This is a genomic window from Halomonas stenophila (assembly GCF_014192275.1).
Taxonomy (GTDB): domain Bacteria; phylum Pseudomonadota; class Gammaproteobacteria; order Pseudomonadales; family Halomonadaceae; genus Halomonas; species Halomonas stenophila.
Genome location: NZ_JACHXR010000005.1, coordinates 1 through 56,589, shown reverse-complemented (window position 1 = coordinate 56,589; position 56,589 = coordinate 1). Strand labels below are relative to the sequence as shown.

Genomic DNA, 56,589 nt, shown 5'->3' with positions numbered 1-56,589 from the left:
TCCGTGGACCAGGGGCAGCCAGGTCACGCGGCCCCCGGCATCGAAGCGGGCCGCGTAGAGGGTACCGTCATCGAGCAGGTCGCGGTTGGCGGCCGGGTCCGCGGTGTTGACCGCGTCGCGGCTGACGAACTTGTAGACATAGTCGAAGCGCTGGTCGTCGCCCATGTAGACCACCAAACGGCCGTCCTCGGCGATCAGCGTCGCCGCCCCCTCGTGCTTGATGCGGCCCAGGGCGGTGCGCTTGACCGGCGTGGAGGTGGGGTCGAGCGGGTCGATCTCCACCACCCAGCCGAAGCGGTTGGGCTCGTTGGGCTCCCGGGTAATATCGAAGCGGGCATCGTGGCGGCCCCAGCTGTAGGACGCCCCCGGCACCCCGTAGCGCGCCAGCTTGTCCTTCTCCGGGTGATGGGTCGCGTCCCCCAGGAAGTAGCCGTGGAAGTTCTCCTCGCAGGTGAGGATGGTCCCCCAGGGCGTCATGCCGCCGGCGCAGTTGTTCAGGGTGCCGATCACGCGACGGCCCTCCGGGTCGACGTCGGTGCGCACCCGGGCATGGCCGGCCACCGGCCCGCCGATGGCGATCTCGGTGCTGCGCGGGGTGATGCGGCGGTTGTAGCGGCTGTCCTGCACATAGCCCCAGCGACCGTTCTCGCGGCGAATCTCGACCACCGAGAGGCCATGCGCCGCCTTCTCGATCTCGGTCATCTCGGCGGTGATACCGCTGAAGTCGTGCTCGTCCTGGGGACCGGGCAGTCCGGGGAACATCAGCTCCTCGTTGGTGAACTCATGGTTGACCACCAGCAGGCCGCGATCCAGGCGGCCTTCCAGGGGCACGAAGCCGACATAGTCGTTGTTGTAGCCGAACTGGCGTTCCTGGGCATCGGCGTGCTGGTTGTGCGGGTCGAAGGCCGGCGCATCGGCGAACAGCGGGTCGCCCCAGCGGATCAGCACCTCGGCATCATGGCCGGGGGCCACATGGTGGCTGGTATCGACACCATGGGGGATCTCGTCGAAGGCGAAGCGGTCGAGGTTGCCCCCCTCGGCGGCGATGGCGGCGGCCAGCGGGTTCATGGCACCGATGGCCGCCGCGCCCAGGCCGGCCGACCCGGCGCCCTTGAGAAAACCGCGACGCGAGAAGCGACGCTCGATGATCTCGCCGATGGGCGAGTGAACCTCGGGGTTGCTGGGCGTGTTCTCGGCGTTCTCGAAATGGGCGCGACGATTGAAGGCCATGACGTCTTTCCTCTGATGATCGGCGGTGACGGGCCACAAGTGATACGCCCTCAAGGTGTCAATCTAGTTAAGCCGACGTGGAAAATCCTGCAGGTCCAATGCACCACATTATGCTAATAATGGGCTGGGGACCTCCCGGCGAGGCGATCGCCCTCTGGCTGGCGGTGCCACCACACCGCAGACACGACACCACGGAGTCCACATGGACTGGAATCCCGCCTATGCCTGGCTGGCCATTGCCCTGCTGCTGGGGCTCGCCGAGTTGACCTCGGGCGCCCTGCTGCTGCTGGCCCTGGGGGTGGCGGCCGCCCTGACCGCCGCCCTCGCTGCACTGGGCCTCTCCCTGTCATGGCAGCTGCTGGGGATGGGCGTGTTCTCGGGCCTGCTGGCGCCGCTGGCAATCATGGTGATTCGTCCCCGCTTCTCGCCCAGGGGCGTGGCCTACGGCACCACCGGCACCGGCGTGGAGAAGGGCCGGGCCTTCACGGTCCTGGCGCGCGACTTCGACGGTGCCTGCGGCATCAAGATCAATGGCGACTTCTATCGGATCCGCCTCGCCGGCAGCGGCGATACCGACCCGCCGGTGGGGACCCGCGTGATCTTCGAGGAGTTCGACGGCACCACGGCCGTCGTCCGCCTCGCCACTTCCAAGGAGCAATGAGCATGGACCTGCCCGTCAATCCGGGGCTGATTCTCAGCCTGATCATCGTCGTCATCGGCATCCTGATCATCGCCAAGGGCCTGGTGGTCGTCCGCCAGTCCGAGGTGATGGTCATCGAGCGCCTGGGGTCGTTCAGCCGGCTCCTGGAGAGCGGCATCAACATCATCATCCCCTTCATCGAGCAGCCTCGCGCCATCACCATGATCCGCTACCGCAAGCTCGGCGAGGACTACCAGGCCATCACCAGTGACGAGACCCGCATCGACCGCCGCGAGACGGTGATGGACTTCCCCGGCCAGCCGGTGGTGACCACCGACAATGTCACGGTCACCATCAATGGCGCCCTCTACTACCAGATCATCGATCCCAAGCGCGCCGTCTACGAGGTGGAGAACATAAGCCAGGCGGTGGAAGTGCTGGCCAAGACTACCCTGCGCTCGGTGGTCGGCAAGATGGAACTCGACAAGCTGTTCGAGTCGCGTGCCGAGGTCAATAACGAGATCCAGTCCTCCATGGAGGAGGCCGCCTCCAAGTGGGGGGTGAAGATCTCCCGGGTCGAGGTGCAGGACATCGCCATGCCCGAGGAGGTGGAGTCCGCCATGCGCCTGCAGATGGCCGCCGAGCGCCGACGCCGGGCCACCGTGACCGAGGCCGAGGGCGAGAAGGCGGCGGCCATCGCCAAGGCCCAGGGCCAGCGGGAGTCGGCGATCCTCAACGCCCAGGGCGACAAGGAATCGGCCATCCTGCGCGCCCAGGGGGAGCAGGAGTCGATCAAGCTGGTGCTGGGCGCCATCGGCGCCAGCGAGGAGAACAAGCGCACCGTGGTGGGCTACCTGCTGGGCCAGAGCTATATCAAGGCCCTGCCCACCATGGCCCAGCACGGCGAGCGGGTCTTCGTGCCCTACGAGTCCTCCGCCCTGCTCGGCTCCATGGGCATGTTCCGCGAGATGGCCGGCTCCCCCGAAGACGCCGTGGCCAACCACCTCCGCTCGCAGGCCCCCCGGGAGGGGCTGCGCAGCGGCATGGTCGGCGGGGCCGCCTCGGGCGGCGACTGAGGAATCCGCGACGCGGGCCCGGCGCGGCGGCGCCTGCCGGGCCCTGAGGGTGACGTTCTCACCTTGGACCTTCGTCGTAGCCATCATCGGTCCCGCCGGCCTCTCGGGCATAATACCCGGCCAGCCATGCTCGTCTCGGGAGTCCCGATGCCGCTGATCCAGGAAAAGCTCGCGCCCCCGCCATTGCCCATCTCACTGGTGGCCCGACCGCGCCTCAACGATCACTTCGTCCTCGACGAGCGCGTCAGGGTACTGCTGGTCATGGCGCCCCCGGGCTACGGCAAGAGCACCCTGGTCGCCGAGCGGCTGCCCGCCCTGGAGCAGACGGCAAGCTGGCTGCGCCTGGATGCCTGCGATGACGAGCCGGCGCGCTTCGCCGCCTATTTCGCCGCCGCCCTCGCGCGGCTGTGCCGCGAGCACCTGGCGGTCTCGCTGCCGGCAGTGGATGACGCCCTCCCCTTCGATGCGCAGCTGGAGGCCTGGCTGGCCGGCCTGCCCGCCGAAGCCTCACCCTGTCGGCTGGTGATCGACGAGTTCGAGCACATCCGTCATCCCACCATTCTCGAGGGGCTGGCTCATTGGCTGCGCCATCAGCCGCGCTGGCTGACCCTGACGCTGGTGTCCCGCTCCCGCCCCGCCCTGGGCCTGCCGGCCATGCGACTGCGCGGCGAACTGGAGGAGATCGACGTGGCACAGCTGGCCCTCGACCAGGAGGAGGCGCAGACCCTGTGCGCCGAGCAGCTCAGCTTCCCGCCGACTCGTGTCAGCCTGGAGCGTGCCCTGCGCCTCACCGAGGGCTGGCCGATGGCCCTGACCTGGCTGATCGAGCGCACCACCACCCGGGCCGGCTTCGATGCGCTGCTCGAGCGCCTGTCCGGGGCGCATCCGGACTTCGTGGCCTGGTTCGACGACCTGCTGAACGCCAGCCTCGACGCTTCCGACCAGGAACTGTTGCTGCGGCTCGGGGTGCTGGAGCGATTCTCGCCGCCGCTGGTGGCACGACTGCTGGACGGCGACCGGGTCACCCAGCGCCTGGAGGCCCTGGAGCAGACCGGCCTGTTCCTGCATCGCCCCGACCCCCACGACCAGTGGTGCCGCTTCCATGTCCTGTTCGCACAGTACCTGCGTCACCGCCGCCACGAGTTGAGCCTGGACACCCAGCGCCGGCTCCACGGCCGCGCCAGCCAGGCCTGGCTGGCGCTGGGCGACCCGGCCCTGGCGCTGGCCCAGGCCATCGAGGCCGACGACCCCGACGCCCTGGTGGCCTTGATCGAGGATCAGGGCCCCTACCTGCTGGCCCACGGCCACTTCGCGCTGCTGGCGCGGGCCCTGGCGACACTCGGCGAGCCGCGTGTCGGCGCCTCGCCACGCCTCACGCTGATCCACGGCTGGGTCTCGCACGCCCAGTACCAGTTCAACCGTACCGCCCAGGCCATCGGCTGGATCGAGGCCCAACTCGACGAACCCGCCTGGCAGGAACTCGCCGCCGAGTTCGCCACCCTGCGCGCGCAACTGGCGATCAACCAGGGCGACGCCGAGCGGGCCGCCCCGCTGGCCGAACATGCCCTCACCCTGCCGGCGCGTTACCTGGCCGCCACCCCGGTCTCGGCTGGCGCCATTCTCTGTGAGTCACGCTTCGTCCAGGGCCATCTCGAGGAGTCGCTGACCCGCATCCAGGCGGTGGAACAGGAGGCCAGGCACATCGGCGATGACCAGCTGATGCTATGGGCGCTGTGCCACCATTCGGAGACCCTGGTCGCCCAGGGTCGGCTGCAGGCCGCCTTCGATATCCAGGAGCGCGCCTTCGCGCATATCGAGCACTGCGTCCTGGATCGCCTGCCGGTGGCCGAGTTCCTGTACCGCATCCGCAGCCAGCTGCTGTGGGAATGGCACCGCCTGGACGAGGCCGAGCAGGCGGCGCTGGCCGGTATCGCCGTGCTCGACAATCAGGGCGAGCACTGGACCCTGCAGTGCCACGTCGTCCTGGCCAAGGTCGCCCAGGCCCGCGGCGACCAGGCGCAGTGTGCCGACCACATCCGCCGCATCCGCAAGATCCTCGCCGACGGCGACTATCACATCGACTGGCGGGCCAACGCCCACGCCACCCTGCTGGCCTGGTGGCAGGCCAACGACGACCGCGACGCCGTGGCCCGCTGGCTGCAGGAGGCGCCGCCCGCCGAGCCCGACACCGCCAGCAACCACTTCGCCCAGGCCAACGTGCGCAATCATGCCCGGGCGCTGATGCTGCTCGGCCACACCGACGAGGCCCGGGCCCTGCTGGAGACCCTGGAGACACAGACCCGGCGCTTCGGGCTGGTCACCGATGCCAACCGCAACCGGCTGTGCCTGGCGGCGCTGGAATGGCAATGCGGCCACGAGGCAGCGGCGCTGGCCCACATGGCGAGTGCCCTCGAGTTGGCCTCGCGCACGGCCCTCATCGGCAGCTTCCTGCGCCTGGGCAAGCCGCTGGTCGACATGCTCGGGGCCCTGCTCGAGGACGGCGGGCTCGATGAGCTGTCCCGCGCGCGGGCCGAGCGCCTGATCGAGCTGGCCGGCCGCCAGCGCGACTTCGGTCGCGCGGTGCGCCTGATGCTCGACGACACCGTGATCGCCGACATCGTCGCCCGCCCCGACGTGCCCGAACTGATTCGCACCTCGCCACTGACCCGGCGCGAATGGCAGATCCTCGGCCTGATCCACGCCGGGTTGTCCAACGAGCAGATCGCCGAGCAGCTCTCGGTGGCCCCCACCACCGTCAAGACGCACATCCGCAGCCTCTACCAGAAACAGAACATCCGCCGCCGCGAGGAGGCCATCGCCCTGGCCGGCGACCTCCTCACTCGTATCCAGGGGGAGTAGTCACTCCCCCTCCTCCCCCCGCCTACGCCTGCCTGGTCCCCGACGGGAGGATCTCTCTCGTCGGTACTCCCGCCACCATGGATCGACAGCTCCTCCCGTGCGGCGGGCGCCCCGCGTGGCGGCACGCAACCGCGCCCGCCATCGAGATCCACGACAAGGACAAGGCCCATGACCACTGACACCTCCCAGTACCTCGGCCGCCAGGGCGCCGACTGGTGGCGCGGCGCGGTGATCTACCAGATCTACCCGCGCAGCTTCCTGGACACCAATGGCGACGGCATCGGCGACCTGCAGGGCGTGATCGACAAGCTCGACTACATCGCCTCGCTGAATGTCGATGCCATCTGGCTGTCGCCCTTCTTCACCTCGCCGATGAAGGACTTCGGCTACGACGTCAGTGACTACCGTGGCGTCGATCCGATGTTCGGCACCCTGGCGGACTTCGACCGCCTGGTGGAGGCCGCCCACGCCCGGGGGCTCAAGGTCACCATCGACCAGGTGCTCTCCCACACCTCCGACCAGCATGCCTGGTTCCAGGAGAGCCGACAGAGCCGCGACAACCCCAGGGCCGACTGGTACGTGTGGGCCGACCCTCGGCCCGACGGCGCCCCGCCCACCAACTGGCAGGCGATCTTCGGCGGCAGCGCCTGGCAGTGGGACACCCGCCGCTGCCAGTACTACCTGCACAACTTCCTGGTCGAGCAGCCGGACCTCAACTTCCGCCACCCCGAGGTGGTCGAGGCCATCCTCGGCGAGGTGCGCTTCTGGCTGGAGCGCGGCGTCGACGGCTTCCGCCTGGATGCGGTGAACTTCTGCACCCACGGCGAGCTCAAGGACAACCCGCCCCGCGAGGAGATCGTGGAGGGTTTCATCGGGGTGCGCCCGGATAATCCCTACGGCTACCAGTTGCACCTGTACGACAAGACCCAGCCGGAGAACCTGGCCTTCCTGGAGCGGCTGAGGACGCTGCTCGACGAGTATCCCGGCACCACCAGCGTCGGCGAGGTCGGCGACGACGACTCGCTGGGCGTGATGGCCGAATACACCCAGGGCGGCAACCGGCTGCACATGGCCTATTCCTTCGACCTGCTCGGCGATCGCCATGACCCGGCCTTCCTGCGCGAGACGCTCGCCACCATGGAGGCGCGCATCGGTGACGGCTGGCCGTGCTGGGCGCTGGGCAACCACGACGTCACCCGGCTGGCCACCCGCTGGGACGCCGAGGGCCACGCAGCAAAGCTGCGCCTCTACCTGGTCTTCCTGCTCACCCAGCGCGGCAGTGTCTGCCTCTACCAGGGCGAGGAGCTGGGCCAGACCGAGGCCGAGTTGACCTTCGAGCAACTGGTCGACCCCGCCGGCATCACCTTCTGGCCGGCCTACAAGGGCCGCGATGGCTGCCGCACGCCCATGCCCTGGCAGGCCGACGCCCGCCAGGGCGGCTTCTCCCGGGCCACCCCCTGGTTACCGGTGCCCGATGCCCACCGGGGCCTGGCCGTGGACCGGCAGGAGGCCGACTCCGACTCGCTGCTCAACGCCACTCGCGCCTTCCTGGCCTTCCGCCGCACCCAGCCGGCCCTGGTCAAGGGCGAGATTCGCTACCACCCGGTGCGTGACGAGGTGCTGTGCCTCGAGCGCACTCATCAGGGCAGCCGTCTGCTGGTGGCGCTGAACTTCGCCGATGAGCCCCGCGAGTTGCCGGCCCCACGCCAGGCCCAGGGCCTCGAGGAGGCGCCGGCGATGGTCAACGGCGCCTGGCAGGACGGCACTCTCACTCTGCCGGCGTATGGCATCGCCATCGCCCGCTGCCCGCAATCCGACGAGGAGGATGCGCAATGGGACGTCTGACACTCGAAAGCATCGGCAAGGACTATGACGGCGTCGAGATCTCACGGGACATCGACCTGACCATCAACGACGGCGAATTCGTGGTCTTCGTCGGCCCCTCGGGCTGCGGCAAGTCGACCCTGCTGCGCATGGTCGCCGGGCTCGAGGACATCACCCGCGGCGAGATGTGCCTCAACGGCGAGCGGATCAACGAGATCCCGCCCCAGGAACGCGACATCGGCATGGTCTTCCAGTCCTATGCGCTCTACCCGCACATGACGGTGGCCGAGAACATGGCCTTCGGCCTCAAGCTGGCGCGCACCGACAAGGCCGAGATCCGCCGCCGGGTCGAGCACGCCGCCGGCATCCTGCAGCTCACCGAGCTGCTCGAGCGCAAGCCCAAGGACCTCTCCGGCGGCCAGCGCCAGCGGGTGGCGATCGGCCGCACCCTGGTCAAGGAGCCGGCGGTGTTCCTGTTCGACGAGCCACTGTCCAACCTCGACGCCTCGCTGCGGGTCGAGATGCGGGTGCAGATCGCCGAGCTGCACAAGCGCCTGGGCGCCACCATGATCTACGTGACCCACGACCAGGTGGAGGCCATGACGTTGGCCGACCGCATCGTGCTGCTCTCGAGCGGCCGCATCGCCCAGGTCGGCGCGCCGCTGTCGCTCTACCACTTCCCGCACACCCTGGAGGTGGCCGAGTTCATCGGCTCACCGCGCATCAACACCCTGCCGGTGACGGTGGTCGACCCGGGCCCGCGGCGCACCGGCGTGCGCCTGCCCTCCGGCGAGACGCTGGCCGTGGCGGTGGACGGCCGCGGCCTCGCGGCCGGCGAGACCGCCACCCTGGGCGTGCGCGCCGAGGACTTCGTGACGCCCGACCAGGGCGAGGCACGGCTGACGGCGCGGCTGATGGTGGCCGAGAAGCTCGGCTACGAGACGCTCGCCCACCTGCAGGTCGAAGGCGTCGAGGGCACCCTGACCCAGCGCCTGGACGGCCTGGCCCATCTCGAGGAGCACCAGGCCGTCGTGCTGGGGCTGGCCGGCGACCACTGCCACCTCTTCGCGTCGGACGGGACGGCCTGCCCGCGCCAGGTGGAGATCCCCGGCATCGCCCACTGACGGCGAGGCTCAGCCTTCGGTGGCCGTCGCCTCGTCGAGGCGAATGATCGTGTGGGCGTTAGTGGCACTGGTGGCCAGGGTGTCGATCACCCCGGTACGCACCGCCCCGAGAATGCCCACCGCCTTGGTGTTCTCGCTGGCGATGGCGATGACATCGGGGATGCGCGCCAGGTCGGCGATGGTCAGGCCCACCACGCGCCCCTGCATGGGGGTAGTCGACGGCTGGCCATGAATATCGATGAAGTCATAGCCCATCATGTCGCCTACGGTACCGGACAAGCGGGCCTCGGCGATCTCCTGGGGCGAGAACCACCCCATGCGCACCATGTTGCTGTCCTCGCTGACGTCACCGACGCCGATCAGCGCGACATCGGCGCGTCGCGCCCGGTCCAGGGTCTGGCGCACCGTGGGATTGTCATAGAGGGCGTCACGCAACTCGGCGTTCTGCACCAGAGCGGGCGCATAGAGGGTCTCGCTGTCGCCGCCGTATTTCAGCGCCAGTCGCCGGCAGATGTGGTCCGGGTTCATGTACTCGCCGGCCCGCAGTGAACCGCCGATGGCACAGACGAAGGAGCAGTGGCGCTCGCCGTGGTCGAAGGCGTTGTCGGCCACCGCCCCTACGTTGCGCCCCATGCCCACCGCCACGATGCTGCCGTCTTCCAGGCGGCGTGACAGATGGTCGGCGACCAGGCTGGCCACCGAGGCACGCTGGGCATCGACATCGCCGTTGTCCAGGGCGATCAACGCCCGCTTGAGGCCGAAGCGGCGCTTGAGCTCCTGCTCGATCTCGGCGCTCACGGCGGGATGCTGGCGCACGCGCACATCGACGATACCCTCCGCCTGCGCCCGCTTGAGCAGGCGCCCGACCCTGACCCGCGAGATGCCCAGGCGCTTGGCGATGACCTCCTGCGTCTCGCCCTCCACATAGTAGAGGGTGGCGATCTCGGTCATCAGATCGATGTCGGGGTTGTCCTGGCGATCGTTCATCGCGCGCGTCCCTGATGGTCGAATGTCGTGGCGAAAGGCGCCATACGATAGCACATCGACCGCCGCCTGCCCCGAGCCCCGCCGCACATGACGGCGGACCACGCCGTGCCGCAGGGGATCCACCCTGCCGACGCTGCGCCGCACCGATGACGGCATCAGCCCATCGCCGCTTCACCATCCTGCGACACGCGCAGCCAGGACAGCATCACGAAGGCCGCACCATAGAGCGCCACGAAGGCCCAGACCACACCGGCATTGCCGCCCCAGGGCTGCACCAGGGCCACCACGGCGGCGCCGAGGAAGGCGGCCCCGCCGGCGGCGGTGGTGTACATGGCCATGGCCGCCCCCTTGTGATCGGGCACCAGCGCCGGCATGATCGCGCCCATGGGCACGAACCCGGCCAGCAGGATGCCGAAGAGCGTGCCCGCCGCCACCGACAGGTAGTAGCCCCACTCGGAGCCCGCCGGCACCAGGTGCGGCACGTACCACCAGGCCAGCAGCCCCAGCGCCGAGCCGACCACGCCGAACCAGCGCACCGTGCGCTGCCAGCCCCATTTGTCGCCCAGGGCGCCGAAGGCGGCATTGAACAGGATGTTCCCGGCGTAGACGATCACCGTCATCATCAGCCAGCGCGACTGCCCCCAGCCGAGCTCATCGGCGATCACCGCCGGCATGATGATGAACATGCCGAATACCGGCGCGGTATTGATCAGTCGCACCAGAAAGCCCATCAACACACGCGGATTGCGCGCCGTCAGGCTCAGGCCGCTGGCCATCACCCGTCCTGCGCTCTCGTGCGCCGGCGCCAGGCGGCGACGCCCGGTGGGCTCGCGCACCCCCAGCCACACCAGCAGGAAGCCCAGGGTCACCAGCACCATCGAGGCCCACAGGGTGCTGCGCTCGCCGAGGAAGTCATCGCCGAAGGCGGGGATCGAGAAGTAGGCGAACAGGGTGCCGAGGGTCGGCAGGCCGCCGGTGAACATCACGTAGAACCAGCCGACGGCGGCACCGTTGCGCTGGCGCGGCACGATGGCGTTGACCCACACCAGGAAGCCGAAGGCGAACAGCGGGAAGCCGAACCCGCGAAAGCAATAGGCGATGAACACCAGCGCCAGCGACTCGACGGTGAGTGCGACCAGGAACAGCAGCTCGAAGGCGATCCAGACCAGGAAGCCCAGCAGCATCACGCGCCGCGGGCCGAACAGGTCCGCCAGCGTGCCGGAGAGATAGGAGGCGATGATCACCGCCACGCCATACATGGTGATGATGGTGGGCACCAGGCCGGCCCCCGAGGCCCCGAGCGCCTGCTGCATGTGCGGCGCGATGAAGTTCGACTCCACGCCGTTGCCGGTCATGAACATCAGAACGCCCAGGAACCCCCAGCGCAGGGCATGCGGGATGCCGAGCCGGTCGAAGACGGACTCCCGCGCGACATATGCGATGGCCGTGCTACTCATGTTGTTTTCCTCGCGGCCGGGCATGTCCTCGGGTCGGTGGCGACCGTGTCACCTGACGGGACATGCCGGGACTTTGACTCTGTTGTTGGAATCATGGGCGCCGGCTGGCTGGCGGCTCCTGTTGCCGACTGCGCCCATCACGCTCGTGCCATGTCAAAGCGCTGGTGAGCTGCTTGCTGTCGTTGACGGCACCCCATGACCCGCTCACAGCCGGGGACGCTCCAGACCGCTCTCGTAGTCGCGGATGCGTGCCAGCTTGGCGGCCGAGGGACCACCGGGGAAGTCGCTGGCCAGGAAGGCCTCGACGATGCTCTTGGCCAGCTCCGGCCCCACCACGCGCGCCCCCAGGGTGACGATCTGGGCATCGTTGCTGGTTCTGGCCTTGGCGGCGGAATAGGTGTCGTGAGCCTGGGCGGCGCGAATGCCCGGCACCTTGTTGGCGGCGATCGCCACGCCGATGCCAGTGCCGCACACCAGGATACCGCGATCGAAGCGTCCCTCGCCGATCGCCTGGGCCACCGCGACCGCCACATCGGGATACAGGATCGGCTCGGCATTGTAGGTGCCGAAGTCTTCCACGACATATTCCAGCGATCCCAGATGCTCGATCAGCACCTCCTTGAGCTGGAAGGCGGCCTCATCACCACCGATGGCGATCCGCAGGGGGGTGTCGTTGCAGGACATGGCGGTTACCTCTCTATGGATGGGAAATCATGACCCGGCCGCTTGCCTCGCCGACCAGGACCTGGGATTCAAAATAACACCAGCCAAACATTTGTAAAGACAGAGATCATACGAACAGCACCACCACTCCTTCAGCGTCACACCCTATCACCACTCGTATAAACCATTTATTTCAATAAATTAACTTAAATACCCTGGGAGTGTTCCCTCTATTCATACGACCAATGTCGTATCCTGTAACGCAACACAAGCTTGACACACCCCCAACCAACCCCAATCATTTGAACGCAATAAGATCAAATACAAACCAGCACCAAACGACAACGCCCCAGGAGGTACCCATGTCGACTCGACTCGACGCGCTCAAGCAGCTCTCCCTGGTGGTCGCCGACACCGGCGACCTGACTGCCATCCGGCGCTACCAGCCCCAGGACGCCACTACCAATCCCTCGTTGATCCTCAAGGCCTTCGAACTGCCCGACTACCAGCCGCTGATCGATGAAGAGCTGGCGGCGATCCAGGCCGAGGGCGGCGATCGCCAGGCCCAGTCCGAACAGGCCGTAGACCGCCTCGCCGTGGCCATGGGCAGCGAGATCGCCCAGGTGGTGCCCGGCCGGGTCTCCACCGAGGTGGCCGCCAGGCTGTCCTTCGACACCCAGGCCAGCATCCGCAAGGCCCACGAGCTGGTCGAGCTGTACGAGCGGCGCGGCGTGTCGCGGGAACGCGTGCTGATCAAGCTGGCCTCCACCTGGGAGGGCATCCGCGCCGCCGAGGTGCTGGAGAAGGAAGGCATCAACTGCAACCTGACCCTGCTGTTCAGCGAGGCCCAGGCCCAGGCCTGCTTCGATGCCGGCGTCTTTCTGGTCTCGCCATTCGTCGGCCGGGTCACCGACTGGTACACGCAGGCGACCGGCCAGGACTTCACTCCCGAGACCGACCCCGGCGTGCAGTTCGTGCGGAGCGTCTGCCAGCGGGTCAGCCAAGGCGGCTTCAACACCGTGGTGATGGGGGCCAGCTTCCGCAACACCGGCCAGGTGCTGGCGCTGGCCGGCTGCCCCCGGCTGACCATCTCGCCGGCGTTGCTCGAGGAGCTGGCTGCCAACGAGGGGGAAGTGGCGCGTGGGGTCGAGATACAAGACGGCCGTGCCCAGCGCCCGGCGCCGCTCGGCGAGCCCGCGTTCCGCTGGGGCCACAACCAGGACGCCATGGCCAACGACAAGCTGGCCGAGGGCATCCGCCGCTTCGCCGAGGATCAGGCACACCTCGAGCGCCTGATCGCCGAGCGTCTCGCCGCCCACTGACCACAGGAATGCCGTCATGCCGACCCGTTTCGAACTGGCCAATGCCATCCGCGCCCTGTCCATGGATGCCGTCCAGAAGGCCAAGTCCGGCCATCCCGGTGCCCCCATGGGCATGGCCGACATCGCCGAGGTGCTGTGGAACGACTTCCTCGAGCACAACCCGGCCAACCCCCACTGGGCCGACCGCGACCGCTTCGTGCTGTCCAACGGCCACGGCTCCATGCTGCTCTATTCCCTGCTCCACCTGACCGGCTACGACCTGGGCCTTCAGGACCTGCAGCACTTCCGCCAGCTGCACTCGCGCACCCCGGGCCACCCCGAGCTGGGCTACACGCCGGGGGTGGAGACCACCACCGGCCCGTTGGGCCAGGGCCTGGCCAACGCCGTGGGCATGGCGCTGGCCGAGCGCACCCTGGCCGCCCGGTTCAACCGCCCCGGCCACGCCATCGTCGACCACCACACCTACTGCTTCCTGGGTGACGGCTGCCTGATGGAGGGCATCTCCCACGAGGTGTGCTCGCTGGCCGGCACCCAGGGGCTGGGCAAGCTGATCGCCTTCTACGACGACAACGGCATCTCCATCGACGGCGAGGTCGAGGGCTGGTTCACCGACGACACCGCCAAGCGCTTCGAGGCCTACGGCTGGCACGTGGTGCCCGGCGTCGACGGCCACAAGCCCGACGAGGTCAAGGCCGCCATCGAGCTGGCCCGCAGCCACGACGACAGGCCCAGCCTGATCATCTGCAAGACCATCATCGGCTTCGGCGCGCCCAACAAGCAGGGCAAGGAGGAATGCCACGGCGCGGCGCTGGGCGAGGACGAGGTCGCCGCGGCCCGTGAGCGTCTGAACTGGCCGCACGCCCCCTTCCATATCCCCGAGGCCATCTACCGGAGCTGGGACGCCCGCGAGCGCGGCGCCGCGCGCGAGGCCGACTGGAAGACCCGCTTCGACCGCTACGCCGCGGCCTACCCCGAGCTGGCCCGCGAGTTCCTGCGTCGCCAGAAGGGCGAGCTGCCCGCCGAGCTGACCAGCGAGGCGCTGATCGAGCAGGCCCAGGCCAAGGGCGAAACTCTCGCCAGCCGCAAGGCGTCGCTCAACTGCCTCAACGAGCTCGGCCTGCAGCTCCCGGAGCTGCTCGGCGGCAGCGCCGACCTGGCCCCGTCCAACCTGACCGTCTGGGACGGCGCCCAGGCGATCAGCGCCGGCTCTTCCACCCACCCCGCTGAGGGCTCCCCAGACGGCAACTACCTGCACTACGGGGTGCGCGAGTTCGGCATGGGCGCGATCATCAACGGCATCGCGCTGCACGGCGGCTTCATCCCCTATGGCGCCACCTTCCTGATCTTCATGGAGTACATGCGCAACGCCGTGCGCATGGCGGCGCTGATGGGCTTGCGGGCGATCCACGTGTTTACCCACGACTCCATCGGCCTGGGCGAGGATGGCCCCACTCACCAGCCGGTGGAACAGCTGGCCACCCTGCGCTCCACGCCCAACCTCTCCACCTGGCGGCCCTGCGACGCGGTGGAGACCGCCGCCGCCTGGCACGTCGCGCTCAAGCGCCACGCCGGCCCCACCGCGCTGGTACTGTCGCGCCAGGCGCTGGCCCACCAGCCCCGCGACCAGCATCAGGTGGCCAATATCGAGCGCGGCGGCTACGTGCTCAAGGATTGCGAGGACACCCCCGAGGCGATCCTGATCGCCACCGGTGCCGAGGTCGGCCTGGCCATGGACGCCGCCACCGAACTCGAGGCCCGGGGCCGGGCGGTCCGGGTGGTCTCCATGCCCTCCTGCGACACCTTCGATGCTCAGGACGCCGCCTATCGCCAGTCGGTACTGCCGGCGGGGGTCACCGCGCGGGTCGCCGTCGAAGCCGGCCATCGTGACGGCTGGTACAAGTACGTGGGCCTGGACGGCGAGGTGATCGGCATGGACCGCTTCGGTGAGTCCGGCAAGGCGGAAGACCTGTTCAGGCACTTCGGCTTCGGCGTCGACAACGTCATCGTCGCGACCGAGCGGCTGCTGACCCGGCGAGCCGCCTGATAACGACAGCGAGGGTCCGGCCGACGCCGAATCCTCGATGCCAACAGCGAAGAGTCTGGCGGCGCCTGATGGCGCCGCATACAATGTTCCGACCGTGGCCAGGCACCTCAGGCGCCCGGCCGCGGTCATTGTTCTCAGGGCGGGGTGAAAGTCCCCACCGGCGGTAATGGCTCTTTGGCCTCAGCCCGCGAGCGCCCGTGACGGCCGGCGTGCGGTTCCCCACCGACGCGGTCACGACCGGGGTCAGCAGATTCGGTGTGATTCCGAAGCCGACGGTGATAGTCCGGATGGAAGAGAATGGCTCGATCGACGGGTGCCGGTGGCGCCTGGCGGTCGATCCCGCATGCCCTGATTCTGGTGATATCAACGAGGAAAACCATGAATCAGTCCACCCCCAGTCACGCCCCCCGCATCGCCTTCATCCAGGCCAGCTGGCACAACGATATCGTCGGCCAGGCCCGCGAGGCGTTCACGACCACCCTCGCCGAGAGGCACGGCATCGACGCCGATCGGATCGAGGTCTTCAGCGTCGCCGGCGCCTACGAGATCCCCCTGCAGGCCAAGCTGCTGGCCAACAGTGGCCGCTATGCCGCCATCGTCGCCGCCGGCTTCGTGGTCGATGGCGGCATCTACCGCCACGACTTCGTTGCCCAGGCGGTGATCGACGGCATGATGCGGGTCCAGCTCGACACCGAGGTGCCGGTGCTGTCGGTGGTGCTCACCCCGCACCATTTCCACGAGCACGCCACCCACACGGCGTTCTTCCACGAGCACTTCGTGATCAAGGGACGCGAGGCCGCCGATGCCTGCGCCATGACGCTGGAGAACCACCGCCGGGCCCGGCGACTGGCCGGCTGACGCACGCCCCGTGCCTTCTGAACTCCCCCACGACACTGCCCGGCCCCGCGCCGGGCAGTGTCGCTTCATAGGCATCGCCGGGACAGGATTCGAGATCACGGGGTGGAGCCCCCTGGACACGCAAGCGCCGCCGGGCGGACCCGGCGGCACGGAGGGAAGGAACCGCGGAGGCGGAAATGGCCGCCTCCAGGGGTAGGCTACTGCTGCGCGAGTACGAAGGGCGCGGTGTAGCGATCCACGTTGTCCGAGGTGACCAGCATGCAGTCGAAGAGCTTCTTCTCGCTGCCGAGACCGGTCTCGCCGGTGCGAATGAACTGGTCCGCCAGGCGTACCGCCTGCTCGGAGAAGATGGCCACCGGCTGCAGCACCGTGTAGGCCATCTCGCCGGCCTTGACCGCATCGATCGCATCGGGTGAGCCATCGAAGCCACCGACGACCACCTCGTCGAGCTTGCCCGCCTCCTTGAGTGCGGCGATCGCGCCGAGCGCCATCTCGTCGTTCCCGCTGATCACGCCGTCGATGTCGGGATTGGCCTGCAGCAGGCTCTGCATCTTGTTGTAGCCCTGGGTGCGATCCCAGTTGGCGACGTCCACGCCGACCCGTTCCAGGGTCGGGTACTGGCTGAGCACGGTCTGGTAGCCGTTCGAGCGCGTCGCGGCGTTGTTGTCGGAGGGCGCGCCCTTGAGTTCGACGTACCCTGCCCCTTCGCCGACGCTCGCAACCCACTGCTGGGCGCCCAGGGCCGCTCCCTGGGCGTTGTTGGATACCAGTTGCGCCTCGGCCAGCCCCTGCTGGTTGATCTCGGCGTTGACGATGAACACCGGGATCCCGGCGTCGACGGCCTTGCGCACGGCGCCGATGGAGCCGTCGGAGTTGGCCGGGTCGAGGATGATCGCCTCGGCCTGGTTGGTGATAGCGGTATCGATCTGGCGGCTCTCGGTATTGGTATCCCCCTTGTGGGAACTCACGTTGGCCTCGTAGCCCAACTCCTCGGCGGTCTCCCGGGCGATCTTGCCCTCGGTGAACCAGTAGGGGTTGGAGTTATCGTTGACGATGATCGAGATGAGCCCCTTGTCCTGGGCCGCAGCGGCGCCGGCGAAGAGCGGCGCGCTTACGGCGAGGGCGGCGATCAGCAGGTGCTTTCCAGTCTTGAACATGGTGGACCTTCCTTACTGTTGTGGTTGTAATGCCGATGCATCGGCTGGGTTTGCGACAGCGGTTGGCGCCGGTCAGGCCGCGGCACGCTGTGGCGAGGAAGACGTCTGACCGCCGGAAGTCGCCGGGCGCGGCTTCTTGCGGCCCTTGTACTGGATGCTGTTGAGCAGCACGGCGAGCACGATGACGGCCCCGGTGAACACGGTTTGCCAGTAGGACGAGACGCCGATGATCACCAGCCCGTCGGACAGGAAGCCGATCACGAAGGCCCCGAGCAGGGTACCCCGCACGTTGCCGCGGCCGCCGGTCAGCGCTGCCCCGCCGATGACCACGCCAGCGATGGCGGTCAGCTCATAGGTGGTGCCCGCGGTCGGCCCCGCCGAGGTCAACTGCGACGACAGCACCAGGCCGGCGATGGCGGCGCAGATCCCCGACAGCACATAGACCGACACCTGCACGCGCTTGACCGGCACGCCGGACAGCTCCGCCGCCCGGGCGTTGCCGCCGGTGGAATACACCCAGCGACCGAAGGGGGTGCGCGACAGCGCCAGCATGGCGGCGATGGCCACGGCCGCCAGGATCAGCACGCCGACCGGTACGCCGAACAGCCGATTGAAGCCCAGCCAGTCGAAGCCGGTATTGCCAAGCTCCGGGCTGCCGCCGAGGTTGTTGAAGGTGAGGCCATCGGTCATCAGCAGGGCGACGCCGCGGGCGACGTAGAGCATGCCCAGGGTGGCGACGAACGCCGGCACCTTGAAACAGGCGATGAGCACGCCGTTGATGGCGCCGACCAGGGCGCCCAGCGCGCAGGTCAGGATGACGACCGCCCACACCGGCGGATAGACCACGACGCCGAAGGCCTCGAACGACACCCCCTGCATCAGGAAGCCGGCGAAGACGCCCGCGAACCCCAGCGTGGACCCCACCGACAGGTCGATGCCGCCGGTGAGGATCACCAGCAGCATGCCGATGGACAGCAGGCCGAAGATCGCCACATGCGACGACATGGTCAGGAAGTTGTTCGCCGAGAAGTAGACCGGCGACAGGATCGAGAAGATGAGGATGATCGCGATCAGGGCGAAGAACGCCCTGCCCTCGAGCAGCAGGCGTCCCAGGTCGAGTCCGCCACCGCTGGCATTCGGCTTGGTGTCGCGTTGAGCTTGGCTGGCATGGGTCATTGTTATGGTCTCCACTGGTTGTTGGCTCAGGCGGCCACGGCCTCGTCCGAGGCGGCCATGATCTCGGCCTTGCTGACGTCGGCACCGAACTCCGCGGCGATCCGGCCGCGACTCATCACCACCACCCGGTGCGCGATGCTCAGGCATTCGCCGAACTCGGAGGTGGTGAAGACCACGGCCAGCCCCTGCCGGGCGCCCTCGCTGAGCAACCGAAAGACCTCGGCCTTGGCGCCGATGTCGATGCCACGGCTGGGCTCATCGAGCAGCACGACGTCAGGATGGGTGGCCAGCATCTTGCCGATGACGACCTTCTGCTGGTTGCCCCCCGACAGCGAGCCGATCTCGGCCCTGCCGCCATCGGTCTTGATATGCACGTTGCGGATGGACTCCTCGACGACCGCCTGCTCCTCCCGACGCGAGGTGAACAGCCGGTGGGTAAAGGCGCCGATACTGGCCAGCGACAGGTTCTCGCCCACCGACATGGTCTGCACAAGCCCGTCGCGCTGGCGGTCCTCGGGCACCAGCACCAGCCCCTGCTCGATGCGCTCGGCGATGCTCAGCCGCGAGACGTCACGGCCCCCGAGGACGACGCTGCCCCCCGTCAGGGGAAGACGGCCGGCGACACTCTCGAGCAGCTCGGTACGCCCGGCGCCCATCAGGCCGTAGATGCAGACGATCTCGCCGGCCCGCACGTCCAGCGACAACCGATCGACGGCCGACCGATCGGGCAGCGAGGTGTCCGGGACGGACACCTCGCGCAGCGACAGGGCGACCTCGCCCATGCCGTAACCGCTGGGTGGCGAGCCGAGATCGAAGCCCTCACCGACCATGTTGCGCACGATCCACTCCAGGTCGATGTCTCGGCGCGGGGCATAGGCCGTCATGGTGCCATCGCGCAGCACCACGGCATGGTCGGTAATCGTGAGGGCTTCCTCGAGATGGTGGGAGATGTAGACGATCGAGACGCCACGGCTCTTGAGGTCGCGGATCACCCGGAACAGCACTTCCACCTCCGAGGCGGAGAGTGCCGAGGTCGGCTCGTCCATGATCAGGATGCGCGAGTTCACCGACAGCGCCCGGGCGATCTCGACGATCTGCTGCTGTCCCAGGCGCAGTTCTTCCACCGGCGTCAGCGGATCGATGGGCTCATCCAGCTCTTCCATCAACGACCGCGTCTGGCGCTCCTCCTCGGCGTAGTCGATGCCGGTCCGCCCCCCCAGCTCGCGTCCCATGAAGATGTTGTCGCGCACACTGAGATTGGGGGCGAGACTCAGCTCCTGGTGGATGATCGAGATGCCGAGGCGCTGCGCCTCGGTGGTCGAGGCGACACTCACCGGTCGGCCATCCAGGAGGATCTCGCCGGAGGTCGGCTGCAACACCCCCGAGAGGATCTTCATCAGCGTCGACTTGCCGGCCCCGTTCTCGCCGAACAGGGTCGTGACCTGGCCGCGATGGATATCGAAGTTCACCGACTTCAGGGCATGGACGTTGCCGAAGGACTTGGCGATATGGCGTGCCGAGAGGATGACCTCGTCGATGGTGTCTTGTTCTTGAAATGTCGGGTTCATGGCATGCTCATCCGTCATTCAGGGAAATCGGGCTCACTGGACGCTCAGGCTGACCGGCGTCACCAGCCAGTTGCGCGGATTGATCAGCTTGAAGACACCGGTGACCGCGATGGTCCGGCCGGTGAGCTCCCCGGTGTCGATACTCGCCAGCACCTGCGCCTTCATCTCGTCGTTGATCGCCGCGCCGGCGTTCTGGTACTCGATCTGGTTGGTGAACTGGCCGAACTGAATGGTGCCGGTGGCATCCCGCAGGTCGGTGCCGTTGATGGCCGGCCCGGTCTGGACCCGGATCGTCAGGTCGCCGGGAAGGCCCTCGACATCGACCGTGTAGATCCCAGCCTTGCCCTCCCCGACCACGCCGGAGAAGCGGACGGGGACCACCGGGCCGATGCCGGCCGCCACGCCGTAGCGCTCGCCGGCCGCCGCCTTGTCCTTGGCGATGGCGGCGGCCAGTTCAGTGGCCTCGACGGCACGCTCCTCGACGCTGGCTTGCACGTCGGGAAACTGCTCCGCCCCGAAACGTTCGGCCGAGAAGCCATCATCGACGACCTCCGCCTGGGAGCCGATTGTCATGACCGTGGTGTCCAGGGCCATGGCGCCCAGCAGGACGACCGCGACGCCGATGGCTGCGGCGAGGCCTCGCCCCTTCCCGGGACGCGGCAGCGATATGGCATTGGTTGACGCACTCATGGTGAAAGACCTCCTGTTGTTGGAATCTCGGTACTGGCGTGAGCGTCAAGTCGGGCTCAGGAGGCGGCGACGCTGTCGACCCCGGCAGCGGCCCTCGCGCTCTCGGGCGCGTCGATCTGCCGACTCACCCAGGCCTCGACCCGCTCGGTCTCCGACTCGCTCATGATCAGGTAGAGCTTGGTGCGTCGCTCGAGGATGTCGGCGGCGCTGCGCGCCCATTCGTGATCGACCAGATAGCGCGCCTCGGCGGCGTAGAGGTCGGCCCCCAGGCGCTCGCCCAGGTCCGCGTAGTCCCTGGCCTCGCCGAGGATCCGCCGGGCGATGGTGCCGTAGAGGCGGGCGTAGCGGGTGACGGTGGCCGCCTCGAGCCAGGGGTAGTCGCGCTTGAGGCCCTCGAGGAAGGCCTCGAAGTCGGCCCCCGGCATGTCGCCGCCGGGCAGCGGCGCGGTCTCGTTCCACCTTTTGCCCATCGCCGGAAGGTAGGGCGCGAGCTGGTCCAGGCCATGCTCGGCGAGCTTGCGGTAGGTGGTGATCTTGCCGCCGAACACCGACAGCAGCGGCGCCTTGCCACCGGCGTCGGAGACGTCGAAGACGTAGTCGCGGGTCACCGCCGAGGGATTATCCCGGGAGTCATCGAACAGCGGCCGGATCCCGGAGAAGCTGGTCAGGATGTCATCCCGGCTATAGGGAGTCTCGAAGTAGCGATTGACCACGCCGAGCAGGTAGTCGATCTCCCGCTCGTCGATCGCCACCCGGTCCGGATCGCCCTCGTAGACGATGTCGGTGGTGCCCACCAGCAGCTTGTCGCCCTCGTAGGGATTGACGAAGATCACCCGCTTGTCGTCGTTCTGCAGCAGGTAGGAGTTGGCGGTGGCGTAGCGCTTGGGCAGCACGATGTGGCTGCCCTTGACCAGCTTGACCCGGTCCTTGCCACCCTGGTCGAAGGCGCCCTTGAGCACCTTGTCCACCCAGGGGCCGGCGGCATTGATCACCGCCCTGGCGGCGAGCGTGCTGACCTCGCCGCTGTGGGTATCGGTGAGCTCTACCTCCCAGTGATCGGCCAGCCGGGTCGCCCGGGTGCAGGCGGCACGGGTGTAGACCCTGGCCCCGAGACGCGCGGCGTCGAGCGCATTGAGGACCACCAGGCGGGCATCGTCCACCCAGCAGTCGGCGTACTCGAAGCCCTTGGGATAGTCGTCCTTGATCGCCTCGCCTTCCGGGCAGCGACGCAGGTCGAGGCCGCGGCTGCCGGGCAGCAGGTCGTCCTTTCCGCCCAGGTGGTCATAGAGGAACAGGCCCGCGCGCACCAGCCAGGCCGGACGCTGCTCGGGGCTGTGGGGCAGCACGAAGCGCATCGGCCAGATGATGTGCGGCGCCTTCTTGAGCATGACGCTGCGCTCCTTGAGGGCCTCGCGCACCAGGCGGAATTCGTAGTACTCCAGGTAACGCAGGCCGCCGTGGATCAGCTTGCCGCTGCGCGACGACGTGCCCTGGGCCAGGTCGTCCTTCTCGCACAGGGCGACGGACAGGCCGCGGCCGGCGGCGTCCCGGGCGAAGCCCGCGCCGTTGATGCCGGCTCCGATGATCAGCAGGTCGTAGAGCGGCCGGCGGTCGCGGGTCCGAGGCTGGGCGGATGAATCGGGCATGGTGGTTATCTCCTGTCGAGGGATGGCGTGGACCGCTTCAGCGTTCGGCGTTGACGCGCTCGAGATGGCGCCAGAAGCCATCCGAATTGGTGTGGGAACGGCGATAGACCCCGAACAGTCGCTCGTAGAGGTTCTGCAGGGCGGGATCGGGCGACACGCATTCCTCGGCCAGGAAGGGGGTCACCCAGGTCCGGCAGGCCTCGGCCAGATCGCGGTGGTGCCCCAGGCACAGGCTTGCCACCATGGCGGCGCCCGCCGCGCCGGTTTCGCCCCGCGTCAGGGTGCGCACCGGCACGCCCATCACCGAGGCGAGAATGGTGCACAGCGTCCTGCTCTGGGCGGCGCCGCCGGTCAGCCGCAGTTCCTCCGGGTGAGCCTCCAGGGCGTGGTAGCAATCGCGGGCGGCGAAGGCGACGCCCTCATAGATGGCCCGCGCCATGTGCAGATGGTTGACCTCGGTGGAGAGTCCCAGGAACTGGGCCCGGGCGCGGGGGTTGAAGAAAGGGCCGCGCTCGCCGTTGGCGCAGATGAAGGGGTGATAGATCAGCCGCCCCGGCTCGGTGGTGGCCAGCGCCGCGTCGAGTCTCGGCAGAAGCCCCTCGGCGGTCAGTGGCGCTTCGCCCAACGCCTCGAGCATCTGGTTCAGCCCCTTGAGGAACCACTCCAGGTTGAGAGTGGCGGCCATGTTGGAACACAGCTGGACCCAGGTGTCGGGCGCGATGCACGGCATGGTGTAGCAGGACTGATTGCTGAGCACGATATCGCGCGGATCCTCGCGCACGCACAGGTGAGCCCCGGTGGTGCCGATGATGCTGCAGGCCACTCGCTTGCCGGGCTCATAGACCCCGGCGCCCAGCCCCGTGGCCAGCATGTCCACCGGTGCCAGCACCACCGGTGTGCCCTCGGTCACGCCGATCTCGCGGGCCACCTCGGCGCCGAGGACACCGTGCTCGCGACTGCCGTCGACGATCCGCGGCAGTCGCTCGCGGTACCTGTCCAGGCCGAACGCATTGAGCACCGTGTCCGAGTAATCGCCGCTGCGGAAGTCGCCGTAGGTCCACATTGCCTCGGCCGGATCGGTGGCGCGGTCGCCGGTCAGGCAGAAGTACAGCCAGTCCTTGCAATGGAAGATGGTGGCCGCCGCGGCGACGCGCTCGGGATCGTGACGTTCGAGCCAGCTCAGCTGGCCGCTCTGGATCGACTGGTTGAGCCCGGTTCCGGTGTGCCGGTAGGTCTCGGGCCCGGTACGGGTCGCCCGCCAGTGGGAGACGATGTCGCTGGCGCGGCTGTCGAGCCAAAGCAGGGCATCCCCCACGGGCCGGCCCTTGGCGTCGATCATCCAGGTGCCGTCGCCCTGTCCGGTCACCGCGATGGCGGCCAGACGCGGGACAAGCGCCGGGTGGTCGGCGAACAGGCGCTGGAGCGTGGCCCGGGCCGCCTCCCAGGTGCCCGGCAGACTCTGCTCGACGCCCCCGTCGGGAAGGGTCTCGAGGCGATTTTCGCACTGGGTCTTGGCCAATTCGCAGCCCTGGCGATCGAAGGCCACCGCCTTGATCACCGAGGTGCCGGCATCCAGACCGACGATCACGTCATCCTGCATGGGGCACCTCCCCAGCGGGGCCGGTGTCGAAGCGCGCGTTGGTATTGTCGTGGGTCGGGCTCGACATGATGTTGTCTCTTGTTGTGAGCTGGCGTGCGGCCCGGCGAGGCAGCGCCGCCTGGTGCATCGAGGAAGATCGTCGGGCCCGGCGACGTTCGTCTCGCCTGGCGGCCATGCGCGTCTTCCGTTGTTATCGTTGCTGTGGCGTGTGTCGGCTTGCGCTCGTGGTGGCTAGTCCGTCTCCTCGTCGAGCAGGTCCAGCACCGCACGGGCGACGACCTCGTCGGTGATCAGTCCCTTGAGCAGCCCGCTGCGCAGCACCGAGAGGGTGGCGCGCACCTTCTCCTCGCCCCCGGCGACGGCGATGATGTGGTGGTCGTGCAGTTGCTCGAGGCCGAGCCCGAGGGTGCGGGCGTTGATCTCGGCATCCACCCGATTGCCGTGGGCATCCAGGAACTGGCCCAGCAGTTCCGCCTCGGCGCCGGCCTCATGCAGCCGGCGGGCGTCCTCGGCGTCGATCTCGCCGAGTTCCATCAGCAGCGAATGGCCCTGCGACGGCACCGCGCCCAGCCCCACCATGGTCAGGTCGGCGGACGTGGCGATGTTGATGACGTCCTGGACGCTGCGCTGCTCCATCAGCACGCGCTTGTGCTCGGCGGTGTCGGCGAACAGAGGCACTGGCAGCAGGTAGCCCTCGCCGCCGGTCTTGTCGACCAGGCGATGGATGACGTCATAGGGGTTCAGGGCCATCTTGCGTACCACGCTGCCCAGCACCGGGACCATCTTGAGTCCCGAGCAGTCCATCTGCGGCAGGCAGTTGACCATCTCCGACAGGCTGCGCCCCCAACCCAGCCCCAGCACCTCGACGCTCCGGGTATCCAGCCGGCTCTTCAGGTAATAGGCCGCGGCCATGCCCAGGTTGGCGAAGGGGTTAGCACCCTCCTCCACCGGCATCGCCGGCACCACGGAACACATCTCGAGATTCATGCGCTGCTTGAGTTCGTCCTCCAGGGTCAGCAACGCCTCGGGCGAGCCCTTGATGAACACCTGCACCGCGCCCATCTCGTGGGCCGCGGCGATCAGCCGGTGCACCTTCATGCGCGACACCCTCAGGCGGTCGGCGATCTGTGCCTGGGTATAGCCCCCCACATAGGAAAGCCAGGCCGCCCTCAGGGCCAGGTCACTCTCACTATGGCTGGGCGTGGTGTTTTTCATGGCTCTCTCCGTTTTGATATTTTGTTCGTTCGCTGTTAAAAATAACGCTAGAGGAGGTTATCGGCGCTGTCAAGGCGTTCCGCAGGTGCGGGGCGACAGCCGCGAAAGCCCCTCCATCGCCGGCCTGACGGCGCCACGACACGGCGGAGCGGGCCACACCAACAACGACAAAGCGGGAGGTCAGCGTGCTCAAGCTCGCCGCCAATCTGACGTTCATGTTCACCGAGGTGCCCTTCCTCGAGCGCTTCGCCCGAGCCCGTGCCGCGGGCTTTCGCTACGTGGAGTTCCATAACCCCTATCCGTTCTGCGAGCGCCTCGAGGAGATCCGCGATGCCGCGACCCGGGCCGGCGTAGGGATCATTCATTTCAACCTGCCGGGAGGTGACTGGGAGGCGGGTGAGCGGGGCATCGCGGTGCTGCCGGATCGCACCGCCGAGTTCTTGCGGGGGCTCGACACCACCATCGAGATCGCCACCCGGCTGGGCGCCAGACAACTCAACTGCCCGCTGGGCTATCCGCGCCCGGACATGTCACAGGAGCTACAGCAGCGGACTCTGGTCGACAACCTGCGCCATGCCGCCGAGGCCACCGCCCAGGCCGGCATCCGCTTGTTGGTGGAACCACTCAACCCCCTCACGCACCCCGGCTACCCGCTGGTCAAAACGGCTCAGGCGGTGGCCCTGCAGGATGCCGTCAACCATCCCAACCTGTTGATCCAGTACGACTTCTATCAGATGCAACGCTCTGAGGGAGAGCTCATCGAGACACTGCGCGGTCACCTGGATCGCATCGGTTTCGTCCAGCTGGCGGACAATCCAGGACGCCACGAACCGGGCACCGGGGAGATCAACTACCGCTACCTGTTCGGCGAGCTGGAGCGCATGGCCTTCGATCGTTTCATCTCGCTGGAGTACAGCCCCAGTACCGAGACCGAGGCGTCGCTCGAGTGGATCCGCGACTACGGCATCCGCCACGCCTGACGTGCGTTACGGCATCGACGACACCGACTGACCACACGAGGAAATCCATCATGACCACGCCATTCTGGTTAGGCACCAGCTGGAAGATGAACAAGACGCTGGGCGAGGCCGCCGACTACTGCGCCGCCCTGCGGGACGCCGAACTGCTGCGCGACCCGCGGATGCAAGGTTTCGTGATTCCACCCTTCACCGCGCTGAGCGAGGTGTGCCGGGCCCTGGCCGATACGCCGGTGATGGTCGGCGCCCAGAATATGCACTGGGCCGATTCCGGCGCCTACACCGGGGAGGTGTCGCCGCCGATGGTCCGGGACTGCGGCGCCGACATCGTCGAGCTGGGGCACTCCGAGCGGCGCGAGTCCTTCAACGAGACCGACACGGCGATCAACCGCAAGGTCAAGGCCGCCCTGGCCCAGGGGCTCAGACCGCTGATCTGCGTGGGCGAAACCGCCGAGGAGAAGGCCCTGGGCGTGGCCGCCGACACCGTGATCCGCCAGTGCCGGATCGCCCTGAGTGACGTTCCCGACGAGGCCATGAACCGCGTGCTGATTGCCTACGAGCCGGTATGGGCCATCGGCGAGCACGGCACTCCCGCCACCGCCGAGGATGCCGGCTGGATGCACCGCCGGATCCGCGAGGCGCTGCCGACCACGGCCCAAGGCACTCCCCTGCCGGTGCTCTACGGCGGCAGCGTCAACCTCGCCAACTGTGCCGAGCTTGCCGCCCTGCCCGAGGTCGCCGGCCTGTTCATCGGTCGCAGCGCCTGGCAGCCGGAGGGACTGCTCGGCATCGCCGAGCGCGTCCTCGAGGTCCGGCGACCCCTGGCCTGAGGTCCCGGCACCAGACATAAAAAAACCCCGGCGCGAGGCCGGGGAAGCGAGAGTCCCGGAAGGGACGAGGAAGCAGGGATCGAGACGACTCAGCCCTTGACGCCTCCCGAGGTCAGCCCGCCGACGATCCAGCGCTGGCAGAACAGGAAGACCAGGGTGATGGGCAGTCCCGAGAGCACCGCGGCGGCGGCGAAGTCGCCCCAGCGCTGGTTGTGCTCGGCGAGGTACTGCTGGGCGCCGACGGCCAGGGTCAGCTTGTCCTCGTCGAGCAGCAGCACCGAGGCCATCGGGTATTCCATGATCGACATGATGAAGGCGAGGATGAACACCACCACCAGGATCGGCACCGACAGCGGCAGCAGGATATGCCGGAAGGCCTGCCAGGTGCTGGCGCCGTCGACCATCGCCGCCTCCTCCAGCGAGCCGTCGATGGACTCGAAGTAGCCCTTGATCGTCCAGATATGCAGCGCCACCGCGCCCAGCGAGGCCAGGATCAGCGCGCCATGGGTATTGATGCCCAGCCACGGGACCAGTTGCCCCAGGCGATCGAACAGCGCGTAGAGGGCCACCAGCGAGAGGACCGCCGGGAACATCTGGAAGATCAGCATGCCCTTGAGGATCGGCGCCTTGCCCTTGAAGCGCATCCGCGCGAAGGCATAGGCGCTGGTGGTGGAGAGCGCCAGGATCATCAACGAGGACACCACCGCCACCTTGATCGAGTTCCACAGCCATAGCAGCACCGGGAACGGCGGCTGGACGACGCTGCCGTCGGCTCGCTCCCAGGGGATGCCGAAGGCCAGCGCCCAATGCTCGAGCGAGAAGCGCTCGGGGATCAGGCTGCCGGTGGCGAAGTTGCCCTCGCGGAAGGAGATCGAGATCACCAGCAGCAACGGGAACACCACCATGGCGACGAAGCCCAGCAGCGCCAGATGGGCGCCCAGCTTGCGGGCGCGGATGGAACGGGGTTGAACCATGGCCATGAGACGACTCCTCTTAGACCTTGACCTTGGACAGGCGCAGGTTGAGCGCCGAGAGGCCGACCACCAGCAGGAAGATCAGGGTGGCGATGGCCGCCGCCAGGCCGAAGTTCTGGCCGGCATCCTGGAAGGCGATGCGGTAGGTGTAGCTGACCAGCAGGTCGGTGGTGCCCGCCGGCGTGCTCGCGCCGAGGATGTCCGGGCTCCCTTCGGTGAGCAGGGCGATCAGCACGAAGTTGTTGAAGTTGAAGGCGAAGGCGGCGATCAGCAACGGCGTCAGCGGCTTGAGGATCAGCGGCAGGGTGATCCTGAACACGTTGGTCAGCGGCCCGCCGCCGTCCACCGCCGAGGCCTCGAAGAGGTCGCGGGGGATCGACTGGATCAGCCCCATGCACAGCAGCAGCATGTAGGGATAGCCCAGCCAGGTGTTGACGATCAGCAGCATGGTGCGAGCCAGCGCCGGATCGGTGAACCAGTCGGGGCTGATGCCGAACAGGTTCTCGAGGATCAGGTTTATCTCCCCGTAGTTCTGGTTGAACATGCCCTTGAAGATCAGGATCGAGATGAAGGCCGGCACCGCATAGGGCAGGATCAGCAGGGTGCGGTAGAGGGCCTTGCCGCGCAGATGCTCCCACTGCAGCAGCGACGCCAGCACGAAGCCCACCGCCAGGGTGAACACCACCGTCAGCCCGGCGAAGACAAAGGTCCAGACGAAGATCTGCAGGAAGGGCCCGCGAATGTCCGGGTCGGTGAAGATACTGGTGTAGTTGTCCAGGCCCACCGCCACCGGCCAGCCGGGGGTGAGCCGCTCGCCGTCCTCGGTGACGAAGAAGCCGTGCTCGTGGTCGGGCGTCAGGATGCCGCCGTCGCGCCGGTCGGTCAGGCTGCCGTCGGGGTTCTCGGCAAAGCGCGGCAGCATCGGCGCGAAGCTGCGCAGGCCGGACATCTTGAGCTCGGTGCCGTCCGGCGTCACCAGGGTCAGGGCCTCGAGGGCATCGCGCAGGGCGATCACCTCGCGGATGCCCAGCGCCTCGCCCGACGGGGCCGCCTGGGCCGGCTCGACCGCCAGGGGTTGCCCTGCCTCGGCGTGCGCCAGCGGCCTGGACACCAGTTGCCGCGCGCCCTCCAGGTCGCCGGCGCCCTTGGCCTCCAGATAGAGGCGCGTCCGATTGCCCTCACGGACCAGTTGGAAGTCGAAGGCCTGTCCCTCGGCCTGGTAGGTCTGGCCGAGGAACTGGGCCCGCACCCGCTCCTCGCTGAGCAGGTTGCTCGAGCTGTAGTTGCTGAAGCTGATGCCGATGGTATAGACCAGCGGGAAGATCACGAACACGCCCATCCCGGCCAGTGCCGGGAAGATGTAGCGATGACTCATCAGCTCACGCTTGCCGAACACGATCGCCAGGCTGCCCCCCAGCACCAGGAACAGCAGCGAGAACATCCACTGGCCGCGCAGGTGGAAGGCCACCACCAGCCATAGCGTGGCCAGCACCAGCAGTGCGGTCAGGGCGCGCAGCGCCCAGCGGGTGTAGCGCTCGGCGGGGTAGCGGGAGCGATGGCGCGGCAAGCCGCGCGAAGCATTGGTCACAAACATGGGGTCACCTGCGGTCTGCCCCGGCCTGGCGGTGGTTCACCGCCGGCCGGGGTCATGGACACGGGAAGGGGAGCATCACTCGATGGCGTTGCGGATGCGCTCGGCGGCGGCATCCAGTGCCGGCTCGGGGGCCTGTCGGCCGCTGCCGATGTTCTCCAGCGCCGGCCCCATGGCCGACCAGAAGGCGCCCATTTCGGGAATGTTCGGCATCGGCTCGCCGATCTCGGCATTGGCCAGGGTCGCGGCGATCCGCGGATCGCTCTCCAGGTCCTGCTGGTAGGCCTTGTGGGCCATGGCGCCCAGCGAACCATCGCCGTTGAAGGTGCGCAGGCCCTGCTCCTCGAGCAGGTAGCTCTCGAGGAACTCGGTGGCCAGGAAGTCGTTGGGCGAGGCCGAGTTGATCATCGCGGCCATCACCCCGAACATCGGCTTGGCCCGCTCGTCGCCGACCCTGGGCAGCAGCGCCACGCCGAAGTCGATGCCGCTCTTCTCCAGGTTGCTCCAGGCCCAGGGACCGCTGATCATGGTGGCCACCTCGCCCTTGTTGAACCGCGTATCGGTGACGCTGTAGTCGGTGCCCTCGGGCAGCATACCGCTCTCGATCAACTCACGCAGCAGGCGTGCCCCTTCCATGGCCCCGGCGTTGTTGACCCCGATATCGCCGATCTCATAACCCTCCTCGGTGCGCTGGAAGGGGTAGCCGCCATTGGCCGCCAGCAACGGCCAGCTGAAGTAGGGTTCGCCATAGTTGAAGAGGATCGCCTTCTTGCCCTCCTGCTCGAGCTCGGCGTCGAGCGCGGCGAGGTCGGCGAAGCTCTCGGGGGGTGTCTCCACCAGGGCCTTGTTGTAGATCAGGCCCAGCGACTCCACCGAGATGGGATAGCCGTAGGTCTCGCCGTTCCACTCGACGGCGTCCCAGGTGAAGTCGAAGTAGCGTTCACGGTAGCTGTCGGAGGGCGCGACGGCCTTGAGCAGGCCGCTCTGGGCCCACTCGCCCATGCGGTCGTGGGCGAAGATCACGATGTCCGGCCCCTGGCCGCTGCCGGCGGCCTGCTGGAAGCGGTTGGTCATGTCGTCGGGGTGGACGATGTCGATGGCGATGCCGGTGTCGGCCGTGAACCGCTCGGCCACCTCGCGGATGCCCTGGGGGCCCTTGTTGTCGCCGATCCAGATGGTCAGGCGGTCGTCCTCGAAGGCCATCGCCGGGAGGGCGGCGCCGGCGCTCAGGGTGGCGGCCAGCAGCGGGGTGAGGAAGGCGTGGCGTCGGGTCATGGGTCGCTACCTCGGGTGTTGTCGTGGCGTGTTGTGTTGTTGTGGCGTCACCCCGTATCGCGCAGGCGGCACGGGATGCCGGTAGCGCCTAGCCTGGTCAATCCGGGGCGGGGCTTCCTCCTCCCCGGGGGGAGCGGGGGTGGCGTATGGGCGGGGCGTAGGGCGGGGGAAGCCGGGCATCCCGCAGGAGGAGGGCAGGTTCGATCGCCCTGACCGCGACCCTGGCCCTGTCGGCCCTGCCAGCCATGGCCGCCACCGACACCTCCCCTTCCCTGGGCGACCCCCTGCGCCTGGGCGACGCGCAAGCGGTGATGATCCATCTGTTCGAATGGCGCTGGGACGATATCGCCACCGAGTGCGAGACCCATCTCGGCCCGGCCGGCATCGACGCCGTGCAGGTCTCGCCGGCCAACGAGCATATCGCCCTCGATGGCGTCGACGGGGCCTGGTGGGCCCGCTACCAGCCGGTGAGCTATGCGCTGACCTCGCGCAGCGGCGACCGCGGCTTCCTGGCCATGAATCGCGCCGAGGCGACTTGGGCGGCCACGCTCGACACCGGCCTGCCGGCGGGCGAGTACTGCAACCTGCTGGATGACTGCGCCACCCGGGTGACGGTGGACGCGGCGGGCCGGGGCGCGTTCGCGGTCCCCCGCGACGCCGCCGTGGCGCTGCGCGCCGACCGGCCCGCGCCATGACACCGATCGGGGCGGCCGTCAGCCGCCCCCGAAGCGCGCTAGCTGCATCTCGCGCAGCCGACTCAGGGTGCGGCGGAAGGGAAAGGCCAGGTGGCCATCGCGATACAGCGACTCGAGGGGCACGCGGGCCTCGAGGTAGAGCGGCACGCCGCGGTCGTAGCATTCGTCGACCAGGGCGATGAAACGCCGCACCCCATCGTCCTGGCGGGTCAGCGCCGGCAGTTCGCGATCGCCGGCGGCGACCCGGGCGCTGGCATCCTCGGTGCCCCGGGCGATGTCGCGGTCGGGCAGGCCCGCGTCGAGGCGCGGGACCTCGCCGATCAGCACATGGCGGAAGCGGTCGCAGAGGCCGATGAAGTCCAGCGCCGAGAGCGGCTGCTCGCACAGCGCCGCGAAGCGGCACCACAGCACCTCATCGCTGCATGCCTCCACCGCAATGGCGCGGTGTCCCAGCTCGACCGGCGAGCCGTCCCTCGCCTGGCCGTCGCTGAGCCGCGCGAAGACCTCGGCCAGGGCGGAGGGCTGCCCCGGCTCATGCACCCAGTAGCGGCGCAGGCCAAGGCCGGGATGGCGGCGATGGTCCTCGTCGCCGTCCAGGTGCACCACTCCCATATGGCGGACGATCGCGTCGATCGCCGGCAGGAAGCGTTCCCGGTTGAAGCCGTCGGCGTAGAGCTGCTCCGGCGCCTGGTTGGAGGTGACGACCAGCACCACCCCCTCCTCGAAGAGCGCGCCCAGCAGGCGACCCAGCAGCATGGCGTCGGCGATGTCGCTGACGAAGAGCTCGTCCAGGCACAGCACCCGGACCTCCGCGGCGAGCTCGGCGGCCAGGCGGCGCAGCGGATCGGGGGTGCCCGAGAGCTGGAACTGCCGTCGATGCAGCCAGCGCATGAAGTGATGGAAGTGCTGGCGCCTGGCCGGCACCGTCAGGGCGCGATGGAAACGATCCATCAGCCAGGTCTTGCCGCGGCCCACCGAGCCCCACAGGTAGACGCCGGGTACCGCCTCGTCGCCCCTCGCCAGGGCCTGGAAGGTCGCCTCCAGCGCCTCGACCGCCCGCCACTGGGCGGCGTCGGCGACGAAGCCGCGCCGCTCGATGGCCTCGCGATAGTCGACGCGCGGCGAGCCGGGAGCCGCGGCAGCGTCCTCCGACTCGCGCGCCTCCATCGCGCCCGGCATCGCCGGGGTGTCGAGTCCCCCTTGATCACTGGCCATTTCAGCGCCGACGCAGTTGCTGGATCAGCGTCACCCCGCCCAGCACCACGGCCCCGACGACGAGGCCGAACACCAGGTTGAGCAGCATCGGGCCCAGGCCATGGACGATGGCATCGAGTCCGGGCACCGCCAGCTCGACCTCGGCGACGCCCTGGACGACATGGTGCACGGCGGGAATGCCATGGCTGAGGATGCCGCCACCGACCAGGAACATGGCCACGGTGCCGACCACCGAGAGCAGCTTCATCAGGTAGGGGGCACCGGCCACCAGGCCACGCCCCAGGCCGGCCAGGGCCCCCTCGCGACGACTGAGGTAGAGGCCCAGGTCGTCGAGCTTGACGATGCCGGCGACCAGCCCGTAGACCCCGACGGTCATCAGCGCCGCGATCCCGACCAGCACCGCCACCTGCTGGCCCAGGGCGGCCCCGGCCACGGTGCCCAGGGTGATGACGATGATCTCGGCGGAGAGGATGAAGTCGGTGCGGATGGCGCCCTTGATGCGCTCCCGCTCGAATTCGCGCATATCGACGGTCTCGCTGGCCAGGGCCTCGACGCGGCGGGCATGCTCCGCCTCGTCTTCCTCGCCATGCAGGAACTTGTGGGCCAACTTCTCGGCTCCCTCATAGCACAGGTAGGCCCCGCCCAGCATCAGCAGCACCGTCACCAGGGGCGGCAGCAGGGCGCTGATCAGCAGCGCCGCGGGAATCAGGATCACCTTGTTGAGCAGCGAGCCCCTGGCCACCGCCCAGACCACCGGCAGCTCGCGGTCGGCATCGACCCCGGTGACCTGCTGGGCGTTGAGGGCCAGGTCGTCGCCCAGCACCCCGGCGGTCTTCTTGGCCGCCACCTTGGTCATCAGGGAGACGTCGTCGAGGATGGTGGCGATATCGTCGATCAGGGTCAGCAGGCTGCTACCGGCCACGGAGGCCTCCTTTGGCAGTGAATCGGCTGCCACCAGCATAACCGCCTCCGGCCCCCGCGCCGAGCCCCGTCCCGGCCCCGAATCGAAAAAGCCCCACCGAACGGCGGGGCAACGAGAGAGCCTCAGAGCAGGCGACAGCGTTACCGCTGGAAGGGATAGACGCTGCCCAGCTTGAGGAGTCGGGTCAGCTCGTCCAGCGCAGTGAGCGTCTCATGGGCCAGTTGGGGGTCGGCCAGGTCGGCCGGGGCCAGGCGGTCGCGATAATGGCGCTCGACCCAGGCGGTGAGCTCACCATGCAGGGCGTCGTCCAGCAGCACCCGGCCGGAGAGCGCGGCCCGCTCCGCCGCGGACAGCGCCACGCGCAGCCGCAGGCAGGCCGGGCCGCCGCCGTTGCGCATGCTCTGCTTGACGTCCTTGACCACCACCTCGGCGATGGGGTTGTGGCCCGCCAGCAGGTGATCCTGCAGGCAGCGCCACACCGCTTCGCGCTCCTGGCACTCCCCCGGCACCACCAGGGTCATGGTGCCGTCGGGATTGCTGAGCAGTTGGGAGTTGAACAGGTAGGAGGCCACGGCATCGTCCAGGCTCACCGCCTCGACGGGCACCCGCACCGGGATCAAGGGCGTGGCCATCCTGGCGCGCAGCGCGTCCAGGGTGCCCTGCTCGTCGCGGAAGGCCATCTCGTGGTAGAGCAGCACCGGGCCGTTGCCCACCGCGATGACGTCGTTGTGGAAGACGCCGGCGTCGATGGCCTCGGGATGCTGCTGGGCGAACACCGTCTGCGCCGCGGAGAGGCCATGCTGGCGGGCCACCGCCTGGCTGGCCTCGAGGGTCTGTCGTGCGGGGTAGCGCCGGGGTTCGATGCCGTCGCCGCCGAAGGCCTGACGGCCGTAGACGAACAGGTGCACCCCTGATTCGCCGTGGTCGCCGCACAGCCGGGTGTGGTTGGCCGCGCCCTCGTCGGAGAAGGCCGGGGTGGCCGGGAGCACCGGATGATGGGCGAAGTGGCGCTCGTCGCGGAAGATCGATGCCAGCACCCGGCCGGTGGTCGCCGGTTCCAGGTAGCGATGGAAGCTGGACTGCAGGTTGGCGGGCGTGAAGTGGACCCGGCGGTCGGGAACATCCACGCTCGGCGTGACCGTGCCGGCATTGGCGGTCCACATGCTGGAGGCGGAGCACACCGCTCGCAGCAGCTGGGGCGCCTCGCTGGCGGCCCGGGACAGCACCTGGGTGTCGCTGCCGGTGAAGCCCAGGGCGCGCAGGGCGCCCAGGTCCGGCCGCTGCTGGGGCGGCAGCACACCCTGGGCGTAGCCGGCGTCCATCAGCGACTTCATCTTCTCGAGGCCCTGCAGCGCGGCCTCCCGGGGGTTGGCGACCAGGCCCTCGTGGGTCATGGAGGCCACGTTGCCGTGGGCCAGGCCCGAGAAGTTGTGGGTCGGCCCGACCAGGCCGTCGAAGTTGACCTCGCGCACCTTCGGGTTCGATTCGTGGCTCACAGGTGCACCCCCGGCGGCAGTTGGTCGGGCAGGTGCAGGTCCTCGCTCTCCATGGAGGCCACCGGATAGGCGCAGTAGTCGGCGGCGTAGTAGGCGCTTGGGCGGTGGTTGCCGCTGTCGCCCACGCCGCCGAAGGGCGCGTCGCCGGAGGCACCGGTGGTCTGGCGGTTCCAGTTGACGATGCCGGCGCGGATGCGCAGCAGGAAGTCATCCCAGTCGGCCTGCTCGCCGCCGATCAGGCCGGCGGAGAGGCCGTAGCGGGTGTCGTTGGCGAGCCGCAGGGCCTCGTCCCAGTCGCGGTAGCGATGGACCTTGAGCAGCGGGCCGAAGTGCTCCTCGTCGGGAATCTCCAGGCCGGTGACATCGATCAGCGACGGCGACAGCAGGCTGGTGCCCTCCTCCAGGCGCTCCATGCGCGACAGCACGACGCCGCCCCGGGCCTCGAGGTCGTCCTGGGCCGCGAGCAGACCGTCGGCGGCCGCCACGCTCACCAGGCCGCCGTAGAAGGGGGCCTCCTCGCTGAACTGGCCGGCCACGCGCAGCTGAGCGATGGCGTCGGACAGGGCGTCCAGCAGATGGTCGCCCACCTGGCCTTCCGGCACGATCAAGCGGCGCGCACAGGTGCAGCGCTGGCCGCCGGACAGGAAGGCCGACTGCAGGATGGTCAGCACGGCGGCATCCTGGTCGGGCACGTCCTTGATCACCAGCGGGTTGTTGCCGCCGAGCTCGAGGGCCAGGATCTTGTCGAGCTGGCCGGCGAACTGGCGATGCAACAGGCCGCCGACCTTGGCGCTGCCGGTGAACAGCAGGCCGTCGATGTCGGGATGGCCGGACAGCGCCTGGCCCACCGGGGCGGCCCCCTGCACCAGGTTGATCACGCCTTCGGGCAGGCCCGCCTCGCGCCAGCACTGCAGGGTCAGGTCGGCGGTCAGCGGGGTCTGCTCGCTGGGCTTGAAGACCACGGTGTTGCCGGCCAGCAGCGCCGGCACCATGTGCCCGTTGGGCAGGTGGCCGGGGAAGTTGTAGGGGCCGAACACCCCCATCACGCCATGGGGGCGGTGGCGCAGCACCGCCCGGGTCTCGCCCAGGTCGCGCTCGCGCTCGCCGGTGCGCTCCTGGTAGGCGCGGATGGAGATCGCCACCTTGCCGATCATCGCACCGACCTCGGTGCGGGCCTCCCAGAGCGGCTTGCCGGTTTCGGCGGCGATGGCCGTGGCCAGGTCCTCGCGATGGCGCTCCAGCACCTCGCGGAAGCGCTCGACCAGCGCCTGACGCTCGGCGAAGGGCTGGCGCGCCCAGGCCGGGAAGGCGGTCCGGGCCGCGTCCACGGCGGCGCCCATCTGGGCCTCGGAGGCGGCGTTGCCCTGCCACAGCGTGTCGCCCGAGACCGGGTCCTGCTTGGTGAAGCCCTCGGCCTCGCCGTCTTGCCATTGGCTGCCGATCAGCAGCCGTTGCGTCGCCTTCATCACGCCTCCTCGTCGGTATCCAGAATGCGCAGGGTGTCGCCCGAGCCGACCTCGAGGCGCTTCGCCTCGGCCTCGCTCAGGGTCACCACGCCGTCGTCGTCGGGACCGCGACCCAGCCAGGCCGCACGGAAGCCGGCCATGCCGGTGGTGGCGGCCAGCCAGCGCGGGCGCGGGGCCTGCGCCGGCTGGCCGGCCTTGACCTCCACTCGACAGGTCCGCGACAGCCGCACGCCACGCACGTCGTCGATATAGGCTTCCACGGTGGGGCCACCGTCGAAGATGTCGATGAACCCTTCCCAGCGCAGGCCCTCCTTCTTGAGCATCACCAAGGCCGGCCGGGTGTGCTCATGGACCTGGCCGATGCAGGCCCGGGCCTCCTCGGAGAGGAAGGGGGTGTAGATCGGGAACTTGGGCATCAACTCGCCGATGAAGCTCTTCTGCCCCAACCCCGTGAGCCGGTCGGCCTCATCGAAGTCCATGGGGAAGAAGTGGCTGCCCAGGCACTCCCAGAAGGGGCTCTTGCCCTCGGCATCGAAGACCCCGCGCATCTCCGCCAGCACCTTGTCGGGGAAGCTGTCGCGGAACTCGGCCATGAACAGCCAGCGCATCATCGACAGCAGGGCGCCGTTGCGCTCATGGCGGCGATCGCGGCCGCGGTACTCGGGGCGCAGGAACAGCGAGGCCACCTCCGCGTCCCCGGTGTGGTCCGAGCTCAGGAACAGGGTGTCGATGGTGCGGTGCAGGTCGAGCTGCACCGAGGAGTGGGCCAGGGTCCCCACCCGGTAATGGTAGAAGGGCACCTCGCGGCCCACCTGCCCCTCGATGGCGCAGCAGCCGGCCAGGCGGCCGGTGTCCTCGTCCTCGAGGACGAAGAAGTAGAGCCGCTGGTCCACCGGGGTCCGCTGGGCGAAGGCGCTCACCGCCGTATCGATCTTGTGGGCCAGGAAGTCGCGATTGTCGGGCAACGAGGTGAAGCCCACCCCGGTTTCCCGAGCCAGCGCCTGCAGCTCGTCCAGGTCGGACGGGGCAATGGGTCGAATGCGCATTACAACTCTCCCTCGTCGTAGCCCGGATCATGCTCATCGCCCGGCAGGGCGAGCGGCGCGGCCAGCACGGCACGGCCCTCCTCGACGCCGAGCTGCTCGGCGTGCTCCGGCGACAGCATCAGCTGGCCGGTGGGCGACAGCGCATAGCGCGCCACCACGCAGCGGAAGTCGTGGAGCCGCTGGTTGGCCACCAGGGCCGGCTCGGCATCCGGCAGCGAGTGGGCCGGGCGGATGCGCACCGGGTGCCAGGCGGCGCGGCGGAAGCTCTGCAGGCGCTCGCGCTCGCCCTTGATCACCGGGCCGGCATCGAAGATGTCGACGTGGCGCGAGCGCAGGAAGCCCTCGGCCAGCATCTCGCTCATGGCCGACTCGTGATCCGGGTGCTCGCGGCCGATGGCGGCCCGGGCCTGGGGCGTGAGCAGCGCCAGGTAGAGCGGGAACTGGGGCATCACCTCGGCGATGAAACTCTTCGAGCGCACCCCGGCGATGTAGTTGATCTCCTGGTAATCGCGCACGAAGAAGTGGCGACCCACACTGTTCCAGAACGGCGACTCGCCGTCCTCGTCCAGGTAGCCGGGGAAGGCCATCGCCAGGATCTCGGCGAAACGCTCCGGGTACTGGGCGATGAACATCAGCCGGGCCCGGCGCAGCAGGCTCTCGGCGCTGGTGCCCCGGTAGCGGGGATCCAGCGAATAGGCGCACAGCAGGCTCGCCTCGGAGACCTCGTGGGACAGCGACAGGGTCTGCACCTCGCGGCGCACGTCGAGCTGCTGCGAGGCATGGATGAGGGTCTCCTGCCGGTAGGTATAGTAGGCCTCCCGGGCGCCGGCCTGGGCGCGCACGGTGGCGGTGCCCACCACCTCGCCACGCTCCAGGTCCTCGAGGACGAAGGTGTAGTGCTCGTCGCCGGGGAACTCCACCTCGGCCTCGAAGGCCCGCTGGGAGCGCGCGATGCGCTCCTCGAGGCGGTCCCGATGGGCCGGCAGGTTGGTCAGGCGCGGCGTGGCGCTGCCCGCCAGCCGCTCCAGGGCCGGCAGGTCCGCCGGCCGGGTGGGACGTACGACCAGCATGGCGTGGCCTCCAGCGGATGGTTCGGGATCTCGCATGGCGTGGCCGAGGCTCACTGGGCGGCCACCAGCCGGCCAATCGCCCGCTCCAGGCGCGCCATGCCCTCGGCGATGTCGGCCTCGGGAATCACCAGCGACGGCGCCATGCGCAACACGTTGGGGCCGGCGACCAGCGCCATCAGGCCCTCCTCGATGGCCAGCGGCAGGATGTCCTTGGCACGACCCTGATAGTCGTCGCTCATCTCGGCGCCGATCAGCAGGCCCATGCCGCGGATCTCCTTGAACACGCCGTGCTGCCGGTTGATCGCCTCGAGGTGCTCGCGGAAGAGGTCGTGGCGCTGCTTGACGCCGGCCAGCACCTCGGGGGTGTCGATATGCTCGATGGCGGCCAGGGCCACGGCGGAGGCCAGGGCGTTGCCGCCGTAGGTGGAGCCGTGGGTGCCGATGCCCAGTGCCGGGGCGATGCGGTCGGTGGTCAGCATGGCGCCCACCGGGAAGCCGCCGCCCAGGGACTTGGCGCTGGTCAGGATGTCCGGGGTGATGCCGTAGTCCATGTAGGCGAACAGCGAGCCGGTGCGGCCCACGCCGGTCTGCACCTCGTCGAAGATCAGCAGGGCGTCATGCCGGTCGCACAGCTCGCGCAGGCCCTGCAGGAAGGCGGGCTCGGCGGGCAGGATGCCGCCCTCGCCCTGCATCGGCTCGACCATCACCGCGCAGGTGTCGCCGTCGATCAGGTCACGCACGCTGTCCAGGTCGTTGAACTCACCGTGGACGATGCCGCCTGGCACCGGGCCGAAGCCCTGGGAGTACTTGGGCTGGCCACCGACGCTGACGGTGAAGAAGGTGCGGCCGTGGAAGGACTGGTAGAAGGAGACGATGCGATGCTTGTGCTCGCCATGGTTGTCGTGGGCCCAGCGGCGCGCGAGCTTGAGCGCGGCCTCGTTGGCCTCGCCGCCGGAGGAGCACAGGTAGACCTTGTCGGCGAAGGTGCGCTCGACCAGCGAGCGGGCCAGCTTGAGGGCCGGCTCGTTGGTGTAGACGTTGGAGAGGTGCCACAGCTTGTCGGCCTGCTCCTTGAGGGCATTGACCAGCACCGGATGGCAATGGCCCAGGGAGTTCACCGCGATGCCGCCGGCGAAGTCGATGTACTCGCGGCCTTCCTGGTCCCACAGGCGGCTGCCCTCGCCACGCACCGGAATGGTTTTCTGCGGCGCATAGTTGGGCACCATGTACTGGTCGAAGTCGCTGCGGGTCGGGGTCTGGGTCATGTCGCTCTCCGTGGTCGCGAGCCGAGGCTCGTCAGGATGAATCCAAGTTCACTCGAGTATAGGGAGCCCCCTCGCGGGGGGCTTTCAGCAATGGGACGACGAATTGTGAAAAAGGCAGTGCGGCGGCCCTCGATACGCGCCACGGCGGGATCGGCTATGGTGGGGGTCAGCTCGAGGAGGACGCCCGGATGCTCAACACCACGGCCTGGAACCGCCTGCGCTACGGCCTCTATGCCCCGCTCTACGACCACGTCGCCGAGCGTGCCTTTCGCCAGGCGCGCCGCCAGGCGCTGGCCCAGGTGCACTGGCGACCGGGCATGCGGGTGCTGCTGGTCGGGGCCGGCACCGGACTCGACCTGCCCTGGCTGCCCCGGGACATCGAGCTCCACGCCACCGACCTCTCCCCGGCCATGGTGCAGCGCCTGGCCGCCCGCGCCGAGGCCATGGGGCGAGACGTGGAGACCGAGGTGATGGACGCCGAGGCCCTGCACTATCCCGATGGCCACTTCGACGTGGTGGTGATGCATCTGATCCTGGCGGTGATGCCGGACCCGGTGCGTGGCCTGGCCGAGGCCCACCGGGTGCTGGCCGAGCATGGCCAGCTGTGCGTGATGGACAAGTTCCAGGCCGACGAGCGCCCGGCCGGCCCCGGCCGACGGGCGCTGAACCTCGTCACCTCGGCCATCGCCACCGATATCACCCGCCAGGCCCGGCCGCTGCTGGAGGGCGCCGGCTTCGCCGTCGAGGCCGATCGGCCGGTGCTGATGGGCTCGCTGTTCCGCGCCCTCCTGGCGCGCAAAGGCAATGTCTGAAAATATCGACGGACTCAGCCCAGGCGCTCCTCCCGTGGGGTGATGCCGAAGTGGTTGCGGTAGGCGGTGGAGAAGTGCGCCGCCGAGGAGAAGCCGGTCTGCAGGGCGATCTCGCCGGCGGGCCGGTCGCTCTCGCGCAGCAGCCGCCTGGCCTGCTGCAGGCGCAGGTTGAGGTAGTAGCGGCTGGGCACCGCCTGCAGATACTTCTTGAACAGCCGCTCGAGCTGGCGCCGCGAGATGCCGAGATGCTCGGCCAGCTCGTAGGTGGTCAGCGGCTCCTCGATGTTGGACTCCATCAGTGACACGGCGTCCACCAGGCTCTGGGGGGCATGGCCGAGCCGGGTCCGCAGCGGCACCTGCTGGGGCTCGTCGCCCATGCGGATGCGCTCCAGCACGAAGTGCTCCGAGATCCGCTCGGCCAGATCCCCGCCGTGCTGGCTGCCGACCAGGGTCATCATCATGTCCATGGCCGCGGTGCCGCCGCCACAGGTCAGGCGATCGCGGTCGATCTCGAACAGCTGCTGCGACAGGCGGACCCGTGGATAGTCCCGGGCGAAGGCCGCGAAGCGCGGCCAGGGCAGGGTCGCCCGATAGCCATCGAGCACCCCGGCCCGGGCCAGCACCTCGGTGCCGCCGCCGATGCCGCCCAGCACCACCCGGGCAGCGGCCAGGCGCCGCAGCCAGTCGAGCAGGCCCGCCGGCACGCTGCCCGCGAGCGGCCCGGGGGCGCAGACCAGCAGCATGTCCAGCGCCTGGTCGGGGTCCCCGGCCACCGCCTGGGGCACCAGCGCCTGGCCGGCGGCACTGGCCACGGGCCGCTCGTCGACGGCGTAGGTGGATAGCCGGTAGAGGCTGCGTCCCTCCAGGCGATTGGCCACGACCAGCGGCTCGGTGGCGCAGGCCTGGGCCAGCAGCGAGAAGCCGGGCAACACCACGACCCCCACATGCCGTGACACCGGCATGGTCGATGAGGCGATCGGGGATTCGGGCATGGGGCGCTCTCGTTGCGGCTGGGAGGCCTTATTCTATCCAAAGGCAGCCGTCGCGACAGCCGCCCGGACACGCCGACGCCGGGCCCGGGGGCCCGGCGTCGGCGGATGGCAAGGCGGGTCAGTCGCTGAGGCCGATCACCAGCAGCCCGATGACCACCACCGCCACGATCACGATGAGCACGGGCAACACCCAAGTCAGGCGCTGAGGGGACTGGTGCGCCTCGGGCTGGTCCTCATCGGGCTCGGGGTGCTCGAAGTCCTCGGGCTGGCTGACCTCCTTGAAGTGCTCCAGTTCCTCTTCCGGCGTCTTGCTTTCCCTGGTATCCATACCGACCTCCTGGGTTCGCGGATCTCGGGAACAGGCCGCCGGCGAACCGGGGCCCTACAGGTTTACGACATCGAATTCCGCCACGGGATTCACGTCGGCGTCGTAATCGACGTCCTCCCGCTCGAAGCCGAACAGCTTCAGGAACTCGTGCTTGTACCCAGCGTAGTCGGTGATCTCGAAGAGATTCTCGGTGGTCACCCGGGGCCAGAGCTCCTTGCAGGCCTGCTGGACGTCGTCACGCAGCTCCCAGTCGTCGAGGCGCAGGCGCCGCGCCTCGTCGGTGACGAGTGCGCCGCCCTGCCCTTCGGATGAATAGAGCCGCTCGGCGAACAGGCGGTTGAGCTGGTCGATGGTGCCCTCGTGCAGGCCCTGCGCCTTCATCACCTTGTAGACCATGGCGATGTACAGCGGCATGACCGGGATCGCCGCGCTGGCCTGGGTGACCACGGACTTGAGCACCGCCACGTTGGCGCCCCCGCCCTGCTCGGCCAGGCGATTGTCGATCTCCCCGGCGGCGCGATCCAGGTCCTCCTTGGCCTTGCCCAGGGCGCCATGCCAGTAGATCGGCCAGGTGATCTCGGTACCGATGTAGCTGAAGGCCACCGACCGGGCCCCCGGGGCCAGCACGCCGGCCCGGTCCAGGGCGTCGATCCACAGCTCCCAGTCCTCGCCGCCCATCACGGCGATGGTGTCCTCGATCTCCTGCTCGGTGGCCGGCTCGACCTCGGCCTCGATGATGGCATCCTTGTTGGTGTCGATGGCGGTGGCCCGGTAGGTCTCGCCGATGGGCTTGAGGGCAGAGCGCTTGAGCTCGCCGCTGTCCGGCAGCTTGCGTACCGGCGAGGCCAGCGAGTAGACCACCAGGTCGACCTGGCCGAGGTCCTGCTTGATCAGCTCGATGGCCTTGTCGCGGGCCTCGTGGGAGAAGGCATCGCCGTTGATCGCCTTGCTGTACAGGCCCTCGGCCTTGGCGAACCTGTCGAAGGCGGCGGCGTTGTACCAGCCGGCGGTGCCCGGCTTCTTCTCGGTGCCCGGCTTCTCGAAGAACACGCCCAGGGTGTCGGCGCCATAGCCGAAGGCGGCGGTGATGCGCGCCGAGAGGCCATAGCCGCTGGAGGCCCCGATCACCAGGACCTTCCTGGGCCCGGCGCTCTTGTCCAGGCCCCGCGCCCGGGTCGCCTCGATCTGCTCGAGCACGTTCTTCTCGCAGCCGACGGGATGAGTGGTGGTGCAGATGAAACCGCGTACCTTGGGCTTGATGATCACGACAGACCTCTTCTTGGCTTCCGGGGCGCGCCGCGGCGCGGCCCTGTTACATGGCATTCGTCAGTGGCGACATTCTAGCGGCCCGGGCCCGGGCTGTCCGCCCTTGAGCGAGGCGGGCGGCTGGGGCAGGATGCTCGGCACGCCCCCTAGCAGGAGAATCCCATGGACGCGCAGACCCTCGTCGACGAGCGCGGCGAGCTTTGGCTGGCCCTGGCGCCGCTGTGGCTGGAGCGGGAACCGCGGGAGACCGACTACGCCCGCATGGTCGAGGTGATCCAGCGCCACGACCTGACCCTGCACGAGCTGGAGTGGGTGTTCCGCCTGGAGCTGGCGCCGGTGCTGGCCCGCCATCAGATGTCGGTGGCCGGCGAGTGGCGTCGCTTCGACGACCACAAGCTGATGCGCCAGCTGGTGGCCCACAACCTGCGCCTCACCGGCTGGCGGCGCAAGAGCTGGGCGCTGTTCTCCGGGCTGACCACCATGATGGCTCGCCACCGCTGGAGCGAGCTGATGGAACGGGTGGCGGTGGCCCGGGGCGAGACCGGTTACTGACGGAGGCCTTTCCCTTCAGGGCTCGTCGAGGGCCTGCTCCAGGGCCTCGATCAGCGCCTCTGCCCCGTCGCGGGGCGAGAATCGCCGGATCACCCGGCCATCCCGGCCCACCAGGAACTTGGTGAAGTTCCACTTGATCATGCCGGTGCCGAACAGCCCCGGGGCCGCGCGCTTGAGTTCCACGAACAGCGGGTGGGCGTCCAAGCCGTTGACCTTGACCTTCTCCATCAGCGGGAAGGTCACGCCGTATTCGCGCTCGCCGAAGGCACAGAAGGCCTGGGCCGTCTCCGGTGACTGATGGGCGAACTGGTTGCAGGGGAAGGCCAGCACGGTGAACCCCCGGTCGCGATAGCGCCGGTAGAGCCGCTCGAGGTCCCGCAACTGGGGAGTGAAACCACACTTGCTGGCCACGTTGACGATCAGGAGCACCTGGCCGCGCAGGGCACGGAGGTTGAAGGGCTCGCCGCGGTGGGTGCGGCAATCGTGATCATGGATGCTCATGGCGCGTGCTCGCTATCTGTCCCCTCACGATGCCATTTCCGGCCCCGTGGCGCCAGCCCCGGGGCCGCTACCGGCCCGCCGTGGCAGGCCGCGGCGCACCTCGCGGAGGCGGCGCCGCAGCCGACGACGCAGACGGCGCCGCTCGGAGGCGGCGAGGGGAGCATAGACCAGCCGCTCGAACGCCTCGGCAGCGGCCAACAGCGCCGGCCCGGCGACGCCGGCCTCGGGCGCCAGGCGTCGCAGGTGGGCGGCCGGTGACTCGCCCGGCAGGGCCGGCCGCCCACGCCTGGCCAGCCAGGCCTGCAGGCGCTGGAGGCGCCAGGCATCGCCCCGCTGGCCGAGCGCCCAGCGGTACAGCCTGCGCAGGCCCAGCGTGGCAAGCAATGCCCCGCCCAGGACCAGGCCGCCCCCCAGCGCGAGCGTCCAGGCCCCCAAGGCGAGCAGCGCCGTGAGCCACGCCTCCAGCGTGGCCAGCAGCCCCGCCAGCAGGCGATCCCGTGCCTCGCGGTGATAGCCGATCACCCCACGCTGCCAACGGTATTCCAGCCGTTCCCACTCCAGGCGCAGCTGGTTGGCCCAGCCGATCTCGCGCAGGCGCAGCGGCGAGAGGGGCGCGTCCGCCAGGAAGGCCTCGCGCCCCTCGCGCACGGCCCCGGCCCCCTGCTCGATGCGCTCCGGGGCGATCGCCGCAGTGGGGTCGAGGCGCCGCCAGGCCCCCTCCCGCCAGACCTCGACCCAGGCATGGGCATCGTAATCGCGCACGGTGAGGTGTCCGTCGGGGTGTCGCTCGCCGCCCTGGAAGCCGGCCACGACCCGCGCCGGGATGCCCACCGTGCGGGCCATCACGGCCATTGCCGAGGCATAGTGGGAGCAGTACCCCGCCCGGGTCGCGAACAGGAAGTCGTCGACGCGGTCACGACCGGTCAGCCGCGGCGGCGACAGGGTGTAACGGTAGGGGGCCTCGCCGAAGCGCGCCAGCACGCTGCGCAGGTAGCGTTCCGGGTCGGCCCCGCTCTCGCGCCACAGGCGCTTGGCCAGCGCCCGGGTGCGGGGGTTGGTGTCGGCCGGCAGCAGGGTGTGCCAGACCGCGCCGGCGGGATCCGCATGGGCCGGCGGCGCCCCGCTGCTGGCGAGTCGCAGCAGGCTGCGGGCCCGCAGCGGCTCCCGGCCCTCCAGGGTGCCATCGGCCAGGAAGCGCTGGGGCGAGTCGACCGAGCGGGGGGCCCCCAGGGAGGGTCGCCAGGGGCGACTGTCGGGCTCGAGCAGCAGCTCGAGAGTGTAGGGGGCCTCGCCGTCGGTCGCCCCCCAGGCGGTGCGACGGCCCTCGTGCACGAAGCGCGACAGGGGAAGCCCCAGGGTCGCCGCGAGCTGCGACGGCGTGGCGCGGGTCCAGCGCACGCCATCGAAGTGCGAGAGGGTGTAGACTCGCCAGTAACGCTCGACGGGGGGCGGCACCGTCCCCTCGAAGGCGACCCGGAAGGCCCGGGCATCGCTGCGCGATAGCTCGGCGATGTCGCCCGGGGCGATCTGGTCGCTGAGCCCGGTGGCGGCTCGCCCCATCTGGGGCATGCTCCACAGCGGCTCCATCCGCGGGAAGACCAGGAACAGCACGGCCATCAGCGGCGCCGAGAGCCCCAGCAGCCAGGCGGTCTCCCGCCAGGCGTGACGGGCGTCCCGGGCGCCCGACAGCCAGACCAGCGACTGCAGCAGCCAGGCCACCGTCACCAGGGCGGCCAGGGCCATCAGCATGCCCTGGTCGTGGAGGAAGGCCACGGTCACCGTGACCAGGCCGATCATCACCACGACCCGCGCATCGCGACGATTCTGGGTCTCCAGCAGCTTGAGCAGGTAGATGCCGAGCAGCAGGCCGATCAGCGACCCCATGCCACCGAAGCCGTCGTAGTGTACCCACAGCGCCAGGACCAGGCCGACCACCGCCACCAGGCGCAGCACCAGGCCGGCGCGCGGCAGGTCGCGGCGCAGCTGGAGATAGCGATAGCCGGCCACGGCGACCGCCATCGCCGCCAGCCAGCCCGGCACCCAGGCCAGGTGCAGGGCCAGCACCAGGCACTGGCCGAGGAACAGCTGGCGCAGCATGACGCCGCCGAGGCGGTGCCCGTCCGCCAGCAGGACCGGCGAGGCCGGCCGGCGCAGGCGACTCAAGGGGCCAGCTCCGCCAGCCCCGGCGGCTGACAGCGCGCCAGGGCATCGAGGGCGGCCCGCCGATGGGCCTCGCCCTCTCCCGGCGCCAGCACCTGGCCGGGCAGGCGCAGCCCATAGCGGTCCCCGGCCCGATGGTGGGCCAGCACCCGACCGCAGAGGATCGAGAGGCGACGCTCGGGAGCGCCGCGGCAGGCCTGGTAGTCGAGCCACAGGCTCTCGCGGGGCGGGGCCTCGAAGTCCTTGGTGGCCAGGGTGCCGGTGCGGCTCCACTGCTTCCAGGCCAGGCGGGTCGGGTTGTCGCCCGGCACGAAGCGTCGCAGCCCGGCGAAATCCCCGGTATCCAGGCCCTGGCCCCCGGGCCGGTGCGCGGAGGTTTCCTCCACCAGGGGACGGGGCCAGACCAGCAGCTCGGTGTCGTGGTCCTGCCAGGACATGGCCCGCACCAGGCCCAGGGGCCAGCGGGTCTCCAGGCGCAGCACCGGCAGCCGGACCACCCCACGCCGCGGGACCGGCAAGGCCAGCTCGGTCTCGCCATGGCCGGCGCGGACATCCAGCCACGCCGCCCCGCCCTCGGCGCTCACCCGCAGGGCCGTGCGCGGTCGCCGGGCGCTGGCGACGATCCCCAGGCGGGCCTCGCCGCCGGCGAACACCTCGGCGGGCAGGCGCAGCGCGAGGCGCACCCCCAACAGGTTGCGCCAGGCGCGCAGGATCACCACCACGCCCAGGGCGAAGAGCCAGAAGGCCAGCGCGTGGGCCAGGCTGTTCTGGTAGTTGATGCCGAACAGCACCAGCACGGGGATCAACGCCGCCCAGCCCAGGCCGAAGCGGGTGGGCAGCAGGAAGAGGCGCTTCTGGGGCAGGGGCTCGCCCAGCGGCGAGGACAGGCGGCCTTGCCAGTGCCGGCGCAGGCGCTCGCGCCAGGAGACGGGGGCGGACCGCGCCAGGGTCATCGTACCACCGGCACCCGCTCGAGCAGCTGCCGCGCCACGGCCTCCCCCGTCTCGCGGCGCCCGCTGCTCAGCCGGTGCCCGGCCACCGGCACCCACACGGCCTGGACATCGTCGGGCAGCACGTGGTCGCGGCCCGCCAGCAGCGCCCAGGCTCGTGCGGCCCGCAGCAGCGACAGCACGCCCCGGGGCGAGAGCCCCCAGGACAGTTCCGGATGCTCGCGGCTGGCCGCGGCCAGGGCCTGGAGGTAGTCGAACAGCGGCTCGGCCACGTGGATGGTCTCGCAGCGATCCTGCCAGCGGCGCAGGGTACCGGCATCGAGCAGCGGCGGCAGCATCTCGAGGGTGGCCCGGCCGGCCCGGCCGCGCAGGATCTCGCGCTCGGCCCGGGGGTCGGGGTAGCCCAGCGACAGCCGCATCAGGAAGCGGTCCAGTTGGGACTCCGGCAGGGGGAAGGTGCCGGCCTGCTCCTGGGGGTTCTGGGTGGCGATCACGAAGAAGGGATCGGGCAGCTCCCGGGTCTCCCCCTCCACCGTGACCCGGCTCTCCTCCATGGCCTCGAGCAGCGCGCTCTGGGTCTTGGGGGTGGCCCGGTTGATCTCGTCGGCCAGCACCAGGCCGTGGAAGATCGGCCCGGGATGGAAGCGGAAGCTGGCCTCGCGGGGATCGAACACCGAGACGCCCAGCACGTCGGCGGGCAGCAGGTCGCTGGTGAACTGCAGCCGCTGCATGTCGAGGCCGGTGACCCGGGCCAGGGACTGGGCCAGGGTGGTCTTGCCCAGCCCCGGCAGGTCCTCGATCAGCAGGTGGCCGCGGGCCAGCAGGCAGCACAGCGCCAGGCGCACCTCCCGGGACTTGCCCAGCACCACACCCTCGAGGCCGGCGAGCACCGCCGCCAGCCCCTCGCGTGCCACCGGCCGGTTCATGCGCCCTCCTCCAGCCAGCCCGCCGCGAGCATCGCCGCCACCGCCTGGCGGGTGTCCGGCGTGGCCCCCTCCAGGGCCAGGGCCTCGGCCGGCGGCATCCAGAAGACCTCGGCGACCTCCTCCGCCTGCAGGCGCAGGGGGCCCTCGTAGTCGACCCGGTAGGCGCTGCCGAAGATGTGGTTGCCCTCCCCGACATAGGTGAAGTCCAGGGCGTGGCGCAGCGGCACGCCCTCGATCCCGAGCTCCTCGGCCAGTTCGCGGCGGGCGGCGCGGTGCACGGCCTCTCCGGCCCCGACCACGCCGCCGGCGGCCAGGTCGAGCCCGCCGGGAAAGACCTCCTTGGTCAGGGTGCGCCGCTGCACGCAGAGCTCGCCCTGGCGGTTGCGCACGACGATATAGGTGGCGCGATGCCAGTAGCGAAAGCGCCGCATGGTGGCCCGAGACGCGCTGCCACAGGGACGGTTGCGGGCATCCACCAGCTGGATGCTCTCGTCGGCGATATGCGGCGCCGGCAGCGGCGGGGACGCCAGGGCATCGTCGGTCATGACGGGTCTCCGGGGAAATGCCTTCAGCCTACTCAGTCAGGCGCGAAGCGTCACGCCCGGTATCGGCGATGGCGCGGATCATCGCTTGCGTGCAGTCTGAGTGATATCCCTGTGACGGCCCAACCCCACCATCCGGAGGCGACGATGCACGACGAACCAGCCCGCGAGACCGAGCGCAAGCGACAGGTGGACCTGGAGAGCGAGGGCATCCACTGGGACCAGGACATGAGCTACGGCCAGTACCTGGCCCTGGAGAGACTGCTGGACTGCCAGCATCCGGTGTCCGACCAGCATGACGAGATGCTGTTCATCATCATCCACCAGGCCTCGGAGCTGTGGATGCGCCTGTGCCTGCACGAGGCCCATGGCGCCGCCGAGCACATTCGCCAGGACAACCTGCGTCCGGCGTTCAAGATGCTGACCCGGGTCGCACGGATCCAGGAGCAGATGATCAAGGCCTGGGAAGTGCTGGTCACCATGACCCCGGCGGACTACATGAGCTTTCGCGACGAGCTCGGCCAGAGCTCCGGGTTCCAGTCCTTCCAGTACCGGGAGCTCGAGTTCCTGCTGGGCAACAAGAATGCCCGCATGATCGAGGCCCATCGCGGGCATGCGCGCCATTACGCGCACCTCAAGGCGGCCCTGCAGGCCCCGAGCCTCTACGACATCGTCCTGCAGTTGCTCGCGCGGCGCGGCTTCGACATTCCCGAGGGCCACCTCGAGCGGGACTGGTCGGAGCCCTACGTCGCCTCCCCCGAGGTCGAGGCGGCCTGGGCCGAGATCTATGGCGACACGGCGCAGCACTGGGACCTCTACGAGCTGGCCGAGAAGCTGGTGGACCTGGAATACAACTTCCAGAAGTGGCGCTACAGCCACATGAAGACGGTGGAGCGCATCATCGGCTACCGACGCGGCACCGGCGGCACCGCCGGGGTCCATTACCTGGTCAAGGCCCTCGAGCTGCAGTTCTTCCCGGAGCTGTGGTCGGTGCGCACCTCGCTATGAGGCCGGGCCCCTGCGGCGGCGCCCAACGGCGGACCACACCGGCCTCAGTCCGGGGATTTTGACCGGGCCGCCGGCAGCCACCATGCTCAAGGCAACCCGTGCCTCGGAGCCGCGCCATGCAGGATCATGCCCCCCGCGACCGGCTGGCCACCCACCAGGTGCTCAACCAGCCCGCCCCGGCCGAGGACCGTGACGCCCTGGCGGACGACCAGCCCCTGCAGGAGGCCCTGCGCCGCGAGGCGCCGGACTGGGTGGCCCGGCGCCTGGCCCCCCTGGGCCGGGAGGTCGGCAGTCGCCGCGTGCAGGCCCTCGGCGAGGCGGCCAACCGGCATCCCCCCGAGTTGCGCCTCTTCGACCGCCATGGCCGTCGCCTCGACGAGGTGGTCTATCACCCCGCCTACCATGAGCTGATGCATCTGGCCATGGACCATGGCTGGCAGGCGGTGGCCTGGCAGGAGGAGGGCCGCGGCGGCCACCAGGCCCACGTGGCCGCCCTCTACCTGCTGACCCAGGCCGAGCCCGGCTTCTGCTGCCCGGTGACCATGACCCATGCCGCCATGCCGGTGCTGCGCGCCTCGCCGCGCGTGCTGGCCGCGTGGTCGCCGGGCCTGCTGGCCTGGGACTACGATCCGCGAGCCCTTCCCGCCGAGCGAAAAAGCGCCCTGACCTTCGGCATGGCGATGACCGAGAAGCAGGGCGGCAGCGACGTGCGCGCCAACACCACCCGGGCCGAGCGAGTCGAGGACGGCTGGCGGCTGACCGGGCACAAGTGGTTCTGCAGCGCGCCCATGTCGGACGCCTTCTTGACCCTGGCCCAGACCGACGACGGCCTGGGCTGCTTCCTGGTGCCACGCTTCGCGCCGGACGGCGGCCGCAACCCCATCGAGCTGCAGCGCCTCAAGGACAAGTGCGGCAACCGCGCCAATGCCTCGGCGGAGATCGAGTATCGCGGCGCCTGGGCGGAGGCGGTGGGCGATCCCGGTCGCGGCGTGGCCACCATCCTGGCGATGGTCCAGCAGACCCGCCTGGATGCCGCCACCGCGCCGGTAGGCATGATGCGCCAGGCCCTGGTCGAGGCCTGGCGCCACGTGCAGGGCCGCCAGGCCTTCGGCAAGCGGCTGGCCGAGCAGCCGCTGATGCGCACCCTGGTGGCCGACCTCGCCCTGGAGGTGGAGGCCGGCGCTGCCCTCAGCCTGCGCACCGCCCGGGCCTTCGACGGCGCGGCGCGGGACGACGCCCACGAGCGCGCCCTGGCCCGCCTGCTGCCGGCGCTGGCCAAGTACTGGCACAACAAGCGCGCGCCCGGCTTCCTGGCCGAGGCCATGGAGTGCCTGGGCGGCATCGGCTACGTGGAGGAATCGCCGCTGGCGCGGCTCTACCGGGAGGCCCCGGTGAACTCCATCTGGGAAGGCTCGGGCAACGTGATCTGCCTGGACGTGCTGCGGGTGCTGGGGCGTCACCCCGAGGCCCGGGAGGCGATGACCCGCGAGTTCGCCGCGGTGCAGGGCGAATCCCCCGAGCTGGACCGCGCCCTGGCCGAGCTGGAACGCCAGCTCGGCGACGCCCCGGAGGCGCTGGAGCCCCGCGCCCGCTGGCTCACCCAGCGCCTGGCCCAGTGCCTGCAGGCCACCCTGCTGCTGCGTCATGCCCCCGCGCCGCTGGGCCAGGCCTTCTGCCGTTCGCGGCTCGGCGAGGCGGTGAGCCCCGCCTACGGCGTGCTGCCCCGGGAGGCGCCGCTCGACGCGATCCTCGCCCGCCTGCCGAGCTGATCCGCGCAGGTCGCCTTGCGACAACGCGCCCCTTGCCTGTCCCGGCCGGCCCGCTACCCTGAGGCCAGTTCACGGCCTCACAAGGATGCCCGCATGACGCGACACCTGCCCCGCCTCGCCGCGGCCGGCCTGCTGGCCGCCGGCCTGCTGCCGACCCTGGCCGCCGCCCACGAGCAGCAAGCCGAGGACCTGCGCATCGCCCACCCCTTCGCCACGCCCACGCCGCCGGGCGCGATGACTGGCGGCGCCTATCTCGACATCGAGGTGACCGGCGACCGCCCGGCCGTGCTGGTGGGCGCACGCTCGCCGGCCAGCGACGTCGTCGAGATCCACCACATGACCATGACGGACGGCACCATGCGCATGCGCCCGGTGCCGGAGCTGCGCATCACGCCCGATGCGCCGGTGCGGATGCGCCCCGGCGGCGGCCACCATCTGATGCTGATCGACCTGCGCGGCCCACTGGCCGAGGGCGACCACTTCCCGCTGACCCTGGAGTTCGCCGAGCGCGGCGAGGTCGAGGTAGAGGTCTGGGTACAGGACGCCGCCGAGGGCAGCGCCGCCGCCGACGGCCACCACGGGCACTGAGCCGCACCTGCCGTCGACCGGGGCGCCCCGGGCTCAGTAGTGCACCGCCAGCCAGACGGTCTCGGTGTCCGGCGTCGTCCAGGCCACCCGATGTCGGCGGTGGGCGGGAATCACCAGGTGGTCGCCCGGGCCGAGCCGCATCTCGTCGCCCCGCTCGAAGGCGAGCCGGGCCTCCCCCTTCAGCACCAGGACCCACTCGTCATGGGCCTGGTCGTACCAGCCACCGCCGGCCGGCGAGGCCTGACCCCGGGAGACGATGCACTCGATGGTGACATGGTCGTTGCCGGCGATGACCTCGAAGACCTCGTCGTCGAGAACCGCGGGCAGCTCGTCGAACAGGTTCTTCATGGCGCCTCCTGCAACCAGGCCTCGGCCTGCTCCTCCTCGTCCGGCCCGAACGCCTTGATGGTGAGCCCGGGAATCAGCCAGCCCTCCAGCTCGCTGGCCCGCCGGATCCAGTCCTGGCCGGCGATGACCGCGGCCCGGTCGAAGCGGCCGATGAAGCGGAACAGCCCCGGCAGGCGCGACATCTCGATGCCGATGGCGCCGAGGGTCGGCAGGTGGAAGTCCTCGACGCGATACAGCATGCGCCCGTGCTCGATGCCCTCCGACCGCTCGATGAGGTCATCCAGCGCGGCGCGCATGGCCTCGCTGTCGAGCTTGCCGGCGAAGGTGATATCCAGGCGATCGTCGCCCTTGCGCTCTACGTGAAACATGACTGCCTCCTTATTCCCTGACGCGAACGTTCTCCAAGGCCAGCCTAGTCCAGGCAACAAGCCCCGGCCTCCTCGCCGGGCCCTCCGCCTCAGCGGGCCGGCTGGCGGGCCTGCTCGCGGCGCTTCTGGGCCAGGTAGGTCGCCTCGTCCAGCTCGTGGAGCTGTCGCGGGTAGCGTTCCGTCGCCGCGAACCAGCGCCGCAGGCGGGTCTCGAGACGGTCGGACTCGGGCAGGGCAAGCGTCGCGAGATGGACCTCCAGGGCCAGGTAGAAGCGCATCACGTTGCGCTCGATCATGCCGCGCACGCCTCCCACGTAGCGCGGGGAGCCATCCGCCTCGCGCCCCACCACCGTGAAGCCGACCCGGTCCCGGCCCACGGAGTTGAAGTAGGCCCACAGGGCGAGGCGCGCGGGCGTGCCATAGGCCAGGGAATAGCGCAGGTGGACCAGGCTCGCCGCCTCGCCGTCCGGCATCGCCTGCAGCCGCAGGCGGAAGGCGCGCGTGCCATAGGGCCCCTGGTCGCCCTCCAGCCCGAGGGAGAGGTACTGGGGAAGCACCGCCCGGACCTCCAGGGTCAGGTCGATGCGCTGAGCCTCCTCGAGGGGCTGGAAGCCTCGCCGCCCCACGTGGACGCTCAGGGCATCGGGCCTCTCGGCATGCGGCTCGTGCCGGCAGGCCTCGACGTTGAGGTGCAGGAACAGGATCTCGCACCAGGCCGCCGCCGAGGTGAGCTCCCCCGCCAGCACCGGCAGGGGCCGGGAGATGCGGGCATGGATGCTGCCGCTGACGCCGTAGGCGCGCGCCTCCGAGACGACGCTCAGCGGCGCCTCGAAGGGCGAGGCGGCGATGGCCTCGCGCCAGCGCTCGCGCGTCGCCGCATCCTGGGCCGCGGCCGGCGCCCCCACCAGGCACGACAGCGCCAGGCACAGGACGATCCGGATGAGGCGGCGCCAGCCCGGCGCGGGACGCACGGTCGGCCGGGCAAGGTGGGAGTGGGGCATCGCGAGGGCCCACGACAGGGAGATATCTTCATCCTAGCCAAGCCCTCCCCCGGCGGCTTGCCGAACGCGGGCGCAGCGCCATCAGATGAAGAGGACATAGCCGATGGCCAGAGCCGGCAAGACCACCAGATGGAGAATCGCCATCCAGACGATGCCCGAAGCCCTCAGCTATTCCTCCTCTGCCCCCAAGAAGCCGAGACCAACCAGCGTGAACATGCCACTCATGGAAGACAGCGCAAGCCAATAGCCGTACATCAGGTGCGCTCAGGGGGACGGTAGAAGACCTTTCGCCCGGGCAGGGTAGGCTGACAGGGCGTACTGGTGATTGCTCTGGTGGGGTTAGCGCCTCATGATATGGGCTCTGTAGTCCTAACTGTTTCCCTACCCAGCCGGACGTGCCCAGGATGATTCAAGCTCCCCATATAGATGGCCTTAACCAGATTCTACCCGAAGACCCCCTGTTGATGATGGGGGCCGGCCCGGTACCCATTCCTGGTCCGGTGGCGGCGGCGAATGGTATTGTCATTAACCACTTGGGTGAGACCATGGCGCGAATCATCGATCAGGTGAAGCGGATGGGGCGTTATATTTTCCAGACCGAATCGCCCTGGCTGATGGGCGTGGCAGGGCCGGGATCGGCCGCAATGGAGATGGCCGTTACCAACCTGGTGTGGCCGGACACCCGGGTACTGTGCGTCTGCAATGGCTTCTTCTCACAGCGCCTGGCCGAAATGGCCCGGCGCGCCGGCGGAGAGGTTGAGCGCTTGCTGATCGATGAAGGTTGCAGAGCCGATGTCAGTCGCATTGAAGACATTCTGCAAACCTTTGAACCGGAAGTGATGACCATCGTTCAGGGCGAGACCTCGAACACCACCCATAACAAAGACCTGGCTGCCATCGGCGCTCTGGCTCAACGGTACAACTGCCGCCTCATTGTGGATGCGGTCTGCACGCTCAGCACCATGGAACTGAACATGGACGACTGGGGCATCGATGTGGTGATTACCGGTGGCCAGAAGGGCCTGAGCTCGATTCCCGGCGTCTCTCTGGTCGCCTTCTCCGAACACGCCTGGCAGCGTATTCTGCAACGCCCGGTGCCGATACCGCACTGGACGCTGGACGCCCAGCTCGCCACCCGGTTCTGGCATGAAGCCTCCTATCATTACACCGCGCCCGTGTCTGGTCTGCTGGCCTTGCACGAAGCCATGCGTCTGGTCTGCGAGGAGACCCTGGAGCGTCGTTTTCAACGCCACCGCAAGAGCAGTCTGGCGTTGCAGGGTGGCATAGAGGCGTTGGGGCTGTCGCTCTACGTGCCCACCGAAGCCCGGCTTAATTCTGTGGTGGGTATTGCCTTGCCCGAGGGGCTGGATTCAAAGGCAGTCTGCTCCCACATCTCGCGTCACTTTCGGGTTGAGATTGCCGGTTCCTTTGGCCCGCCCATCGTACGCATCGGTCAAATGGGTGAGCAGTGCCGGGTGCATAACCTGTTTCGCACGCTGCATGCCTTGGGTTCAACGTTTAACGCCCTCGGTTACCCGGTGGACTTACCGGCTGGCATGGCCGCCCTGGAGAACCGTCTGCAAGCCCTGTCGGCCGAAGAGTAAGATAGCCAGGAAACAATCAGGGACAGGGACAGATTAGAGCCAGAGGAGATACGCAAACTTACAATAACAGGAGAGTCGCCACTACCCGATATGCTACCGCCGGGTCAGAAAACAGCTCGCCGGCCTTGGCGAAAATTTAGGCACAGCGTCCTTGCCGTGCGGTATATCCTTCGATGTTTCAGCACCTCGGTGAATCCGGCGGCCACCGAGGCTCTCGACATGTCGGGCTAGGTGTCATTTCGCTCCGACGGGTTGTCCGACGAAGCCGCGTCGGGGCGCTCCACAAAACGGACGTTCTTGGTCGGCGCATGCGCGTAGGCATTCACGTCTTCGGGCTCGGCGGTGTAGCGGTCTTCGTAGCCCGGCACCGACTGGGCCATCTGATCGGGGCGGCTACCCCAGGGGGCGGCGTTCACTTTCTCATGATGTTCCCACCGCAGGCGTGTCAGTTCCTTTTCATCCACGCTGGCGTAGAGGTCTCGCCAGTATGTCGCCGGGCGGCCACGCTTGCCGGCTTCATCGAAGGCCCGGGTGGTCGGGTCGAGATGGCGAAACGGCTCCAGGCGGGGAATGTCCGGCAGCGGCTGGCTGACGTCCATGAAGCGACCCAGCATGTCCCACATGGCGTAGCGCTCGGCGATGCTGCCGGTACTGGTGGGAAAGGTGAATTCCAACGGCAGGCCGTTACGCTTGTCCTTGCTGAACTGCGGATAGCGGTGACGCACCTTGAGGGTGTGACGCTGGTTACCCTTCATGTCCGCGGCCATCTCGATAAAGGCATCGAACTCGTAGAAGGGAAAGTTGCCCTGGAAGCTCTTTACGAGCTATGGTGATTTCTGGTGTACGGGAGGAGGTAGGAAGGGTGGCGTATCCTGTTGATTGATCACGACCAAGATCTCAATCAACACGAGCGGAT

At 69.1% G+C, this 56,589-nt stretch carries 50 protein-coding genes and 1 riboswitch (1 of these 51 only partly in view); of the genes, 17 read left to right on the top strand and 33 right to left on the bottom strand.

Annotated features, from left to right (window positions below):
- A protein-coding gene (locus FHR97_RS10400) for a PhoX family protein (RefSeq protein WP_183383741.1) crosses the window boundary here: on the bottom strand, positions 1-1,230 show its 5' portion. The gene continues 741 nt to the left of window position 1, outside the view; the window shows 1,230 of its 1,971 coding nt (coding positions 1-1,230); the start codon lies at positions 1,228-1,230; its stop codon lies off the left edge, out of view.
- 202 nt (positions 1,231-1,432) lie between these two features.
- Here FHR97_RS10400 and FHR97_RS10395 point away from each other — a divergent pair, with 202 nt between their 5' ends.
- The 5 genes from FHR97_RS10395 to ugpC all read left to right on the top strand — a co-directional run bounded on the left by FHR97_RS10395 (position 1,433) and on the right by ugpC (position 8,753).
- Positions 1,433-1,891 carry an NfeD family protein gene (locus tag FHR97_RS10395; RefSeq protein ID WP_183383740.1) on the top strand — a complete coding sequence of 153 codons (459 nt, stop codon included), beginning with the start codon at positions 1,433-1,435 and terminating at the stop codon, positions 1,889-1,891.
- A gap of 2 nt (positions 1,892-1,893) precedes the next feature.
- The gene (locus tag FHR97_RS10390; RefSeq protein WP_183383739.1) at positions 1,894-2,946 is read left to right on the top strand and encodes an SPFH domain-containing protein; all 1,053 of its coding nucleotides are present in this window, start codon (positions 1,894-1,896) and stop codon (positions 2,944-2,946) included.
- Positions 2,947-3,093: 147 nt separating this feature from the next.
- On the top strand, positions 3,094-5,805 hold the full coding sequence (gene malT / locus FHR97_RS10385) for an HTH-type transcriptional regulator MalT (protein WP_183383738.1): 2,712 nt from the start codon (positions 3,094-3,096) through the stop codon (positions 5,803-5,805).
- 168 nt (positions 5,806-5,973) lie between these two features.
- Entirely contained in the window at positions 5,974-7,650 is a 1,677-nt protein-coding gene (locus FHR97_RS10380; RefSeq protein WP_183383737.1) for an alpha-glucosidase, read from the top strand.
- The gene (gene ugpC / locus FHR97_RS10375; protein WP_183383736.1) at positions 7,638-8,753 is read left to right on the top strand and encodes a sn-glycerol-3-phosphate ABC transporter ATP-binding protein UgpC; all 1,116 of its coding nucleotides are present in this window, start codon (positions 7,638-7,640) and stop codon (positions 8,751-8,753) included. The genes FHR97_RS10380 and ugpC overlap by 13 nt, the downstream gene beginning before the upstream one ends.
- A gap of 9 nt (positions 8,754-8,762) precedes the next feature.
- On the opposite strand, the gene FHR97_RS10370 is transcribed toward ugpC, so the two are convergent.
- From FHR97_RS10370 to FHR97_RS10360, 3 genes are all read right to left on the bottom strand, one after another.
- On the bottom strand, positions 8,763-9,740 hold the full coding sequence (locus tag FHR97_RS10370) for a sugar-binding transcriptional regulator (protein ID WP_183383735.1): 978 nt from the start codon (positions 9,738-9,740) through the stop codon (positions 8,763-8,765).
- A 155-nt stretch (positions 9,741-9,895) separates the two neighbouring features.
- The gene (locus FHR97_RS10365) at positions 9,896-11,197 is read right to left on the bottom strand and encodes an RbtT/DalT/CsbX family MFS transporter (protein WP_183383734.1); all 1,302 of its coding nucleotides are present in this window, start codon (positions 11,195-11,197) and stop codon (positions 9,896-9,898) included.
- A 204-nt stretch (positions 11,198-11,401) separates the two neighbouring features.
- Positions 11,402-11,881: an RpiB/LacA/LacB family sugar-phosphate isomerase gene (locus FHR97_RS10360; protein WP_183383733.1), complete on the bottom strand. Its 480-nt coding sequence runs from the start codon at positions 11,879-11,881 to the stop codon at positions 11,402-11,404.
- 341 nt (positions 11,882-12,222) lie between these two features.
- Between FHR97_RS10360 and tal the strand changes: the two genes are divergently transcribed.
- From tal to FHR97_RS10345, 3 genes are all read left to right on the top strand, one after another.
- Positions 12,223-13,182: a transaldolase gene (gene tal / locus FHR97_RS10355; RefSeq protein WP_183383732.1), complete on the top strand. Its 960-nt coding sequence runs from the start codon at positions 12,223-12,225 to the stop codon at positions 13,180-13,182.
- Positions 13,183-13,198: 16 nt separating this feature from the next.
- On the top strand, positions 13,199-15,226 hold the full coding sequence (gene tkt / locus FHR97_RS10350) for a transketolase (RefSeq protein WP_183383731.1): 2,028 nt from the start codon (positions 13,199-13,201) through the stop codon (positions 15,224-15,226).
- Positions 15,227-15,352: 126 nt separating this feature from the next.
- Positions 15,353-15,529, top strand: a riboswitch (FMN riboswitch).
- 75 nt (positions 15,530-15,604) lie between these two features.
- Complete coding sequence (locus tag FHR97_RS10345; RefSeq protein ID WP_183383730.1) at positions 15,605-16,084, top strand: 6,7-dimethyl-8-ribityllumazine synthase; 480 nt, start codon at positions 15,605-15,607, stop codon at positions 16,082-16,084.
- A gap of 197 nt (positions 16,085-16,281) precedes the next feature.
- Here FHR97_RS10345 and FHR97_RS10340 read toward each other — a convergent pair whose 3' ends face one another.
- The 7 genes from FHR97_RS10340 to FHR97_RS10310 all read right to left on the bottom strand — a co-directional run bounded on the left by FHR97_RS10340 (position 16,282) and on the right by FHR97_RS10310 (position 25,136).
- The gene (locus FHR97_RS10340; RefSeq protein ID WP_183383729.1) at positions 16,282-17,241 is read right to left on the bottom strand and encodes a D-ribose ABC transporter substrate-binding protein; all 960 of its coding nucleotides are present in this window, start codon (positions 17,239-17,241) and stop codon (positions 16,282-16,284) included.
- 72 nt (positions 17,242-17,313) lie between these two features.
- Positions 17,314-18,417: an ABC transporter permease gene (locus tag FHR97_RS10335; RefSeq protein WP_183383728.1), complete on the bottom strand. Its 1,104-nt coding sequence runs from the start codon at positions 18,415-18,417 to the stop codon at positions 17,314-17,316.
- Positions 18,418-18,443: 26 nt separating this feature from the next.
- Positions 18,444-19,985, bottom strand: coding sequence for a sugar ABC transporter ATP-binding protein (locus FHR97_RS10330; RefSeq protein ID WP_183383727.1), 1,542 nt, complete (start codon positions 19,983-19,985; stop codon positions 18,444-18,446).
- Positions 19,986-20,018: 33 nt separating this feature from the next.
- On the bottom strand, positions 20,019-20,675 hold the full coding sequence (locus FHR97_RS10325) for a DUF2291 family protein (RefSeq protein ID WP_183383726.1): 657 nt from the start codon (positions 20,673-20,675) through the stop codon (positions 20,019-20,021).
- 56 nt (positions 20,676-20,731) lie between these two features.
- Positions 20,732-22,321: a glycerol-3-phosphate dehydrogenase gene (locus FHR97_RS10320; RefSeq protein WP_183383725.1), complete on the bottom strand. Its 1,590-nt coding sequence runs from the start codon at positions 22,319-22,321 to the stop codon at positions 20,732-20,734.
- A gap of 37 nt (positions 22,322-22,358) precedes the next feature.
- Entirely contained in the window at positions 22,359-23,921 is a 1,563-nt protein-coding gene (locus FHR97_RS10315; RefSeq protein WP_183383724.1) for an FGGY-family carbohydrate kinase, read from the bottom strand.
- 231 nt (positions 23,922-24,152) lie between these two features.
- Entirely contained in the window at positions 24,153-25,136 is a 984-nt protein-coding gene (locus FHR97_RS10310; RefSeq protein ID WP_183383723.1) for a sugar-binding transcriptional regulator, read from the bottom strand.
- A 185-nt stretch (positions 25,137-25,321) separates the two neighbouring features.
- Between FHR97_RS10310 and FHR97_RS10305 the strand changes: the two genes are divergently transcribed.
- On the top strand, positions 25,322-26,116 hold the full coding sequence (locus FHR97_RS10305) for a TIM barrel protein (RefSeq protein ID WP_183383722.1): 795 nt from the start codon (positions 25,322-25,324) through the stop codon (positions 26,114-26,116).
- Between the two features lie 50 nt (positions 26,117-26,166).
- Positions 26,167-26,943 (top strand): triose-phosphate isomerase, encoded by a 777-nt coding sequence (locus tag FHR97_RS10300; protein WP_183383721.1) that lies wholly within the window; start codon positions 26,167-26,169, stop codon positions 26,941-26,943.
- Positions 26,944-27,032: 89 nt separating this feature from the next.
- Here FHR97_RS10300 and malG read toward each other — a convergent pair whose 3' ends face one another.
- From malG to malE, 3 genes are all read right to left on the bottom strand, one after another.
- Positions 27,033-27,923 carry a maltose ABC transporter permease MalG gene (gene malG, locus FHR97_RS10295; protein ID WP_183383720.1) on the bottom strand — a complete coding sequence of 297 codons (891 nt, stop codon included), beginning with the start codon at positions 27,921-27,923 and terminating at the stop codon, positions 27,033-27,035.
- 13 nt (positions 27,924-27,936) lie between these two features.
- A complete protein-coding gene (gene malF / locus FHR97_RS10290) occupies positions 27,937-29,511 on the bottom strand; it encodes a maltose ABC transporter permease MalF (RefSeq protein ID WP_183383719.1) in 1,575 nt (524 codons plus the stop codon).
- 75 nt (positions 29,512-29,586) lie between these two features.
- Entirely contained in the window at positions 29,587-30,783 is a 1,197-nt protein-coding gene (gene malE / locus FHR97_RS10285) for a maltose/maltodextrin ABC transporter substrate-binding protein MalE (protein ID WP_183383718.1), read from the bottom strand.
- Between the two features lie 245 nt (positions 30,784-31,028).
- Here malE and FHR97_RS10280 point away from each other — a divergent pair, with 245 nt between their 5' ends.
- Positions 31,029-31,478: an alpha amylase C-terminal domain-containing protein gene (locus FHR97_RS10280; protein WP_183383717.1), complete on the top strand. Its 450-nt coding sequence runs from the start codon at positions 31,029-31,031 to the stop codon at positions 31,476-31,478.
- Between the two features lie 18 nt (positions 31,479-31,496).
- Here the strand turns inward: FHR97_RS10280 and zapE are convergent, their stop codons facing one another.
- From zapE to FHR97_RS10245, 7 genes are all read right to left on the bottom strand, one after another.
- The gene (gene zapE, locus FHR97_RS10275) at positions 31,497-32,693 is read right to left on the bottom strand and encodes a cell division protein ZapE (RefSeq protein WP_246403928.1); all 1,197 of its coding nucleotides are present in this window, start codon (positions 32,691-32,693) and stop codon (positions 31,497-31,499) included.
- Between the two features lies 1 nt (position 32,694).
- Positions 32,695-33,615 (bottom strand): DUF808 domain-containing protein, encoded by a 921-nt coding sequence (locus FHR97_RS10270; RefSeq protein ID WP_343065587.1) that lies wholly within the window; start codon positions 33,613-33,615, stop codon positions 32,695-32,697.
- 140 nt (positions 33,616-33,755) lie between these two features.
- Positions 33,756-35,111 (bottom strand): N-succinylarginine dihydrolase, encoded by a 1,356-nt coding sequence (gene astB, locus FHR97_RS10265; RefSeq protein ID WP_183383715.1) that lies wholly within the window; start codon positions 35,109-35,111, stop codon positions 33,756-33,758.
- The gene (gene astD, locus FHR97_RS10260) at positions 35,108-36,577 is read right to left on the bottom strand and encodes a succinylglutamate-semialdehyde dehydrogenase (RefSeq protein WP_183383714.1); all 1,470 of its coding nucleotides are present in this window, start codon (positions 36,575-36,577) and stop codon (positions 35,108-35,110) included. The genes astB and astD overlap by 4 nt, the downstream gene beginning before the upstream one ends.
- Positions 36,577-37,623, bottom strand: a complete 1,047-nt coding sequence (astA, locus tag FHR97_RS10255) for an arginine N-succinyltransferase (RefSeq protein ID WP_183383713.1) — start codon at positions 37,621-37,623, stop codon at positions 36,577-36,579. The genes astD and astA overlap by 1 nt, the downstream gene beginning before the upstream one ends.
- Complete coding sequence (locus tag FHR97_RS10250; RefSeq protein ID WP_183383712.1) at positions 37,623-38,693, bottom strand: arginine N-succinyltransferase; 1,071 nt, start codon at positions 38,691-38,693, stop codon at positions 37,623-37,625. The genes astA and FHR97_RS10250 overlap by 1 nt, the downstream gene beginning before the upstream one ends.
- 50 nt (positions 38,694-38,743) lie before the next feature.
- Positions 38,744-39,958, bottom strand: a complete 1,215-nt coding sequence (locus tag FHR97_RS10245; protein WP_183383711.1) for an aspartate aminotransferase family protein — start codon at positions 39,956-39,958, stop codon at positions 38,744-38,746.
- A gap of 188 nt (positions 39,959-40,146) precedes the next feature.
- Between FHR97_RS10245 and FHR97_RS10240 the strand changes: the two genes are divergently transcribed.
- Positions 40,147-40,770, top strand: a complete 624-nt coding sequence (locus FHR97_RS10240; protein WP_183383710.1) for a class I SAM-dependent methyltransferase — start codon at positions 40,147-40,149, stop codon at positions 40,768-40,770.
- Positions 40,771-40,784: 14 nt separating this feature from the next.
- On the opposite strand, the gene FHR97_RS10235 is transcribed toward FHR97_RS10240, so the two are convergent.
- The 3 genes from FHR97_RS10235 to fabV all read right to left on the bottom strand — a co-directional run bounded on the left by FHR97_RS10235 (position 40,785) and on the right by fabV (position 43,356).
- Complete coding sequence (locus FHR97_RS10235; protein WP_183383709.1) at positions 40,785-41,762, bottom strand: GlxA family transcriptional regulator; 978 nt, start codon at positions 41,760-41,762, stop codon at positions 40,785-40,787.
- A 118-nt stretch (positions 41,763-41,880) separates the two neighbouring features.
- Complete coding sequence (locus tag FHR97_RS10230) at positions 41,881-42,090, bottom strand: hypothetical protein (RefSeq protein ID WP_183383708.1); 210 nt, start codon at positions 42,088-42,090, stop codon at positions 41,881-41,883.
- 54 nt (positions 42,091-42,144) lie between these two features.
- On the bottom strand, positions 42,145-43,356 hold the full coding sequence (gene fabV, locus FHR97_RS10225; RefSeq protein WP_183383707.1) for an enoyl-ACP reductase FabV: 1,212 nt from the start codon (positions 43,354-43,356) through the stop codon (positions 42,145-42,147).
- Positions 43,357-43,518: 162 nt separating this feature from the next.
- Here fabV and FHR97_RS10220 point away from each other — a divergent pair, with 162 nt between their 5' ends.
- A complete protein-coding gene (locus FHR97_RS10220) occupies positions 43,519-43,908 on the top strand; it encodes a DUF7079 family protein (RefSeq protein ID WP_183383706.1) in 390 nt (129 codons plus the stop codon).
- 15 nt (positions 43,909-43,923) lie between these two features.
- Here FHR97_RS10220 and FHR97_RS10215 read toward each other — a convergent pair whose 3' ends face one another.
- Genes FHR97_RS10215 through FHR97_RS10195 form a run of 5 tightly spaced genes read right to left on the bottom strand, consistent with a single transcriptional unit; the run spans position 43,924 to position 48,990 of the window.
- Positions 43,924-44,409 (bottom strand): glutathione peroxidase, encoded by a 486-nt coding sequence (locus FHR97_RS10215; RefSeq protein ID WP_183383705.1) that lies wholly within the window; start codon positions 44,407-44,409, stop codon positions 43,924-43,926.
- Between the two features lie 24 nt (positions 44,410-44,433).
- Positions 44,434-46,572, bottom strand: coding sequence for a transglutaminase TgpA family protein (locus FHR97_RS10210; protein ID WP_183383704.1), 2,139 nt, complete (start codon positions 46,570-46,572; stop codon positions 44,434-44,436).
- The gene (locus tag FHR97_RS10205) at positions 46,569-47,522 is read right to left on the bottom strand and encodes a DUF58 domain-containing protein (RefSeq protein WP_183383703.1); all 954 of its coding nucleotides are present in this window, start codon (positions 47,520-47,522) and stop codon (positions 46,569-46,571) included. Before FHR97_RS10205 ends, FHR97_RS10210 begins: the two co-directional genes overlap by 4 nt.
- Complete coding sequence (locus FHR97_RS10200) at positions 47,519-48,445, bottom strand: AAA family ATPase (protein WP_183383702.1); 927 nt, start codon at positions 48,443-48,445, stop codon at positions 47,519-47,521. The genes FHR97_RS10205 and FHR97_RS10200 overlap by 4 nt, the downstream gene beginning before the upstream one ends.
- Positions 48,442-48,990 (bottom strand): NUDIX hydrolase, encoded by a 549-nt coding sequence (locus FHR97_RS10195; RefSeq protein WP_183383701.1) that lies wholly within the window; start codon positions 48,988-48,990, stop codon positions 48,442-48,444. The genes FHR97_RS10200 and FHR97_RS10195 overlap by 4 nt, the downstream gene beginning before the upstream one ends.
- A 144-nt stretch (positions 48,991-49,134) precedes the next feature.
- Here FHR97_RS10195 and kynA point away from each other — a divergent pair, with 144 nt between their 5' ends.
- The 3 genes from kynA to FHR97_RS10180 all read left to right on the top strand — a co-directional run bounded on the left by kynA (position 49,135) and on the right by FHR97_RS10180 (position 52,352).
- Positions 49,135-49,995 carry a tryptophan 2,3-dioxygenase gene (gene kynA, locus FHR97_RS10190; protein ID WP_183383700.1) on the top strand — a complete coding sequence of 287 codons (861 nt, stop codon included), beginning with the start codon at positions 49,135-49,137 and terminating at the stop codon, positions 49,993-49,995.
- 116 nt (positions 49,996-50,111) lie between these two features.
- Entirely contained in the window at positions 50,112-51,764 is a 1,653-nt protein-coding gene (locus FHR97_RS10185; protein ID WP_183383699.1) for an acyl-CoA dehydrogenase family protein, read from the top strand.
- Between the two features lie 93 nt (positions 51,765-51,857).
- Positions 51,858-52,352 carry a copper chaperone PCu(A)C gene (locus tag FHR97_RS10180; RefSeq protein WP_183383698.1) on the top strand — a complete coding sequence of 165 codons (495 nt, stop codon included), beginning with the start codon at positions 51,858-51,860 and terminating at the stop codon, positions 52,350-52,352.
- Positions 52,353-52,385: 33 nt separating this feature from the next.
- On the opposite strand, the gene FHR97_RS10175 is transcribed toward FHR97_RS10180, so the two are convergent.
- The 3 genes from FHR97_RS10175 to FHR97_RS10165 form a co-directional block, all read right to left on the bottom strand.
- Positions 52,386-52,700 (bottom strand): cupin domain-containing protein, encoded by a 315-nt coding sequence (locus FHR97_RS10175; protein ID WP_183383697.1) that lies wholly within the window; start codon positions 52,698-52,700, stop codon positions 52,386-52,388.
- Positions 52,697-53,068 carry a SpoIIAA family protein gene (locus tag FHR97_RS10170; RefSeq protein ID WP_183383696.1) on the bottom strand — a complete coding sequence of 124 codons (372 nt, stop codon included), beginning with the start codon at positions 53,066-53,068 and terminating at the stop codon, positions 52,697-52,699. Before FHR97_RS10170 ends, FHR97_RS10175 begins: the two co-directional genes overlap by 4 nt.
- 89 nt (positions 53,069-53,157) lie before the next feature.
- Positions 53,158-54,069, bottom strand: a complete 912-nt coding sequence (locus tag FHR97_RS10165) for a hypothetical protein (protein ID WP_183383695.1) — start codon at positions 54,067-54,069, stop codon at positions 53,158-53,160.
- 404 nt (positions 54,070-54,473) lie between these two features.
- Here FHR97_RS10165 and FHR97_RS10160 point away from each other — a divergent pair, with 404 nt between their 5' ends.
- Positions 54,474-55,673: a pyridoxal-phosphate-dependent aminotransferase family protein gene (locus tag FHR97_RS10160; RefSeq protein WP_183383694.1), complete on the top strand. Its 1,200-nt coding sequence runs from the start codon at positions 54,474-54,476 to the stop codon at positions 55,671-55,673.
- A gap of 227 nt (positions 55,674-55,900) precedes the next feature.
- Here FHR97_RS10160 and FHR97_RS10155 read toward each other — a convergent pair whose 3' ends face one another.
- Complete coding sequence (locus tag FHR97_RS10155; RefSeq protein WP_183383693.1) at positions 55,901-56,428, bottom strand: hypothetical protein; 528 nt, start codon at positions 56,426-56,428, stop codon at positions 55,901-55,903.
- Between the last annotated feature and the right edge of the window lie 161 nt (positions 56,429-56,589).

Bases quoted from the DNA above. Each gene is read 5' to 3' on its own strand.
- FHR97_RS10395 (WP_183383740.1), top strand. From the start codon at position 1,433: ATGGACTGGAATCCCGCCTATGCCTGGCTGGCCATTGCCCTGCTGCTG.
- FHR97_RS10390 (WP_183383739.1), top strand. From the start codon at position 1,894: ATGGACCTGCCCGTCAATCCGGGGCTGATTCTCAGCCTGATCATCGTC.
- malT (WP_183383738.1), top strand. From the start codon at position 3,094: ATGCCGCTGATCCAGGAAAAGCTCGCGCCCCCGCCATTGCCCATCTCA.
- FHR97_RS10380 (WP_183383737.1), top strand. From the start codon at position 5,974: ATGACCACTGACACCTCCCAGTACCTCGGCCGCCAGGGCGCCGACTGG.
- ugpC (WP_183383736.1), top strand. From the start codon at position 7,638: ATGGGACGTCTGACACTCGAAAGCATCGGCAAGGACTATGACGGCGTC.
- FHR97_RS10370 (WP_183383735.1), bottom strand. From the start codon at position 9,740: ATGAACGATCGCCAGGACAACCCCGACATCGATCTGATGACCGAGATC.
- FHR97_RS10365 (WP_183383734.1), bottom strand. From the start codon at position 11,197: ATGAGTAGCACGGCCATCGCATATGTCGCGCGGGAGTCCGTCTTCGAC.
- FHR97_RS10360 (WP_183383733.1), bottom strand. From the start codon at position 11,881: ATGTCCTGCAACGACACCCCCCTGCGGATCGCCATCGGTGGTGATGAG.
- tal (WP_183383732.1), top strand. From the start codon at position 12,223: ATGTCGACTCGACTCGACGCGCTCAAGCAGCTCTCCCTGGTGGTCGCC.
- tkt (WP_183383731.1), top strand. From the start codon at position 13,199: ATGCCGACCCGTTTCGAACTGGCCAATGCCATCCGCGCCCTGTCCATG.
- FHR97_RS10345 (WP_183383730.1), top strand. From the start codon at position 15,605: ATGAATCAGTCCACCCCCAGTCACGCCCCCCGCATCGCCTTCATCCAG.
- FHR97_RS10340 (WP_183383729.1), bottom strand. From the start codon at position 17,241: ATGTTCAAGACTGGAAAGCACCTGCTGATCGCCGCCCTCGCCGTAAGC.
- FHR97_RS10335 (WP_183383728.1), bottom strand. From the start codon at position 18,417: ATGACCCATGCCAGCCAAGCTCAACGCGACACCAAGCCGAATGCCAGC.
- FHR97_RS10330 (WP_183383727.1), bottom strand. From the start codon at position 19,985: ATGAACCCGACATTTCAAGAACAAGACACCATCGACGAGGTCATCCTC.
- FHR97_RS10325 (WP_183383726.1), bottom strand. From the start codon at position 20,675: ATGAGTGCGTCAACCAATGCCATATCGCTGCCGCGTCCCGGGAAGGGG.
- FHR97_RS10320 (WP_183383725.1), bottom strand. From the start codon at position 22,321: ATGCCCGATTCATCCGCCCAGCCTCGGACCCGCGACCGCCGGCCGCTC.
- FHR97_RS10315 (WP_183383724.1), bottom strand. From the start codon at position 23,921: ATGCAGGATGACGTGATCGTCGGTCTGGATGCCGGCACCTCGGTGATC.
- FHR97_RS10310 (WP_183383723.1), bottom strand. From the start codon at position 25,136: ATGAAAAACACCACGCCCAGCCATAGTGAGAGTGACCTGGCCCTGAGG.
- FHR97_RS10300 (WP_183383721.1), top strand. From the start codon at position 26,167: ATGACCACGCCATTCTGGTTAGGCACCAGCTGGAAGATGAACAAGACG.
- malG (WP_183383720.1), bottom strand. From the start codon at position 27,923: ATGGCCATGGTTCAACCCCGTTCCATCCGCGCCCGCAAGCTGGGCGCC.
- malF (WP_183383719.1), bottom strand. From the start codon at position 29,511: ATGTTTGTGACCAATGCTTCGCGCGGCTTGCCGCGCCATCGCTCCCGC.
- malE (WP_183383718.1), bottom strand. From the start codon at position 30,783: ATGACCCGACGCCACGCCTTCCTCACCCCGCTGCTGGCCGCCACCCTG.
- FHR97_RS10280 (WP_183383717.1), top strand. From the start codon at position 31,029: ATGGCCGCCACCGACACCTCCCCTTCCCTGGGCGACCCCCTGCGCCTG.
- zapE (WP_246403928.1), bottom strand. From the start codon at position 32,693: ATGGCCAGTGATCAAGGGGGACTCGACACCCCGGCGATGCCGGGCGCG.
- astD (WP_183383714.1), bottom strand. From the start codon at position 36,577: ATGAAGGCGACGCAACGGCTGCTGATCGGCAGCCAATGGCAAGACGGC.
- astA (WP_183383713.1), bottom strand. From the start codon at position 37,623: ATGCGCATTCGACCCATTGCCCCGTCCGACCTGGACGAGCTGCAGGCG.
- FHR97_RS10250 (WP_183383712.1), bottom strand. From the start codon at position 38,693: ATGCTGGTCGTACGTCCCACCCGGCCGGCGGACCTGCCGGCCCTGGAG.
- FHR97_RS10245 (WP_183383711.1), bottom strand. From the start codon at position 39,958: ATGACCCAGACCCCGACCCGCAGCGACTTCGACCAGTACATGGTGCCC.
- FHR97_RS10240 (WP_183383710.1), top strand. From the start codon at position 40,147: ATGCTCAACACCACGGCCTGGAACCGCCTGCGCTACGGCCTCTATGCC.
- FHR97_RS10235 (WP_183383709.1), bottom strand. From the start codon at position 41,762: ATGCCCGAATCCCCGATCGCCTCATCGACCATGCCGGTGTCACGGCAT.
- FHR97_RS10230 (WP_183383708.1), bottom strand. From the start codon at position 42,090: ATGGATACCAGGGAAAGCAAGACGCCGGAAGAGGAACTGGAGCACTTC.
- FHR97_RS10220 (WP_183383706.1), top strand. From the start codon at position 43,519: ATGGACGCGCAGACCCTCGTCGACGAGCGCGGCGAGCTTTGGCTGGCC.
- FHR97_RS10215 (WP_183383705.1), bottom strand. From the start codon at position 44,409: ATGAGCATCCATGATCACGATTGCCGCACCCACCGCGGCGAGCCCTTC.
- FHR97_RS10205 (WP_183383703.1), bottom strand. From the start codon at position 47,522: ATGACCCTGGCGCGGTCCGCCCCCGTCTCCTGGCGCGAGCGCCTGCGC.
- FHR97_RS10200 (WP_183383702.1), bottom strand. From the start codon at position 48,445: ATGAACCGGCCGGTGGCACGCGAGGGGCTGGCGGCGGTGCTCGCCGGC.
- FHR97_RS10195 (WP_183383701.1), bottom strand. From the start codon at position 48,990: ATGACCGACGATGCCCTGGCGTCCCCGCCGCTGCCGGCGCCGCATATC.
- kynA (WP_183383700.1), top strand. From the start codon at position 49,135: ATGCACGACGAACCAGCCCGCGAGACCGAGCGCAAGCGACAGGTGGAC.
- FHR97_RS10185 (WP_183383699.1), top strand. From the start codon at position 50,112: ATGCAGGATCATGCCCCCCGCGACCGGCTGGCCACCCACCAGGTGCTC.
- FHR97_RS10180 (WP_183383698.1), top strand. From the start codon at position 51,858: ATGACGCGACACCTGCCCCGCCTCGCCGCGGCCGGCCTGCTGGCCGCC.
- FHR97_RS10175 (WP_183383697.1), bottom strand. From the start codon at position 52,700: ATGAAGAACCTGTTCGACGAGCTGCCCGCGGTTCTCGACGACGAGGTC.
- FHR97_RS10170 (WP_183383696.1), bottom strand. From the start codon at position 53,068: ATGTTTCACGTAGAGCGCAAGGGCGACGATCGCCTGGATATCACCTTC.
- FHR97_RS10165 (WP_183383695.1), bottom strand. From the start codon at position 54,069: ATGCCCCACTCCCACCTTGCCCGGCCGACCGTGCGTCCCGCGCCGGGC.
- FHR97_RS10160 (WP_183383694.1), top strand. From the start codon at position 54,474: ATGATTCAAGCTCCCCATATAGATGGCCTTAACCAGATTCTACCCGAA.
- FHR97_RS10155 (WP_183383693.1), bottom strand. From the start codon at position 56,428: ATGAAGGGTAACCAGCGTCACACCCTCAAGGTGCGTCACCGCTATCCG.